This window comes from Caulobacter sp. FV2ps19 (assembly GCF_058681035.1).
The window spans coordinates 508,906-565,321 of record NZ_CM178729.1; the positions used below are offsets into that span (position 1 = coordinate 508,906).

Here is a 56,416-nt window from a genome sequence, read left to right on the forward strand (position 1 = left end):
GCGCCGGCATGGGCACCGCCACCGTCATCGAACGCGTCTAGGAGCGGCGGACCCGAGCTATGACCGCGCCGGTCGACGATCAACTGATGGCTTATCCACCGTACGAAACGCCGTTCCTCCAGACTTGGAACGGCGTTTTCGAGGCGGTGTTCGTAGCCTTTCACCCGTTCGCGCGGGTGAAGGGGCGCGACCCGTTCGTGGAAGGTCGGACGGTTGTTCCGAAGACCGGTGAGCCCTTGAGGTCTGCCCCCATGGGTGGCGCTGTGGGTGAGGTCGTGCGCGAGATCGAAGCAGACGCGACGCTGCTCTATGCAGGCTCGGCCCTGACTCCCGAGGAGGTAGGCGACTCCGCCAACCTCGAAATCCTGACCTGGGCCAAGATCGCTGAGCAAGCTCGCTTGCAAGGCGGTCCTGCACAGCTGAACCACGCCCTACTCAGCCTGATCGGTGCCCTGAAGCATCCAGACACAGCGGCTCGGGACACGCTGGTGGCGCTGGCCAGACGTGAAGGCCTGTTCCTGCCGTCCGAAGGCGCGATGCAGCCCCTGCTCCTGCCGGCTCTTCGCCGCTGGTTCGAGGGACTGGGTCACGCCGAGGTCGTCGTCCAGCCTGAGTTCGACGACGGACGCATCGTCCCAGTCGAAAAGCTGGAGGAATGGGCTGATCGGGTGTCGCTCTACGACCCCGGCAAGACCGTTCTGGTGGTCGTGGACTGGGACAGCTTCTTCACTCTGGTCGCCGGCCCGCGCCGGGCGCTTGAGGATTGGGTTCGAGCCGAAAATCTAGACGGCTTCTTCGCCGACAAAACAACCGGCCATGACTGGTGGAATCCCCCCATCGCGGCCTCACAAAACATACGGAGCTAACCACCATGGAAAACTTCAAGATCGAGGTCGATTCCGACGGCGTGGCCCTGGTCACCTTCGACGTGCCCGGCCGGACGATGAACACCCTGACCGCTTCGGTGATCAAGGAAATCGGCGAGGTCGTCGAACGCATCAAGACCGACGCGGCCATCAAGGGGGCGGTCATCACCTCGGGCAAGACCACCGGCTTCTGCGCCGGCGCCGACCTGGGTGAACTGGGCGGCAGCGGCGGTATCGGCGGCGGCGCGGGCGGCGAAGAGGGCCTGAAGGCCGCCTTCGAAGCCGGCTTCGCGCTCAACAAGGCGTTCCGCGCCCTGGAAACCTGCGGCAAGCCGGTGGCCGCGGCCATCAATGGCCTGGCCATGGGCGGCGGGCTGGAAATCACCCTGGCCTGCCACTATCGCGTCGTGGCCGACAATCCCAAGATCCAGCTGGCCCTGCCGGAAGCCAAGGTCGGCCTGCTGCCGGGCGCCGGCGGCACCCAGCGTCTGCCGCGCCTGATCGGCGTGATGGCCGCTGCGCCCTACCTGCTGGAAGGCAAGTCGATGAAGCCGGCCGAGGCCCTGGCCCTGAAGGTCGTGCACGAAGTCGTGCCCGCCGATCAGGTGGTCGAGGCCGCCAAGACCTGGGTCAAGACCAAGGGCGATCCGGTCGCGCCGTGGGACAAGAAGGACTTCAAGCTGCCCGGCGGCGGTCCCTACAGCCCCAGCGGCAGCCAGGTGTTCGTGATGGGCAACGCCATGCTGCGCAAGCAGACCTATGGCAACTATCCGGCCCAGCTGAACATCATGAAGGCGGTCTATGAAGGCACGCAGGTGCCCTTCGACGCCGCCCTGCGGATCGAGACCCGCTACTTCCTCAAGACCATGATGACGCCCCAGGCCAAGGGCATGATCCGCACCCTGTTCCTCAGCCTGCAAGAGCTGGGCAAGGGTTCGGGCCGTCCCGCCGGCGTGCCGCACTATGACGTCAAGAAGGTCGCCGTTCTGGGCGCCGGCATGATGGGCGCGGGCATCGCCTATGTCCAAGCCATGGCCGGCATCGAAAGCGTGCTGATCGACCAGACGCAAGAAGCCGCCGACAAGGGCAAGGCCTATGCCGAAGGCCTGGTCAAGAAGGCCGTCTCGCGCGGCAAGATGACCCAGGAAAAGGGCGACAAGATCCTGGCCCTGATCACCCCCACGACCGATTACGCCCTGGTCAAGGGTTCGGACCTGGTGGTGGAAGCGGTGTTCGAAAACCGCGAGGTCAAGGCCGAGGTCACCAAGAAGGCCGAAGCCCAGCTGGCTGACACCGCCATCTTCGGCTCCAATACCTCGACCCTGCCGATCACCGGCCTGTCCAAGGCCTCGGTGCGTCCGGCCTCGTTCATCGGCATCCACTTCTTCTCGCCGGTCGACAAGATGGGTCTGGTCGAGATCATCATGGGCGAGCAGACCAGCCAGGAAGCCCTGGCCAAGTCGATCGACTACGTCCTGAAGATCAAGAAGACCCCGATCGTCGTCAACGACTCCAGAGGCTTCTACACCTCGCGCTGCTTTGGCACCTTCGTGCAGGAAGGCCTGGAGATGATGGCCGAGGGCATCGCCCCCGCCATCATCGACAATGTCGGCCGCGCCACCGGCATGCCGCGTGGTCCGCTGGAAATGAACGACGACGTCGCCCTGGACCTCTCCTACAAGATCGGCGAGCAGACCAAGAAGGACCTCGGCGACAAGTACGAAGAGCGCCCCTTCGCCCCCGTCCTGGAAAAGATGGTGGTCGAGCTGGGTCGCCTGGGCCGCAAGAACGGCAAGGGCTTCTATGACTATCCCGAGGGGGGTCAGAAGAAGATCTGGCCGGGCCTGGCCGACCTGATGCCCGTCACCACCAAGGACGCTGATGCGGCCCTGATCGAGGAGATCCGCACGCGGCTGCTCTATCGCCAGGCCGTGGAAGCCGCCCGCTGCTTCGAGGAAGGCGTCATCGTCGATCCGCGCGAAGCCGATGTCGGCGCGATCCTGGGCTGGGGTTTCGCGCCCTGGACCGGCGGTCCGATCAGCCTGATCGACGGTATTGGCCTCAAGGCCTTCGTCGAGACCTGCGACGCCCTGGCCCAGAAGTTTGGTACGCGGTTCACGCCGCCCAAGCTGCTGCGCGAGATGGCCGCCAACGGCGAGACCTTCTACAGCCGCTTCGGCGTCAAGACCAAGGCCGCCGCCTGAACCCGGTCGCCTGCTGAAGACAAGGAGGGCCCGGCGGCGACGCCGGGCCCTTTTCACGTCCGGCCCTTATTTCCGGACGGTGACGATCGGGCCATGGTTCAGCCGCACGGCGTCCTTATCTGAGAGCCTCGATAGACGGGTGCGAGATACAAGACGGATGCAGGCGACTCTCGCCCCGATGACTGGCGGCCCAGCGCCCCGGCCCAAACCCAAAGGCGCAGGTCCCTGGATTCTTCTCGTCTCGGTTCTGGCCCACGGCCTGGTGCTGGGCGCCCTGGTGTCCGGCGTCCACGTCATGCCGCCGCTGGTCGAGCCGCCGGCCCTCAGCGTCGAACTGTTCACGCCTGAACGCCCGCGCGAGACGGTGGCGAAGCCCGCCAAGGCCCGCCCCGCCGACGCCCCGCCGGTCATGACCCGGACGGACAGGTCGCCCGCCCCCGTGGCCCCGCCGCCGGCGCCGGCCATCGCCACGCGCCCCGCCGCCCCGACCGCCGCCCCGACGGGCGCCGTCGCCCCGCCCGGCTTCAAGGCGCGCGAGCTGACCGGCGGCGGCGACGGCCTGCGCCAGGCGGCGCGCGACGGCATCGGCTGCCGCAACGCCGACGAGCTGGCCCTGACCAAGGCCCAACGCGCGGCCTGCGACGAAAAACTGGGGGAAAAGAACAAGAACCGCCCGGCGATGTATGCGGTGATCGACCCCGACAAGAAGGCCGCCTTCGACGGCGACTGCAAGAAGGACGATGACTGGTGCCTCTACCGCACCGGCAAGGGCCCCTATCCGGGCATCTTCGCCCTGGGCAAGAAGAAGAAGATCAAGGGCTGGGACGACTGACCGCCTAAAGGAAAAAGGGCCCCGCCTCGCGGCGGGACCCCTCTTCATCCAGGTCTGGAGTGTCGAGCTTACCAGCGCTTGCTGACACCCAGCATCACGCGGCGCTCAGCCTGCAGGCCGCTGACGCCCTTGGATTGCGACTGGCGGTCGTGGAGCAGGTTCTGACCGTTCAGCGACACGTCCACGCCTTCGCTCACCGTGTAGGCGACGCGGCCGCCGACCGTGGTGTAGCCCTTGACCGGCTCCAGCAGATTGCCGTTGTAGGACGAGAACTTGCTCACCATGTGGGCATAGCCGTCCACCGACCACTTGTCGTTCGCCCAGCCCGCCGCGAGGTTGCTGCGGTACTTGGGCGAGGTCGCCTCGAAGTTCACCTTGCGCAGGATGATCGACGAGACCGTGGTGAAGGGCTTGTCGCTGACGTCGGTGTAGGTGGTGTCGGCGTTCCAGTGGAAGCCGCCGTCAAGCTTGCCGGAGGCGGCCAGTTCAACGCCGTTCATCTTGGAGTCGGAGACGTTCTTGTAGGTCGCCGTCATCCAGGTGGACGAGGTCGCCGCGAAATCGACGGCGCTGGTCGAGAACTGACCTTTGACGCTCTCGGTCTTCTGCGTGAACACCTTGATGCTGGCGCGCGCCTTGAGGGCGGGCAGTTCCTGGCTGTAGCCCAGCTGGTAGTTCGTCACGATGGCCGGTTCCAGCGCCGGGTTGCCGGTGATCAGGAAGCCGGTCGGGGCCGCCGTCGCCGGCGGGATCAGCAGGCCGCCCAGTTCCAGCAAGGTCGGGGCCTGAACGCCGCGAGCGTAGGTCGCGCGCAGTGAACCATTGTCCGAGACCTTGTAGACCGCGCCCAGATTGATGCTGGGCTCGGTGATGTCACGGTTCCAGAGGCCATTGTCATGTTGCGGCGCGCCAACCGGGAACGGGCCCGTGCGCTTCAGGCTCAACTTGTCGACGCGGGCGGCGGCGGTCAGCGCCAGCTTGGGGCTGACAACCCAGTTCCACATCGCCGACGGGGCCAGGACCGTATAGCTGACCTTGGCGCCGGCATAGGAGGCCGTGTCCAGCTGGTTGTCGCGATACTCGACACCCAGGCGGATGGTGTGGGCGGCGCCGATCTTGAACAGGTCTTCCAGGCTGTAGACGGTGATGTTGTTCAGGTAGCGGCGGCCGGGCGTCAGGGCGTCCAGATCGTTGCGATAGGCCTGGGCCTGCACAAGACCGTACTTGGTGTCGGCGTTCAGCGTGGCCTTCAGCGAGTCGGTTTTGACCCGGTGCGCGGCGTAGGCGAAGGTCGAGATGACCTGGGTCGACGCGCCGTTCGACATCGAGCCTTCGACCCGCAGGGTCGTCTTGTCGTTCAGTTGGGCCACAGCGTCGATATTGGCGCGCGCCGTCGACGGGTTATGGATTTGCGAGCCCAGAACGCGGCCCGTGCCGCTGGTGGTGTTCTTCCACTCGTTCTCGTGATCGAAGCCGCCCGAGATCCGGAACGACAGGCGCTCGCCCAGGCGAACGGTCTTCACGACCGAGACGCTGGTGCTCTCACCCGTGCCGGCCCGCAGTTCGATGACATTGGTGTTATCGAACTTGGGATTGAAGGTGATGATGTTGACGACGCCGGAGACGGCGTTGAAGCCGAAAATGGCGCTGTTGGGACCGCGCACGACTTCGATCTGGCGGATTTCGCTCAGCTCGATCGGCAACGAGGCCCAGTCGGTATAGCCGAAGTGGTCCAGATAGACCTGGCGGCCGTTGATCAGCACCAGCAGGCGCGGCGAGCGGGCCTGGTTGTAGCCGCGGATACCGACGTCGGACTGGCCGGCGGCGAAGGCCAGCACGTCAACGCCGGCCACGCGGCTGAGGATCGTCGGCAGGTCGCCGGCGCCCGAGCGCTTGATGTCGCTGGCGCTGATGATGGTCATGTCGACCGGCGCTTCGGTGGCGCGCTGGGGCGACCCGGTGGCGCTGGTGGTGACGGGCTCGTTGAACAGCTGCTCCATCGCGCCATAGTCGATGGACTGGGCGGAAGCCGTGGTGGCCGAAGCCATGAGGAAGAGGCCGACCGAAGCGCCGGCGAAAAGAGTCGTTTTCATGATTGTGTCTCTTAAATTCGCTGGGGTCAGACTTCGCGGATCATCATGCGGAAGGCGGCCTTGAAGACCGCGCCGACCGCGGCGGCAGCCGAACGGTTGACCACGATCTCCACCTTGGGATCGGCCGACACGCTCATCACGCAGGCGCCGCTGGTGACACAGGACATGTCCGAGCCGATGGTGATGATCTTCTTGGCTTTGGCGGCGGCCCCGACCGGGCCGGCGTTGACGCCCGTCGTGATGTAGAGGGCGGCGACGCCCGCTGCGGCGCCGGCGTCATCGGCTTCCACCGGCTTGCCGACCAGGGTCAGGGCGCCGGCGCTGAGGCCCGCGCCGATAGCGGCCATGACGGCGTTCTTCTCGGCCACCGAAGCGGGCTTGGACGGATCGAACACCACGCCCAGCGTGGCCTTTCCGGTGGGCCCGTTTTCCAGGAAGGTGAGGGCGCGACCGGCGACCTGCAGGTCCTTGGCGGCGTCGGCGTGAGCGCTGAGCGGCGCGGCGAAGAGCGCCAGGGCGCAGAGCGCCATGGCGCCAGATTGGGTCTTTTTCGACATGCTGTTTATCCCCGGCCCGGAGACTTTCCCGGACTTTCTGAGCGCGAAAAGGCCTCACGACCGTAAACAGAATGTAACCAGCGTTCACCGTACGCTTTTAATTCACCCTATATTCCGCCAACTTTACATGTATTCAGATCAAAATTTGAGATTAGATTGATGTCAATTTGTCGCAATACATCCAAACTATACAATTTATTACTTTGGATTGACGAGCAATTTAGCGACCACTACATTCATAGAGACGATTTAATATTGTAAATATGCACCTTTCAAATTGTGTTGGAAAATTGTCCTATAGCTTGAGCTTGGCCGAACGGGACCTAACCTCGTCGCTATAGTTGGAACTGGTCATTTTGCCGCAGCGCCCGACACCGGCCCCAAAACGAGCCCATTTTGGGGTTTGGGGGAGCCTTGTCGCTCGGCGTGGAGCGCGCGCGATCAGGGCGGCGCGGCTGAACCCGTCACCTCCGTCCCGCCCAAGGCGAAATGCGCACATGGCCTCACGGGAGATCCCGTGAGGCCATGGCTGTCAGTTCGGCATGGATTGAGGGTAAGGGCCGCAGCCGCTCACCGGTCGGCGATCGCGCGCCTAAAAGAAGCGTTCGCCCAGACGGATCGTATCGCCCGGAGCCACCGTCACCGATGGGCTGAGCTCGACCTTGGTCTCTTCGGTCTCGCCGACATGCTTGACGAAGACGTTCTTCTTGTCGGCCCGATAGGTGAAGCCGCCGGCCGTGGCCACCGCGTTGAGAACCGTCAGGCCCGACGTATAGGGATAGGTGCCCGGCTTGGTCACTTCGCCCAGGATATAGAAGGGGCGGAACGTCAGCACCTCGGCGCTCACGCGCGGCTCCTTCAGATAGCCGTCGCTCAGGGCGTGCTGCACGGCTTCCTGGAACTGGCGGACGCTGAGCCCCGCAGCCTTGACCTCGCCGATCAGCGGCAAGGACACCAGGCCTGTGCCCGTGACGAAGAACTCGCCCGAGAGGGTCGGCTCGCCGTAGACCGTGACGCGAACCTTGTCGCTGGAGCCCAGAAGATAGTCGTCAGACTGGGCGGGCGCCGAAGGCGGCTGCTGGGCGTGCGCCGGCTTTGTGCTCAGGGCCCCAAAGACAAGCACGCTCGCCAACAGGACCATGAGCCAATTTAGGTGTCGTCTCACGATAGTCATCGGATTGGAGTCTCTGAATAAGCGCGTCCCTGTTTGTGTGTCATGACACGCCCGCAGAGCAGCGACAAGAAGGCGGGCTACTGTCGACGAGACTTTCCGGCCTGAAGAATGATGGGTGGCCCATCGATCAGACGCACAGCGGTGAGAACGCCCGTCGCATAGGCCCCTGTGTCAATATTAATGCGGTCTGGGCCAATAAATGGTTGCTCTTCTGGCGTATGGCCGTGAACGACCACGCAGGGCAGACGATGGGGCTGTGACAGAAAGTCACCGCGAATCCACATCAGGTCTTCCGGCGTCTGCAGATCCAGCGGAACGCCCGGCCGCACGCCGGCGTGGACGAAGAAATAGTCGCCATAGGTCGCCGACAACTCCAGAGCCTGCAGGAACGCCACATGTCGGGCCGGCGTCTGGCGCTGAAAGCTGGCCTGAATGTCGCGCCAGGCGTCCGCGTCCACCCGCCCGATCGGTCGGTCGACCCCATAGGACGCCAGGGTCTCTCCGCCGCCAAACTCCACCCAGGCGGCGCCGGCCTCCGGGTTCTCGAGAAAGGACAGCATGGTCTGCTCGTGATTGCCCATCAGGGCGCGAACCTCGAAGGCGGCGTGCTGGCTGGCGGCGTCAATCAGGCTGATCAAGCGATCCACGACGCCACGCGAGGCCGGACCCCGGTCGATATAGTCGCCGACAAACACCAGAACCGGCCGGTCGGGGCGATTCAGACCGGCGAAATCCTTGGCGATCACCTCAAGCAGGTTATCCAGAAGATCGAGGTGGCCATGAATGTCACCAATCCCATAGACCACGCGCCCCCCTGTCGAGGCGGCGATCGCCGCCTTGGCCTTGGGACGAAAAAAATTGAACCGCATCACCTGTCCACTCGAGCGTTTCCGGTCGCCCGCCTGTCGAAGGCTGTCAGTTTGCCTCACGCAAGAACGCCCATCAACCGTTTGCCAGAAACCTTACCATTCAATACACCATGCTGAAATACACAATGTTTACTACAATAATTCGCTCTGAATTATCCTTAATTACTTAGTTACCACATGTATTCGTATTCAAAATACCAAGTGTTTTCATTCGATAATTAGAGCTTAATTGCATTCTGGCGTCGTCATTAAGGGCGATGTCAAGATGAATATCCGCAAAGAACTCGCGATTTGCGCCAGCGTCATGGCTGTACTTGCTATGACTAGTGCTGCCCGGGCTGAAGGCCGCGCCTTCCTGCCGCGCGGCGAAACCGTGGCGGCGCCGTCCGGCTTCATCGACCTGTGTCAGCGGGACGAGACCAGCTGCGGCGCGCCCGTCGCCCAGGTCGCCCCGACATCGACCCTGGCCCTGACGACGCTCAGCACCTCTTCGCTGGGTCGGTCCTGGTCGCTGGCCCTGGCGGCGGCGACGAAAGCCCCGGCCGTTGAGCAAGACAGCGCCGCGACGCTGGGCCTGGCCGTCGTCGAGACGGTCAAGGCCTACCGCCCGCAGGCGGTTGAGGACTTCGTGCCCGCCGGCGTCGCGCGTCCCGCGACCAAGGCTCCCGTGATGGTCGCCGCCGCCTCCGCGTCGCAGGCGCCCCTGCTGGACAAGAGCCAGCTGAAGCTGGTCACCGCCGTGAACCTCGCGGTGAACCGCGACGTTCGCAAGTCCAGCGATTTCGACCTCTATGGCCTGAACGAGTTCTGGTCGCTGCCGCGTGTGATCGACGGCAAGATGTATGGCGACTGCGAGGACTACGCCCTCGAAAAGCGCCGCCGCCTGATCGAGGCCGGCGTGGCCGCCGAGGCCCTGTCGATGGCCGTGGTCGTCACCCGGCGCGGCGAGAGCCACGCGGTCCTGGTCGTGGCCTTCGAGTCCGGCGACATGGTGCTGGATAATCTGACGCCGTGGCCGACCCCGTGGGCGGCGCTCAACTACACCTGGGTGCAACGGCAGGTGGCCGGCTCCTCGACCTGGATGACGGTCGGCTGAAGGTCCGATCCGGATCCGCCCGCGCCGAGCCCGGGGCCGGCGGATCCGGCAAGGCGGACGCCGAACAAACGAAAGGCCCCGGAGGGATCTCCGGGGCCTTTCGTTTGTTCGAAAAGAGTGTGCGGCGGTTAGAGAACCAGACGCACCGCTTCGATTGCAACGTACCAGAGGCCACCCGAGACAATCGCGGCCGACAACAGGCCCAGCGCACGAGACATTCGCCGCGCGCCCGGTCGGGACATCGTCATCGGGGTCATGGTCGTTGAGAGATCGGCGGGGATCATCGACATGGTGTGCTCCTGTGCCTTGCAGCCTAGGGCGTGGGCGCTAAATTCCCGCTAACGAACAGCGTTTATGCAGCGCTAACCTCATCTATGATTAATGAGTGGTTTAGAAGTGACGACGACGCCCGCCTGCGATAGATAGTTCGGTATTGGCCTCGGCGGCTTTGCCAAGGCATATTCCGTGCGGGGTTCATGTGATGAGCGGGAGCTTGAACACGGAAGTTCTAGATCAAGATCCGGCGACATTTTTGCCGCGAGTGGCGATAGATCCGATGAAGCGTCTCTGTGACGTTCTTATGTCGGCTATATTGATCGCCTTCTTCGCGCCCGTTCTGCTGCTCGCAGCCTTGTTGATCCGTCTGGAATCGCGGGGCCCGGCTTTATTTCGCCAAACGCGGGGTGGTCTCAACGGCCGCACCTTCACCATCTACAAGCTGCGCTCGATGCGTTGCGAGGAGAACGGCGACGCCGTCGTCCAGGCCAGGCGCGACGATGATCGCGTCACCCGGATCGGCAAGCTGATCCGGGCGACCAGCATCGATGAGCTGCCGCAACTGCTCAACGTCCTGAAGGGCGACATGTCACTGGTCGGGCCGCGTCCGCACGCCCAGGCGCATGACGCCTATTACGGCGCGCTGATCCCGACCTACAAGATGCGCTTCCAGGCGCGACCGGGCCTCACCGGCCTGGCTCAGATCAAGGGTTTCCGCGGCGCGACCAGCGATGTGGACGACATGGCCAACCGCGTGAGGGCCGATATCGACTATATCGACACCTGGACGCTGTGGTCCGACCTGCGCATCATGCTGATGACCGTGCCGCATCTGCTGCTGGCTGAAAACGCCTATTAAGGCATCGTGCGGAAAAGTGGGCGCCGGTTTTCCGCGAAAACGATGCCAAAACAAAAATCTGGCGCAACGTCGGCGAGCCGACCGGATCGTCGGCGCCTTTCCCCATCGCGCTGCAATGCTCCCGGCGTCCGCCGCTCCAAGGGCGTGCGCCATAGACGTTTGGCGCCGGGCGCGCCACGCCCTGAGGTCGGCGAGGAAGAACCTCTGCGCGCCGACGGTCAGGACGCCGGCGGCGGCGCCGTCCTGAGGACCGCGATCTGCAGGGCCATGCCCACCCGTCCGGCCGGATTGCGCACCGCATTGGCCATGGCGATGAAGGTCCGCGGCGAGCGGCGACGACGCCACTCCGTCCCCAACTGGTAGATGGCGCTTTCACGCGCCGACTGACTGATCTGGTCCCAGTGATCATAGGCGAACAGGGTCCGCCCCCTGAAGAGGCTGGTCTGCAACGGCGCGACGGAGAAGGAATGCTCCAGCGCCAGGTTGGAGGCCTCTTGCCGTCCCAGCGCCGCCTCCACGGCCGCCCGGCGCAGCCAGGCCGCCCCGGACCCGGGTCTCATCGTGACTTCGCGGGCGCTCAGACGATCCAGACGGTCCAGTTCGGCCGCGTCGGGCTGCGTCTTGCCAAGGCCGGCTTCTATGCGGCGCGCCAGGGCCTCGGCGGGCGCTGTAGGCCAGTCGGTGAGATCGCCCCCCACGCGCGACGCCAGCAGCGGCGCGGCCATCAACAGAGACGCCACAACGACGGCGGCGCCGGCTGATCCCGCCGCCCAGGACAGGCGAGGGTCGGCCTGCCGCGGCGCGCTTCCGACCGTCATCGATCCGACCACGCCGAGGATCAGCGCCGCCAGGGCCTGGATCGCCGGGGCCTGTAGCGCGAAGTCGGTCATGCCGTGCAGCAGGAAGACAATGGCGGCGCAGACCGTGGCCCGCGCCCAGGTGGCGACCGCGCCTTCGCGCAGACCGCCGCGCAGGATGGGCCAGATCAGGACCGCGAACAGCAGCGCCATGAGCACGGCGCCGATCACCCCGCCCTCCTCCAGCCACTGAAGATAGAGATTATGCACCGCCCGGATGTCGTAGAGGACCCGAAGATTGTCCTGGGTGGCGACCAGTTGATTGACCGTCGGAAACGATCCCAGGCCGAAGCCGAACCAGGGCGAGGTCTGAAAGGCTTCCCAGTGCGGCGCGAAGATCGCCGTCCGCACGGAAAGGTCCTGGTCGGTATTGTTGAGCCGCTCAGCGACGAGCTCGGTGCTCCTCAGGCTCAGGCCCCCGACGGCGAGGACCATCGCCATCGCGCCAAGACCCGCGACGACCCGCAGGCGTTGACGCTGGGCGATCGCCTCCCAGACCAGCATCAGGCCCAGAGCGACCAGGGTGGAGGCGAGCCCGGCGCGGGAAGCCGTCAGCAACAGGGTCGTCGCCAGCACCCCGGCCAGGGCCATAAGACCTACGGCCTCAGGGTCACCCCGCCTGAGCATGGTCAGCCCGCGCTGGCGTCGCACCCGATTGATCAGGGCGGCCACGGTCAGAAGCAGGCCGCCGCCGAACACCGTGGCGGCGCTGTTGGGGCTGAGCAGGGTGGCGACCAGCCGCGACGTGCGGCGCAGGCCCACATGGTCCAGAAAGGCCAGGGCGGCATAGACGCCGATCGCCAGAACCGCGGCGCGCAGGAACCAGCGCCCCCGCGCCTCGGACGCCCCGATCACCCGCGCGGCGGCGAAAAGGCAGGCCAGACCCAGCAATTGCGCCACATTCAGCAGGAGCGACGATCGGTCGACCGTCAGCGCGCCCAGGGGGCCGGGCACATAGCTCCACACCGGGTGGGCCCCGCCCGGTCCCCAGGGGCCTAGCGGCCAGAGCACGGCGAGCAGAAGCAACAGGAAGAGGCCGGCCTGCACGGTCACGCCGCGCAGCCGCGCCAGATCCCGACGAGCCCAGCGGCAGGTCGCCAGCAGACCCACCAGAAAGGCGGCGTAGATGCCGCTAAACAGACAGGCGGTGGAGATCTCGCTGGCGCCGAAGGCGATCACCGCCATGAACACCAGGGCCAGAAGAACGCCCATGGCGACCCGCTCGGAGGTCAACAACCGCCGAGCGGCGCCGCGACTGGGCCGCGCGGACGACGCGGCCTTGGGCCGCGCCGGCCGGGCGTCAGTCGGCATAGTACTTGCGATAGCTCTTGTAATAGTAGTTGGCGTCGCCGTAGCCGTAACGCGTCTGCGCCTTCATATCGACCTGGGTCAGGGCCAGGCCGGCGACGAACACGCCGCGGCCTTGCAACAGGTTGATGGCGGCCGTGATCGCCTTGACCGGCGTCTTCTTCCAGCGGGCCAGCATCACAACCGCGTCGGCGTGGGGCGCCAGGATGCGGGTGTCGGCGATGGCCAGCAGCGGCGCGGTGTCCAGCAGCACCACGTCGAAACGTTCGCGCAGTTCGGCCAGAAGTTTGAGCATGGCCGGCGAGCCCAGAACGTCGCGCGGCGTATAGGCCGACTTGGTCAGGGCCAGGACCTTGGCGCCGCTCGGATCGTTGATCAGCGCCTCGTCCAGGGTGCAGACCCCGTTGAGCACTTCCAGAAGACCCTTGGTGGGAACCTCGGGCAGGAACCGGTTGATGGCGCTCTGGCGCAGGTCGCAGTCGACGATGATGACATTGGAGCCGGAGGTCGCCAGGGTGCGCGCCAGACTGAAGGTGGTGGTGGTCTTGCCTTCGCCCGGCAGGGACGAGGTGACCGCGATCACCTTCACCGCTTCGCCGACCTTGGAATAGAGGATCGCGGCCCGCAGCTTGCGGAAGCTTTCCGCGAAGGTCGAAAGCGGCTTGGCCAGCAGATAGTCCGGCGGGCTCATGCCACGAGCCTGCTTGGCGTCCTCGATCGCCGAGCTGAGCAGCGGGATCGAGCCCAGATAGGGCAGGCCGATCCGGCGCTCGACCTCATCCTCGGTGAAGATGCCGGCCATCAGGATCTCGGCCAGCACCACCGACGCCGCCCCGGCGCCCAGGGCGAGAACCAGACCCAGGGCCAGGTTCAGAGAAGGCTTGGGATAGCTGGGTGAGGTCGGGATCTTGGCGCGTGACACGACGCGAGCGTCGGCCTGCTCAATGCCCTGGCTGCTGGAGGTTTGCTTGAAGCGGGCCAGCAGCGATTCATACAGGGTGCGGACCGACTCGGCCTTGCGTTCCAGTTCGCCCAGTCGAATGCTGGCGCGGTTGTTGCCCGCCAGGGCGCCCTTGGACGCCGAGACGCTGCCGGCCATCGAGCCGGTGCGCTGACGCGCCACCTGGGACTGGGCTTCCAGGTTGGAAATGATCCGGCGAATTTCGGCCTGGATCTGGCCGTCGACATCGGCCAGCTCGCGCTTGGCCTTCAGCAGGTCCGGGTGGCGATCGCCATAGCGACCGCTCATGTCGGCGACCTTGGCGCTCTGCTCGGCGCGTTGCTTGCGCAGTTGCTGCACGACCGGAGAATTCAGCGATTCGCCGACGTCTTCCCCGGTGCTGCCGCGCGCCAGCTGACTACGAGCGATATTGAGGCGGGCGTCCGCCTCGGCCTGTTGCGCCCGAGCGCTGGCCAGTTGTTGGTTCAGGCCCGAAATTTCCTGCTCGGTCAGGGTCGCGCCCTCGGCGCTCATCAGATTGTTGGCGATCTTGTACTGCTGCACGTCGGCCTCGGCCGTCTGCAGTTGGTCGCGCAGTTCAGACACCCGGGTGTTGAGCCACTCATTGGCCTTGGCCGTGGCGTCGAACTTGGCCTCAAGCTGTTCGGTCAGATAGAGATCCGCGAAGGCATTGGCGATCTTCGCCGCCGCCTGCGGATCGGTATGGGTATATTCGATGGCGATCAGATAGGTCAGGCCGGAACGGCGCACCTTCAAACCACCAAGAAGGTTGTCGACCACCTTCTCGCTCTGGCGCTGGGCTTCAACCGATCCGACCGCCGCGACCGGCGCGACGACCTTCTTGAGCCCGGGAATCCATGAGCCGACGCCCTTGGCGCCTTCAACATAGGGATTGAAATAGGGGTCCTGGTCCAGCTTCAGCTGCTTGACGACCCGGGCGGCCAGGGACCGCGACTTCAGGACCTCGACCTCGGTGTCGACCACCGAGGAATCGGCCGGAAGACCCGACAGCACCGCGCTCATGTCGGCGACCTGTTCCTTGCGGACATCCAGCATGACCTGGGCGGACGCCGTGTAACGCGGGGTTTCCTGCAGCGTATAGAGCAGGACCGCCACGAACACCGCCAGGGCCACCGCCGCGAACAGCCGAAGCCGTCGACGGAAGGTGGCGATGACGAGGTTCAGATCAAAGGACATCGCTCCGGCGCTAGGCGCCGGAGCGTGTTGGGTCTCATAGGAAGAGCCGTCCATGGGTACTCTCGATGGGGGCCCGAACCGGACCTAGAGCGTCATCTCTACACTCAGAGGAGTGACTTAGAACTGAACAGCGACCGAAGCCGAGAGCTTATTGTCGGTGAACGAAGCGCCCTTGGCGACGCCCGACGACTTCTGCTTCAGATAGGCGTAGCCGACGGTCAGGCCGACATTGCGGTTCAGCAGATAGGTGCCCGAGGCGTTGAAGCCCGTCCGCTTGTCGTCGCGATCGACGAGTTCGTAGTTGTCCTTGCCGTAGCTGGCCTTGGCCGAGAGCAGGACATTGCGCATCAACTCGTGATCAATGCCGACCGAGGCGTTGTTCGAGATGAAGCCTTGCGACCCCGTCGCCACCGATTCCTCAATGGAACGCGAGCCAGCAGCGTTCAGCGTCGTCAGCTCGGTCGGGAACCACTCGACCAGACCCTTGGCGGTGAAGCCATCGATCGAAGCGTAGTGATCGTAGGACTGCGACATGTAACCCGCTTCGACGCTACCGCGCACGACCTGGGACAGATCGAAGTCGGAGCCGACCGTCGCAGTATAGCCGTCCGAATCGCGAGCGCGAAGGGCGACGGTGTCGACGTCATAGGACTTCTTGTTGCCGACCAGCGACGCGAATACCGCAGTGTCGGGGCTGACAGCGTACTCGGCCTTGCCGCCATAATAGAACTCGTCGCGATCGCGGCTGTTCTGATTGAAGGCGCCGCCCTGATCGTCATAGTCGTACTTCTTGGCGTCCAACTTGCCGGTCAGGCGAAGGCGGTTGAATTCCTTCACGGCCGTGACGTTTTCCGACCAAAGATAGTATTCGACGGGCTTGGGCGTAGCGCCGGCGCTGGTGCCGGCGACGATCGAGGTCCGCGGCTCGGTCAGCTTCTGCCATTGGGCCGACGCCGAAACATAGGAGCCGCGCTCGACGTCCAGGCGACCATTGACGCCGAGGGTGTATTCCTCGGTGTTTTCGGTGTCGAAGTCCGAATAGCGGTTAACCGAGGCCGAGGCGAAGGCGCCCAGGGCGTTGCGCGACCAGTTGGAACGCGCCGCGACTTCCGGCTTCACGCGCCAGATGGTGTCGGACTGCTCGCCCGTAGCCACGGCGTAGATGTTGTCGTCGTTCACGACTTCAGCCGTAACCCGCGGATACAGGGTGAAGCCGCCGGCCTTGACGCCGAGGGCTTCATAGTCCGGACGCGGGCGCTGACGAACGCTGACATTCTTGTCGCGCTTGAAATTCGAACCGAGATCCTGAGCCACGCCGACGGCGGGAACAGTCGCGATAAGAACCGCCGCCACGGCGGCTGTCGTTAGAATTTTCATTGCTTTATCCCCACCTCAGGGCACCCACGGGCGTCCGTCAGACCAAACATCAACACAAACACAATGAGACGACGAAGGGCGGCCCGGCCGCCCCTCGTGCAAATCTTAGCCGCAGTATCCAGCGGTGACGCCCGCACACGGATCGAACGGCGCCGGAGCCGGGGCCGGGGCGCCGGCAGTGTCGCCGCCCGTGGCCGCCGAGGTCGCGCCTTGCAAGTTCACAAGAACGCTGACGCCGCCAGCGCCATCGGTCGAGGCGGTGGTGGTCACCGTCTGACCGGTTGCGGCCAGCTGCGTCTGAACGGCGGGGGAGGCGAGGACCGTGGCGGCCATCTGCGGAGCAACCACCGAGGCGACCTGAACGGCGACGCCGGCGCTGATCGTGCCCGAGGCGACAGCCTGGATCAGGGCGCTCGAAACCATTTCCGGCGACGCGCCGGTGGCCGACAGAGCGGCCGCGACGGCGTTCTGGATGGCGGTGAGCTTGGCCTGAGCCGACAGCCTGGCGAAGCCCGGCTTTGCAGCTTCGGCGCGCGCAGCGGCGGAGATGGTGGATTGCAGCGAGGCCGCAGTGGCGGCAGGCGGCGTTTGAGCCCAGGCCGAAACCGCGCCCATCGGGCCGGCGACGATAGCCAAGCCCATAACGACGGCGCTCATATGACGCATTGACATGGCGACCTTCCAAAAAGAATTAATATTTGGAAACTCTATAACGCATCTGCGAACAACGCTCCAGCATCATTTTGCAAGCCTAGAGCGAGACATCTCAAGAACTCGAGTTTCACACGACATACGCTGATTTTTCGAGCGAAATCCGTAACTTTGGACCAGCTTTGCGGCGCCGGACCGGACCATCGAGACCGAAAACGCCCGGAAATGCGGTCAGGCCTGCGTTACTATTCGCGCATAGGGCGAGAATTAACCACGCTACGAATATTATTCAAAACTCTCGCGGCATAAATGCCACAGACCTACAGCCTTTAAGCCTACCAGGGCGGTCACGAGCCCCGACGCCTCAGGCGCCGAAGCGTGCGAAAAAGCGGCCGCTCAAGGCTTGGCCAGATGAGCAAGAAAACAAAGCCCGCGATAACGAGTCCAGCCAACAGCACAACTCAAACCCCTTTTGCGCACTAGCTAACATCGGTGTGTGACAATTAACCGTGATTGCAAAGCGCGCTGTGCGGGATCGAAAAATTCTGTCGGGAACGCCTATCGTTCGCGCATGCGAAACGGAAAACCGGCGCGCATTGGCCAATTCATGGCCAAGACGCCCATCGCGTCTTCAAGACTTGGGAATGGTGCCGCTTAGGTGACTCGAACACCTGACCCCATCATTACGAATGATGTGCTCTACCAGCTGAGCTAAAGCGGCCCACGTCGTCAGGGCGGGGCCCCGACGCGAAGAGGCGCCTATTTAGCGGCGCGAGGGCCGCTTGCCAAGCGCCTACGTGAGCCCGTGTTTCGGCGCGGCGCAGGCCCCTCGCCGGGAGGCTCGGAAACCGCCGGCGCATCAGGCACTCCGGGATCGTCCGGGATGGGCATCAGGGGGCCGCCGACCTCGGCCGCGCGCACAAACGGGGTTGATTCCGCATAGGCCGACGGCAGTTCGGGCAAATCGCTCATGGTCCGTTCACGGCGTTCATGACGCGGATGAATCAAGTCCCCTGTCTCGGCGAAACTGGCCGCGAGACGGGCCCAATCCTCGCGCCCATAGGCGAAAGCCCGCCCTTCGGGGTCGAGGTCGGACCAGTCCGGCTCCTGGGGCGCCGCCGCGCCGCGGGCAATCCAGGCCCGCGCCTCGTCGGCCTGGCCATTGGCGAAGGCCACCCGCGCCATCAGGCCGGCGAAGCGGGCCGTCGGCGCTTCCTCATCAAGCAGACGCGCTGCGGCGCGGGCGGCGACAGGGTCGCCGCCGATCAGACCGCTCTCGACACGGAGGATACGGCTTTCGCGGGCGTCCGGATTCATCGCCGCCAGGCCGGCCAGCCGCGCGGCCCGGACCTTGGGCGTCTCATTGGTCTTCAGGTCGCGATAGGCCAGCCACAGAGCCGGGTGCGGCGCGCTCTTCCAGGCCGCCTCGATCAGATGCCCGGCCTTGGCGACCTTGCCCTCAGCGGCCAGCAGGCGCGCGGCCATCACCACGCCGGGCGCAAAGTCCGGCTTCAGCTTGGCGGCCTGGGTGGCGAAGTCGAGCGCCTGGGCGCGCCGGCGGGCGTCGTCCGAGCCCTCCAGACCGGCCGCCGAAGCCGCGAGCAGGGCGGCCCGGGCGCGCTCGGCCACCAGCGGCGGCACGATCTTGCGGTCCAGAGCGCTCTGGGCCAGATCGAGGGCGGACGCCCAGTCCCCCGCCTCCAGCCGCGACTCGAGCAGGGCGCGCCAGGCCCAGCGCGCGGTGCGCGCCAGGCCAAAGGCCGTCTCGGCGTGACGGACGGCCGAGGCCTTGTCCCCCTCGGCCAGCGCGGTCTGCATCAGGCCGCGAAGCCCGGCCAGACGCATCTCGGGAAAGCCCAGCATGGCGGTGTAGGCGGCCTTGGCGGCGACGTGATCGCCGGCCGTCTCGGCGGCCTGGGCGGCCAGGACCCGAACCAGGGCCGGCGTGTCCTCGGCCAGGTCGGACGCCTTCTGGGCAAGCCTGCGCGCTTCGGACCCGTCGCCCGCCGCGACCGCCAGAAAGCCGCGCGACAGAGCCTCGACGCCCTGCTGACGCCTGCTTTCCGCCCGCGCGCGGGCCGCACGACGCGGCGCCTCGATCACCCAGATCAGGCCGCGCCAAAACAGGGTGGCCAGAAGAGCCGAAAACAGCGTCAGCAGGGCCGCTGCGGCGGCGGTCATCTCGACCCGCCACCCCATCCAGTCCAGGTGGGCGCGGCCCGGTTCGCCCATCAGCGCCAGGGTGGCGACCGCAACGGCCGCGACCAGAAAGACAATGAAGGCCGCGCGGATCATGGCGCAGCCCGGGAGACCTGGGCCAGATCGGCCAGGGCGTCGGCGCGAATGGCCGCCACATGCCGATCGACCTCCACCCGCCGCTCGGCCGAGGCCAGCCAGGCCGCCAGAACGACCCGGGCCGGATCCGGCAGGGTGTCCAGCGCCCGGATGGCGCCCTCGATGTCGCCTTCATTCAGCAGGCCTTGCGCCCGCGCGAGCTTGGCGTCCGGGGTCGTGCCCCGGGTCAGGCTGACCTGGCGGATCGAGACGATGCTGGACAGGGCGTAGCGGATGCGCGCCAGCAGATCGGCGTCCTCGCCAGGATTACGGGCCGCCGTGGCGGCGCGGCCGGCCAGGATCTCGAAATCCGAGGCCAGACCGGCCCGGGTGGGCGCGCCGGCCTGGGCCAGACGGGTCAGGGCCCGAAGGTCCGACGAATTGGGGAGCACCCGCTCCAGACTGGCCAGCTCTTCATCAAATGGCCCGGAGGTCTGGGCGGCCTCTGCGAGAGACGCCGCGGCGAGGGCGGCGGCGGCGGCGTCCAGAACGCCCCTCTGCCCCGATTCCAGCGCGGCAAGCCGGGCTTCCAGATTGGCGATCTCGATCGGAGACTGGGTCGCGGCCGGTAACGGTGCGGTCTCGACGGAAAGCGGCGAGCCAACGGGCAGGCGGGCCGAAGGCGGCGTCGCGCTGGCGGCGGCCTGGATCTCAGCCGAGCCTTCGCTGGGGGTCGAGAACCAACGCGCGCTGAAATGAACGGCCAGGCCGCCCAGAACCACACACAGAAGGCAGAGCGCCGCGACCGCCCACAAACCCGCGCCCAGGCCGGGTCGGCGGCGGGCATAGAGCGCCGGATCACTGGGCGCGACGATTTCAGCGGGATCAGGCGTGGCGTTCATGCGTCCATTCGTGCCTCACGCCGCACGCCTGCGCAATGTTCCGCTATCGTGCAAGGAGATCAAGCAGGGCAGATTCGCGGGGTCGCGGCGCAAAGGTCACAGAACCCAGCAGCCCCGCCCGGTGGGCCGCAGCCAGCGGCTCGGCCACTGCGGGTGACAGGCACAGGGCCCGCAGCCCCGGCGCCGGCGCTGTCGACAAAAGCTCGGCCAAGGCGCGCGCCGCGCGCGGCGAATGCAGCAGCACGGCCTCAAGACTCGCCCCCTGCGCCAGGGTCTCGGCCGACGGCGCGCGGTCGACGGCGGCGTAGACCGCCAGGGCCCGGGCCGAGGTCCCGGTCCCGGCCAGCAGGGCCGGGAGATCCGCAGCGGGTTGATCGGCGCCGGGGCACAGCACCAGGCTAGGGCGGATCGAAGCGATCAATGCGGCCAGAGCCTCGACATCGCCGTCGGCGCTGACGGGGTCGACAAACCCGGCCGCCATCGCCGCGCGTGCCGTCGTGTCTCCCACGGCGAACACCGGCAGGTCGCGGGCCTGGGTCAGCCGCGCGAAGGCGTTGACGCCATTGGCGCTGGTGAAGGCCAGGGCCGCGACGCCCGTCAGATCGATCGTCGGCTCCAGCGTGCGGATCTCGAGCAGCGGATCAATCAGAGCCTTAAAGCCTCGCGCCTCGAGACGGCGCGCCGTGGCCTCGGCGCCGGGCCGGGCCCGGGTGATCCAGACCGTGCCACCCGCCGCGGCCATCGCCTAGTGCGACAGGATCAGGGCGTCGCCGCCCTCGGCCCGCACCGCCTCGCCCAGCGACAGACCGAGCGTACGCGCGGCCGTGATGTCGTCACGCCCGTCCAGCGTCACCTCGCCCTGACGCCGGAAGCGCTTCACGCCATCCGGCGTCAGGGCCTCGACGATCAGCGACAGGCGGGCGCCGTCGAGAATGGCATAGGCCCCGACCGCCGTACGGCACGAGCCCTCCAGCGCGAAGAGCGCGCCCCGCTCGGCGGCGACGGCGATGGTGGTCGGCTGGCAGCGCACGGCCTCTAGCCATGGCGCATGGACGTCTTCCAGGCGGGTCTCGATGACCAGCGCGCCCTGGCCCGGGGCCGGCGGGGCCGCGATCGGGTCCAGCCAGCTTTTGGGCAGATCGCCCAGGCCGAGACGGTTGAGCCCGGACTGGGCCAGCAGGATGGCGTCGGCCTCGCCGCGCTCCAGCTTGTCCAGACGGGTGCCGACATTGCCGCGGATCATGACGACGTCGAGATCGGGCCGAACGTGCAGGGCCTGGGCCTGCCGGCGCAGGGACGCCGTGCCCAGCCGCGCGCCTTGCGGCAGGTCTTCCAGACGGTCGCAGATATGGCTGATAAAGGCGTCGCGCGGATCTTCGCGCTCGGGGGTCGCGGCCAGGATCAGGCCGGGCGGCAGTTCAGCGGGCATGTCTTTCAGGGAATGGACGGCGCAGTCGATGCGGCCATCCAGCAGGGCTTCCTCGATCTCCTTGGTGAACAGCCCCTTGCCGCCGATCTCCATCAGGCGGCGATCCTGGATGCGGTCGCCGCTGGTGACGATCGGGATCAACTGCGCGAAGGAGTCGATCTCCTCCTGCGAGGCGCCCTCCGGCGCGCCCAGGGCGGCGGCGATCCGCGCCTGCATGAGACCCGATTGCGCCAGGGACAGCTTGGAGCCACGGGCGCCGATGCGGATGGGAGGTTGCCGGGACACGGTCGGAACGTTACCTGCGAGGACAAGATTGAAGCCATCGCTGCTACAGGAGCGGCGGGAACCCCGCAACCCAATGCCAGACCTTACGCGCTCCGGCGCCACGCCCCTCGGCCTGACCCTCCTTGGCCTGGAGACCAGCTGCGATGAGACCGCGGCCTCGGTCGTCCGCCGCGCGGCGGACGGGACGGTCAGCGTGCTGTCCTCGATCGTCGGCACCCAGTTCGAGCAGCATGCGCCCTTCGGCGGGGTCGTGCCCGAGATCGCGGCCCGCGCCCATGTCGAGGCCATCGACGCCATCGCCGCCGAGGCCATGCGGGCGGCCGGGATCGGCTTTGACCAGATCGACGGCGTCGCCGCCACCGCCGGGCCGGGCCTGGTGGGCGGGGTGATGGTGGGCCTGGCGTTCGGCAAGGCCGTGGCCCTGGCCCGCGACGTGCCGCTGGTGGCGGTCAACCATCTGGAAGGCCACGCCGTCTCGGCCCGCCTGGGCGCCGACATTCCCTATCCCTTCCTGCTGCTGCTGGTCTCCGGCGGCCATTGCCAGCTGCTGGAGGTCGCCGGGGTCGGGGCCTGCACCCGCCTGGGCACCACCATCGATGACGCGGCGGGCGAGGCTTTCGACAAGATCGCCAAGTCGTTGGGCCTGCCCTATCCGGGCGGTCCGGCCCTGGAAAAGCTGGCGGCGAGCGGAGATCCCTCCAAGTTCGAGCTGCCGCGCGCCCTGCTGGGCCGCAAGGACTGCGACTTCTCGTTCTCGGGCCTGAAGACCGCCGCCGCCCGGCAGGCGGAAAAGATCACCGACGAACAGTCGCGCGCCGATCTGGCCGCCGCCGTCCAGGCCGCCATCGCCCGTCAGCTGTCGGAACGCACCGACCGGGCGATGAAGCTGTATAAAGACAGCCATCCCGACCAGCCGCTGCGCTTCGTCGTGGCCGGCGGCGTGGCGGCCAATGGCGCGGTCAAGACGGCCTTGCGCAAGAACTGCGACGATAACGGCTTCAGCTTCGACGCTCCGCCCCTGGCCTATTGCACCGACAATGCGGCGATGATCGCCCTGGCCGGGGCCGAACGGCTGGCCCTGGGGATCTTCGACGACCAGGACGCCGTGGCCCGTCCGCGTTGGCCGCTGGACGAGGCGGCGGCCCTGTCCCATCCAAGCAACCATTTCGGCCGCAAGGGAGCCAAGGCATGACCTTCAAACATGTGGGCGTCATCGGCGCCGGCGCCTGGGGCACGGCCCTGGCCCAGGTCTGCGCCCGGGCCGGGCTGAGCGTCACCCTGCAGGCCCGCGAGACCGAGGTGGTCGAGAGCATCGCGGCCAAACGCGAGAACGCCCTGTTCCTGCCCGGCGTCACCCTTGAGCCCGAGATCACCGCCGTCGCTGACATGGCGGCGCTGGCCTCCTGCGACCTGATCCTGGCCGTCGCGCCCGCCCAGCACCTGCGGTCGGCCCTCAAGGCCCTGGCGCCGCATCTGCGCGCCGGCGCGCCCGTGGTGCTGTGCGCCAAGGGCGTCGAGCAGGGCACGCTGAAACTGATGACCCAGGTCGCCGCCGAGACCTTGCCCGGCGCGCCCCTGGCGGTGTTGTCAGGCCCCAGCTTCGCCGGCGAGGTGGCCCGCAACCTGCCCACCGCCGTGACCCTGGCCTGCGAGGACGAGGCCCTGGGCCGCGCCATCGCCGAGGCCATCGCCACCCCGACCTTCCGCCCCTATATCGCCGCCGACATGATCGGGGCCGAGGCCGGCGGGGCGGTCAAGAACGTCCTGGCCATCGCCTGCGGCATTGTCGAGGGCAAGGGCCTGGGCCGCAGCGCCCACGCCGCCCTGATCACCCGGGGCTTCGCCGAGCTGACCCGACTGGCCCTGGCCCTGGGCGCCAAGGCCGAGACCGTCGCCGGCCTGTGCGGCCTGGGCGACCTGGTGCTCACCTGTTCCAGCCCGCAGTCGCGCAACATGAGCGTCGGCCTGGCCCTGGGCGGCGGTATGACCTTGGCGGAAGCCCTGGCCGGCAAGCTGTCGGTGGCCGAAGGCGTCGCCTCGGCCCCCGCCGTCCGCGACCTGGCCGCGCGCCTGGGCGTCGAGATGCCGATCTGCCAGGCCGTCGCCGCCATCCTGGCGGGCGAGGCGCAGGTCGACGCCGCCATCGCCGGCCTGCTGTCGCGGCCGCTAAAATCCGAAGCCTAGACACCGTGCGTCCTTCGAGGCTCGGCTACGCCTCGCACCTCGGGATGAGGCGCGTTTTCTGAGGTCCTCATCCTGAGGCGCCCGCCCGCGGGCCTCGAAGGACGCAAGGCCTGACCGACAAACACCAGAACCAAGGACCCAAACCCGATGCCCCTCTTCGCCATCACCTGCAAGGACAAGCCCGGCGCCCTCGAGACGCGCCTAGCCACCCGCCCGGTCCACCTGGACTATCTGAAAAGCTCGACCGGCCTGAAGCTGGCCGGCGCCCTGCTGGGCGAGGACGGCAATCCGGTCGGCTCGCTGCTGATCGTCGAGGCCGAGGATCTGGCCGCCGCCCAGGCCCAGGCCGACAACGACCCGTTCACCGCCGCCGGCGTATTCGAGAGCGTCGAGGTTCGCGCCTGGCGCGTGGCGATCGGCGAACTCTAGGCCTTCCGTGCGGGACCAGCCCGACAACCCCGCCCGCCCCGCCGCCGGGACGCGCCTTTGCGGGCTGGACGAGGTCGCCTCGCCCGGCGCCAAGGGCTTTCGCTTCCGCGAGGACGAGGCCCTGTTCGCGGGCTTCATTGTTCGCCAGGGCGAGGCGGTGTTTGGCTATGTCGACAGCTGTCCGCACGCCGGCTGGCCCCTGGCGGGCTTTGCCGGGCGGTTCCTGACCCGCGATGACGACCTGATCCTGTGCGGCGGCCATGCGGCCCTGTTCCGGATCGAGGACGGCGTCTGCGTGGCCGGCCCCTGCCCCGGCCAGAGCCTGACGCCCTGGCCGGTCAAGGTTCAGGACGGCGACGTGGTCGCGGCCTGACGGCTCAGTCCGGAACCGTCTCCGCCGAGAAGGCCGCCAGATCCTCGATCAGGGCCTTGGAGGCCATGGCCACCAGCTCACCGCCCTTTTCCGGGCTCGCCTGGGCGGGATCGGAGCCCATGCGGCCGTCGGCGTAGCGGGCCCGGAAATCCAGAGCCTCGCGGATCGGTCCGGTCGGGGCGATCTTGGGCTCATAGGCCGTGGTCTTGATGGTCTCGGGATAGGCCCACTGGGTGACGGCGATCTCGGACGGCGTCGCGTGACTGCCGTGCCCGGTGGGGAACTGGCGATTGGCCAGGCTGAGCACCCCGGCCAGATCCCACCAGTTCTTCAGTTTCAGCGCGAACGGCGCCCGCTGGCCGCGGAAGCTGTAGTCGGCATAGATCTCGGAGAACGCCGCCTCGATCGAGGCGACATTGCCGCCGTGGCCGTTGAGGAAATAGATCCGCTCAAAGCCATGCGCACCCAAGGATCGCACCCAGTCGCCGATCGCCGCGATGAAGGTCGAGGGCCGCAGAAAGATGGTGCCCGGAAAGGCCAGGTGGTGCTGAGCCATGCCGATATTGAAGGTCGGGGCCACCAGCACGCTGTCCGATTGTGTCTGGGCCTCGTGGGCGATGATCTCCGGACACAGCCAGTCAGTGCCCAGCAGCCCTGTGGGGCCATGCTGCTCGTTGGAGCCGATCGGCACGACCACGGTCTTGGACGTCTTCAGGAAGGTCTCGATCTCGGACCAGGTTGAAAGCGCGAGCAGCATCGGACACTCCTTGAAACAACACCTCTCCGGCATAGCGCGACCGGATCGGGCAAGAAACCGCAATGGTCTCCTTGCGCCCTGCATCGCCCTGAGCATACTCCCGCCCAACAAGATCCAGGGAGTAAACGGCGTGAGCGACGGACAGGTTTTCCCGGTGCCAGAGACCCTGGCGGCCAAGGCCCATATCAACGCCGCCGCCTATGAGGCCGCGCTGGCCCGCGTCGAGACCGATCCCGACGGCTATTGGCGCGACATCGCCGCCCGGCTGGACTGGATCAAGGCTCCGACCCAGATCAAGGACGTCTCGTTCAACAAGGACGACTTCCGTATCCACTGGTACGCCGACGGGGTGCTGAACGTCAGCGCCAACTGCATCGACCGCCACCTGCCGCACAAGAAGAACGAGGTCGCCCTGATCTTCGAGGGCGACGAGCCGGGAACCTCCGACACCCTGACCTATGGCCAGCTGCACGAGGAGGTTTGCCGCATGGCCAACGTCCTCAAGGTGCAGGGCGTCCAGAAGGGCGACCGGGTGACCATCTATCTGCCGATGATCCCGATCGCGGCGGTGGCCATGCTGGCCTGCGCCCGGATCGGCGCCGTGCATTCGGTGGTGTTCGGCGGCTTCTCGCCCGACAGCATCGCCGGCCGCATCCAGGACTGCGCCTCGCACTTCGTGATCACCGCCGACGAGGGCAAGCGCGGCGGCAAGCGCATTCCGCTGAAGGCCAATATCGACGAGGCCCTGAAAAGCTGTCCGTGGGTGGGCAAGGTGCTGATGGTGCGCTGGACCGGCGCCGACGTGCCGCTGGTCAAGAACCGCGACATCGTCTGGCAGGATGTGCGCGAGGCGGTCTCGGCCGAGTGCGCGCCCGAGCCGATGAACGCCGAGGACCCGCTGTTCATCCTCTATACCTCCGGCTCGACCGGCAAGCCCAAGGGCGTGCTGCACACCACCGGCGGCTATCTGGCCTGGGCGTCGTGGACCTTCTGGGCGGTGTTCGACTACAAACCCGGTGACGTGTTCTGGTGCACCGCCGATGTGGGCTGGGTCACCGGCCACAGCTATGTGGTCTATGGCCCCCTGGCCAATGGCGGAACCAGCCTGATCTTCGAGGGCGTGCCCAACTATCCCACCCCCAGCCGGTTCTGGGAGGTGGTCGACAAGCACAAGGTCGAGATCTTCTACACCGCCCCCACCGCCCTGCGGGCCCTGATGCGCGAGGGCGACGAGCACGTCACCCGGAACGACCTGTCATCCCTGCGCCTGCTGGGCAGCGTCGGCGAGCCGATCAATCCCGAGGCCTGGCTGTGGTACCACCGCGTGGTCGGCAAGGAGCGCCTGCCGATCGTCGACACCTGGTGGCAGACCGAGACCGGCGGCATGCTGATCACCCCCCTGCCCGGCGCGACGGACCTCAAGCCCGGCTCGGCTTCCAAGCCCCTGCCGGGCGTCAAGCCGCAGCTGGTCGACGCCGAGGGCCAGGTGCTGGACGGCGCCACCGAGGGCAACCTCGTGATCACCGACAGCTGGCCGGGCCAGATGCGCACGGTCTATGGCGACCATACGCGCTTCTTCGAGACCTATTTCAGCACCTATCCCGGCAAGTACTTCACCGGCGACGGATGCCGCCGCGACGCCGACGGCTATTACTGGATCACCGGCCGGGTCGATGACGTGATGAACATCTCGGGCCACCGCCTGGGCACCGCCGAGGTCGAGAGCGCGCTGGTCGCCCACGAGAGCGTCGCCGAGGCCGCCGTCGTCGGCTATCCGCACGACATCAAGGGCCAGGGCGTCTATGCCTATGTCACGCTCAATGCGGGGGTCGAGCCCACCGAAGATCTGCGCAAGGCTCTGGTCTTGTGGGTGCGCCACGAGATCGGGCCGTTCGCCGCGCCCGACATCATCCAGTGGGCCCCGGGCCTGCCCAAGACCCGCTCGGGCAAGATCATGCGGCGCATCCTGCGCAAGATCGCCGAGAACGAACTGGGCAGTCTGGGCGACACCTCGACCCTGGCCGACCCGTCGGTGGTCGATGATCTGGTAAAAAATCGCGCGGGCGCGTGACGCCGCAGCGGCTGGCGCGTTAGCCTCAGGGTAATGCGCCGGCTCGTCCCCCTTTTCGCGTGGCTCGCCCTGGCCGGTCCAGCCTGGCCCGCGTCCGACTGGAGCGACAGCCTGCGGGCCGGCGACATCCCGATCGAGGCCCACGCCGACGCCCAGGGCCGTCGCGGCATGGTCAAGGCCGCCATCGACATCTCCGCCCCGCCGGCGGTGGTCTGGCGCATGATCCTCGACTGCGAGCGCGCGGGCCGGATGACCCCGGGTGTGAAGTCCTGCCGGGTGATCTCCCGCGCCCCGGACGGCCGCTCCGAACTGCGCGAGCATCTTGTCAAATGGGGCTTCTTCCTGCCGACCCTGCATTCGACCTCGCGGGTCGATCTCGACCCGGACAGGACGATCCGCTTCACCTGCGTGGGCGGCGATATCCGCGCCTGCCAGGGAACCTGGACGCTACAGCCGCTGAACGGCGGGACGGCCACCCGGGTGACCTATGAACTTTGGGCCAGCGCGCCCTTCGCCCTGCCCCTTCCCATCCTCAGCAGCCTGATGCGCCGCGATGTGCCCGACGCCTTGCGGGCCCTGCGCCGCGAGTGCGAGACGGCCCCATGACGAACGACGCGCCCGATGGCCTGTGGCTGTTCGACGGGGTCTGCAATCTCTGTTCTGGATCGGTCGCCGTGGTGTTGAAGCTGGATCGCCGGGGCGTCATCCGCTTCACGCCGATCCAGTCGCCCTATGGCCGACAGCTGGCCGTGGCGCACGGCATCGATCCGGACAACCCTGCCAGCTTCCTGTTTCTCGACCACGGCCGCGCGCTGGAGAAGACCGCCGCCATCGGCGCCCTGCTGCGGCGACTGAAGGCGCCCTGGCGCTGGCTGGCCTTCGTTGATCAACTGCCCCGAGGGCCGGCGGACGCCGTCTATGATTGGATCGCCGCCAACCGCTACCGGCTGATGGGCAAGAGGGCCGTCTGCAGGGTTCCGACCCCGGCCCAGCGCGCGCGCTTTATCCTGGAACCCCCACTGCCCTAGCGAACCCTATCATGACAGGACGGTAAGGTTTCGGATTTCCAGCGCAATGATAGGGTCCGGCCAACCTGTTCGCTGGAGCTCGCCGAATGATCCGTCCCGCCGCCAAGGCCGCCCTCGTGGCGCTGGCCCTGTCCACCACCGCCCTCTCGCCCCTGGCCGTCGCTGCGCCCCAGGGCCAGGCCAAGGCGGCCGCGTCGATCAGCGTGCCGCCGATCGTTTACAAAGAGCGCGTGCTGGCCAATGGCCTGAAGGTGTTCACCGCCCGTGACACCACCACGCCGAACGTTTCGGTGCAGGTCTGGTACGGCGTCGGCTCCAAGGACGACCCCAACGGCCGCTCGGGCTTTGCGCACCTGTTCGAACACATGATGTTCAAGGCCACGCGCAACATGCCCAACGAGACCCTCGATCGCCTGACCGAAGACGTGGGCGGCTTCAACAACGCCTCCACCTGGGACGACTTCACCAACTATTACGAGGTCATCCCCGCCAACCACCTGGAACGCCTGATCTGGGCCGAGGCCGACCGCATGGGCTCGTTGGTCATTGACGAGGCCGCCTTCAACTCCGAACGCGACGTGGTCAAGGAAGAGCTGCGCCAGCGGGTGCTGGCCGACCCCTATGGCCGCTTCTTCGCCCTCGACATCCCGCAGCAGTCGTTCACCACCCACCCCTACAAGCGCCCGGGCATCGGCTCGATCGAGGAACTGGACGCCGCCACCGTCGATGACGTGCGCGCCTTCCACGCCACCTATTATCGCCCCGACAACGCCGCCCTGATCGTGGCCGGCAATTTCGACGAGGCCCAGCTTGCGGCCCTGGTCGACAAGTATTTCGCGCCCTTGAAGGCCCCGGCCGCGCCCCTGCCCAAGGTCACCGTGGTCGAGCCGCCGCGCACCGGCCCCAAGACCATCAACACCTACGGCCCCAACGTGCCCCTGCCGGCCCTGGCGATCACCTGGCTGGCCCCCGCCTCGGCCGACAAGGACGCCCCCGCCCTGGCGGTGCTGGACGCCATCCTGTCGGCCGGCAAGTCGTCGCGGCTGTATGACACCCTGGTCTATGACCAGAAGATCGCCCAGACGGTGTTCTCGTCGGGCCCCACCAACGCCCAGCCCGGCCTGTTCTATGTCGGCGCCATCATGGCGGGCGGCAGGACGGTGGATCAGGGCGAGGCCGCCCTGCGGGCCCAGGTCGCTCGCCTGCGCGACGCCCCGCCCAGCGCCGCTGAACTGGCCGAGGCCAAGACCGGCCTGCTGGCCGACGCCGTACGCGGACGCGAGGAGATCGACGGGCGCGCCTTCGCCCTGGGCTACGCCCTGCTGACCGACGGCGACGCCGCCCGCGCCAACACCAACCTGGCCGATCTGCAGGCGGTGACCGCCGCCGACGTTCAACGCGTGGCCAGGACCTGGCTGGCCGACAACCGCCGCACCGTGATCCGCTACCTGCCGGAGTCGGACAGGCCGGCCGGCGAGGCGGATGCGACGCCGACGCCGCCCAAGGTCGCCTCCGTGAAGTTCGACGGGATCGTCACCACCCTGGCGCCCGAGGCCGAGCGGGAAGCCATTCCCGCTGTCGCCGCGCCAATCGCCGCCGTCCTGCCGTCGCCGGTGGAAAAGACCCTGGCCAACGGCCTGCGGGTCATTGTCGCCAAGTCCAGCGACCTGCCGCTGATCACCGCCGACCTGACCGTGCGCGGCGGGGCCAGCGCCGATCCGACCGGTCTGGCGGGCGCCTCGAGCCTGACCTCCGAACTGCTTACCGAGGGAACCAAGACCCGCGGCGCCGTCGAGATCGCGCGTGAAACCGAGGCCCTGGGCGCAAAACTCGAAGCCGGCTCGGGCTGGGAAGCCGCGTCGCTGACGCTCAGCATCATCGCCGACAAGGCGGCCGCCGGCCTGACGATCATGGCCGATGTCGCCCAGAACCCGGTGTTCAAGGCCGAAGAGCTGGACCGGGTGCGCACCGAGACCCTGGATGGCCTGTCGGTGGCCTATCAACGGCCCGGCAGCCTGGCGGCCTACGCCACCGCCCCGATCCTCTATGCGGGCTCGGCCTATGGCCATGTGGCCGGCGGCACGCCCGGCTCCCTGCCCAAGATCAAGCGCGAGGACCTGGTCAAGATGCACACCGCCGCCTGGCGGCCGGACAACGCCGTCCTGGTGCTGACCGGCAACCTGACGCCCGAGGCCGGCTTCGCCCTGGCCCAGACCGCGTTCGGCGGCTGGAAGACGCCGGCTACCCCGACCCCCGCTGTCCCGGCCGTGCCCACGGGCTACACGCCGCGCAATGTCATCATCGACCTGCCGGGCGCCGGTCAGGCGGCCGTGACCCTGGCCCAGCCGGCGATCACCCGCGCCGATCCGCGCTACTATTCGGGACTGGTGACCAATGCGGTGCTGGGCGTGGGCTATTCCTCGCGCCTCAACCAGGAGATCCGCATCAAGCGCGGCCTGTCCTATGGCGCGGGCTCCAGCCTCAACCCTCAGGGCCGGTTCGGCAGCTTCTCGGCCCGGGTGCAGACCAAGAACCCGTCGGCGGCCGAGGTGGTGACCCTGGTGCGCGGCGAACTGACCCGTCTGGCGGCTGAACCGGCCACCGACGCCGAGCTGACCGCCCGCAAGTCGGTGCTGGTCGGCGGCTTTGGCCGTGACCTTGGCACCTCCGAAGGCCTGGCCAATATCCTGGGCAATCTGGCGATCTACGGCGTGCCGCTCAACGAGATCCAGAGCTATGCCGACAAGGTCGAGGCCGTCAGCGCCACCGACGTCCAGGCCTTCGCCAAGGCCGTGCTGGATCCCAGCCAGTCCAGCGTCATCGTCGCCGGTGACGTCAAGGCCATGGGCGACAGCCTCGCGGCGGCTGTGCCCAACGCCACGGTCATCCCGGCCGCCGAGCTGGATCTGGACAGCCCCAGCCTGACCGGCGTGAAGTAGAAAGACGCGAACTGGCCCACGCCGATCCCGGCGCGGGCCAGTTCGTCCTGTTCAGGCGGCTCGGCGCGGGCGAAATAGCCTGCTCCCAAGTCCCGGACCCGCCATGACAGAACCTGCTTCCGCCCAACTCGCCTCGCCGTCCTACCGGCTGGCCGCGCTCGACCAGGACTTTTTGCTGAGCGATTCAATGCGCGGCGTCAGGTTCATGCTGGAATATGCCAAGGCCGAAGAGGCCCTGCGCAATTGGGGGGTGCGATCAACGATCGTGGTGTTCGGCAGCGCCCGGACCCGCGAGGACGGACCGGGTCGCCAGGCCCTGTGGTACGCCCAAGCGCGTGCGTTTGGACGACTGGCCTCCGAACGCGGCGGCGCTCTGAAAGCGGACGGCCCTCGCGATAATGTCATCGCCACCGGCGGCGGTCCGGGCGCCATGGAGGCCGCCAACCGCGGAGCGCTCGACGCCGGGGCGCCGTCGGTGGGGTTCAACATCACCCTGCCGCGCGAACAGGCTCCCAATCCCTACGCCACGCCGGCCCTGTCATTCCGGTTTCACTATTTCGCCATGCGCAAGATGCACCTGGCGATGCGGGCCAACGCCCTGGTGGTGTTTCCCGGCGGGTTTGGCACCTTCGATGAACTGTTCGAACTCCTGACCCTGCGCCAGACCCACAAGGCGCCCTCCATCCCGATCGTCCTGTTCGATGAGGCCTATTGGCGAGAAGTGATCAAGTTCGACGCCCTGGTCACGCATGGGATGATAGATCCCGAAGATCTCAAGATCTTCCAGTTCGCGAATGACGCCGAGGGCGTATGGGCCACCCTGCTCGCCGGCGGCCTGCGGCCCGGCGAGCGTATCGAGCCTGGGGCCTGATCAGGACTTCGGCTTGGCCTTGGCGGCAGGCTTAGCGGCGGGGGTCTTGGCCGGAGCCTTCGCAGCCGCCTGAGGCGCGACCACAGCGGCCTTGGCGACCGGGGCGGGCGCCTTGGACAGCAGGTCGCGGATCTCCATCAGGAGCGCTTCCTGGGCCGTCGGCGCGGCCGGGGCTTCCGGGGCGGGCTCCGCCGCGTCGGCGCGGCGGATGCTGTTGACCACCTTGACCAGCAGGAACACCACCACGGCCACGATCAGGAACTGGATCAGGGTGTTGATGAAGGCCCCATATTGAATGGAGACCTTTTCGATTGTCGTGGTGGCGGCGTCTTCGGGCTTGAGCACCCATTCCAGCTTGGAAAAGTCCAGGCCGCCGGTCAGCAGGCCGATCGGCGGCATGATCACCTGATCGACCAGGCTTTTGACGATGCCGTTGAAAGATGCGCCGATAATGACGCCAACCGCCAGATCGATGACGTTGCCGCGCGAGATGAACTCGCGAAATTCCTTGATGACGCTCATGGTCCGGGTTTCACCGATCAGCCTTGCAGGGGACGCAAGCCTGACAGGGTTCGTCCCGCGGGGTCAAGCTTGGGCCGGCTGACTTGGGCCGGCTGACTTGGGTTCGCCTACTCGTCGGCGTTGAGGCGGGCCCGCAGTTCCTTGCCGCTCTTGAAAAACGGCACATGCTTGGCCCGGACATCGACTGTCTCGCCAGTGCGCGGATTGCGGCCGGACCGGGCCGGACGCGAACGCACCGACAAGGCGCCAAAGCCCCGAAGCTCGACGCGACCGCCACCTTCCAGGGCGCCGATCATGCGCTCAAGGATCACTCCAACGACGCGCTCGACGTCTTTCTGCGTCAGGTGCGGATTTTCATTCGCGAGCCTGGCGATGAGTTCAGACTTGATCATCGATATCCCCGGCGCCGTAGGGAGGACTGGCGCGACCGGACCTTTGCCCAAGGGTGGTTGAGTCTTCAAGAGGGGGATTGCAATTCCACGGCGCGTGGTGCGTCGAGACAACGGCGGGCGCGGGCACAAAACACCGATAGAGAAGCGATACAGAGCCGGCGCAACCACCTTATCGGCGATATGAACGATTCTGAGTTCAAAACCGCGTCGCGGCCGGCATTTTATTTCGATCACCTTGAGGTCGCTGAATACGCCGCTTTTTTCCGGCTCAGCGACAGCTCTTGGTGACCGGACTCTTTACCAAACCCTTCACCATCCAAAGGCTTAGCAGGACGACACGCAAAGAAAAACGGCGGCCGGATCGCTCCGGCCGCCGCTGACTTCAGTCTCTGGTGAGAGCGAAGACTATTCCTTCGGGGTGGCCCGCTCGCGCAGGGCGGCGCCCAGGATGTCACCCAGCGAGGCGCCCGAGTCCGAAGACCCGAATTGCTCGATGGCTTCCTTCTCTTCGGCCATTTCCAGCGACTTGATCGACATCGAAACGCGGCGAGCCGCCTTGTCGATGTTGGTGATCTGAGCGTCGATACGATCGCCGACGGCGAAGCGTTCCGGACGTTGCTCCTGACGATCGCGCGACAGGTCCGACTTGCGGATGAACGCGGTCATCATCGCATCGTCTTCACCGAAGCGCACTTCGATGCCGCCGGTGGTCACTTCGGTCACGGTGACGGTCACGGTCTGGCTCTTGCGATAGGTGTCGCCCGACATCGGATCGCCGCCCAGCTGCTTGATGCCCAGCGAGATGCGTTCCTTCTCGACGTCGACGTCGAGAACCTTCGCCTTGACCATGTCGCCCTTCTTGTAGCGGGCCATGGCTTCTTCGCCCGACGCGCTCCAGTCGATGTCCGACAGGTGCACCATGCCGTCGATGTCGTTGTCGAGGCCGATGAACAGACCAAACTCGGTCGCGTTCTTGACTTCGCCTTCGACGGTCGAGCCGACCGGGTGGGTTTCGAGGAACGAATCCCACGGGTTGGCCAGAGCCTGCTTCAGACCCAGCGACACGCGACGCTTGGACGGATCGACGTCCAGCACGACCACGTCGACTTCTTGCGAGGTCGAGACGATCTTGCCGGGGTGGACGTTCTTCTTGGTCCAGGACATTTCCGAGACGTGGACCAGGCCTTCAACGCCAGCTTCCAGCTCAACAAACGCGCCGTAGTCGGTGATGTTGGTGATGCGGCCCGTGAACTTGGCGCCGACCGGGTACTTCGCTTCCACGCCGTCCCACGGATCGGACTGCAGCTGCTTCATGCCGAGGCTGATGCGCTGGGTGTCCGGGTTGATCTTGACGATCTGCACCTTGACGGTGTCGCCAACGGCCAGAACTTGCGACGGGTGGTTGACGCGCTTCCAGCTCATGTCGGTGACGTGCAGCAGGCCGTCGATGCCGCCCAGGTCAACGAACGCACCGTAGTCGGTGATGTTCTTGACGACGCCTTCGCGGATTTCACCCTCTTGCAGCTGCGACACCAGTTCGGTGCGCTGCTCGGCGCGGGCTTCTTCCAGGATGGCGCGACGCGAGACGACGATATTGCCGCGCGGACGGTCCATCTTGAGGATGGCGAAGGGCTGTTCCTTGCCCATGAGCGGGCCGACGTCGCGCACCGGGCGGATGTCGACTTGCGAACCGGGCAGGAACGCCGAGGCGCCGCCCAGATCGACGGTGAAGCCGCCCTTGACGCGACCGACGATGGCGCCGAGCACGGGGACGTTCTGGGCGTAAACGCCTTCCAGACGGGTCCAGGCTTCTTCGCGCTTGGCCTTTTCGCGGCTGATGACCGCTTCGCCCAGGGCGTTTTCGAGGCGTTCCAGGAACACTTCGACGTGGTCGCCGACCTTGATGGTGGGCTTGCCGGCGTCATCGACGCCAAATTCCTTCTGGGGAACGCGACCTTCGGTCTTCAGACCGACGTCGATGATCGCGAAGTCCTTTTCGATACCGACAACGATACCCTTGACGACGGTGCCTTCCGCGAAGTCGCGGCCGCCCATGGAATCGTTCAGCAGCGCTTCGAAATCGTCGCGCGTCGGGTTGAAGCTCATATCGTCAGCCATGCTGATGTTTAGTCTCGTGTTGAGGGACGCCCCATTGTTGAAGGCCGTCGAATGACGGTTCTGGGGATTCCGGGTGATAAGGATTGGTGCGGACCCGCGGCTTCCTAAGCGGCGGCGAGGCGGGCGTTGGATTAGCCCGGGAGGTTTCCCGACCGGGCGCGCGCCGTCTCGACAATGCGGCGGGCCGCATCGAAGGCCTGCTCTATAGTCATTTCTGACGTATCGAGCAAGACGGCGTCGGCGGCCCGGGTCATGGGCGCGCTTTCGCGACCGCCGTCGCGGGCGTCGCGCTTGTGGATGTCGGCCAGGACGTCCTCGAAGCTTACCTGTTCGCCCTGGCCGCTCAGCTGTTTCCAGCGTCGCTCGGCGCGGACCTCGGAGCGGGCGGTCACATACAGCTTGGCTGGCGCCTCGGGGGCGATGACGGTACCGATGTCGCGGCCGTCGATCACGCTGCCCGGCTGGCGGGTGGTGAACTGGCGTTGCAGATCAAACAGCGCCGCGCGGACGCCGGGATGCACCGCGACCCGGCTGGCGGCCTCGCCGGCCGCCCGCGTGCGGACGTCGGCGCTTTCCAGTTCGACTAGGTCCAGCCCCTTGGCGGCGGCCTCGGCGAGGATCGGATCATCGAGATCCCCGCTCGCCTTGAGCAGGCGAACCCCGACCGCCCGATAGAGCAGACCGGTGTCCAGCATCGGATAGCCGTAGAGCGCCGCCAGCCGGCTGGCGACCGTGCCCTTGCCGGACGCGGCGGGACCGTCGACGGCGATCACGAACCCCATGGCTCAGATCTCCGACAGGTCGCCGCCCAGGCCGCGCATCATCTGCGCGAAGCCGGGGAAGCTGGTGGCGATCATGCCGGGCTCGTCGACGGCCACGCCCTGCCGGGCCGCCAGGCCCAGGACGAGGTGGCTCATGGCGATGCGGTGATCGCCGTGCGTGGTGACGGTCGCCCCGCCCTTTGGCGGCTGGCCGGTTCCGGTGACGATGAAGCCTTCCGGCTCCTCGACCACCTGCACGCCGCAGGCCGTCAGGCCATTGGCGGTCAGGCTGATGCGATCGCTTTCCTTGACGCGCATCTCGCCGACGCCGCGCATCACCGTCTCGCCTTCAGCATAGGCGGCGGCCACGGCCAGGATGGGATATTCGTCGATCATCGCCGGCGCCCGTTCGGGCGGCACGACCACGCCCCTCAGCTGCGAATGGCGGGCGGTGATGTCGCCAACCTCCTCGCCGCTGGACATCCGGATGTTCGAGATCACCAGATCCGCGCCCATTTCCTGCAGGGTCGTGAACAGGCCGGTGCGCAGGACATTGAGCATCACCCCTTCCACGGTCACTTCCGAGCCGGGGACGATCAGACCGGCCACCAGCGGGAATGCGGCCGAAGACGGATCGCCCGGCACCGAGACGTGGGTCCCGGTCAGGGTCTGTCCCTCGGGCAGGCGGATATGGCGAACGCCGTCGCGGTCCTCGACCAGCACCTCGGCCCCGAAGGCGCGCAGCATGCGTTCGGTGTGGTCGCGGGTGGCTTCAGGCTCGATCACCTCGACGCCGCCCTCGGCGTGCAGGCCGGCCAGCAGCACGGCCGACTTCACCTGGGCCGAGGCCATCGGCAGGCGATAGGACAGACCACGCAGATTGCCGCCCTTCAGGGTCAGGGGCAGACGGCCCTTGTCGCGGCCCAGCCAGATGGCGCCCATGCGCGCCAGGGGATCCAGCACCCGACCCATCGGCCGGCCGCGCAGCGATTGGTCGCCCGTGAAGGTGGAGCAGATCGGAAATCCCGCCGCGGCGCCCATGATCAGCCGAACGCCGGTGCCGGCATTGCCGCAATCGACGACATCCGCCGGCTCGGAAAAGCCGCCCTGACCCTCGATCCGCCAGCGCCCGACGCCCTCCTGCTCAACGCGCGCGCCGAACGCCCGCATGGCCCTCGCCGTGGCCAGGATGTCGTCGCCCTCCAGCAAACCGTCCACCGTCGTGGTGCCGTTGGCGAGCGCGCCAAGGATCATTGAACGGTGCGAAATCGACTTGTCGCCGGGAGCGCGAACGGTCCCTTTTAGGGCTCCGCCGGGCCCGCTTTTCAGTCCAGCCGCCGTCATGCCGTAACCGGCTCCCTGATCATGGTGGTTTTCACGAGGGGATTGCTTTTGACAGCGGCCCTTGGTCATGGCAAGTGACCGGCCGCTTTTCCCATCTGGATCAAAGGGTCGCCTGCCTTGGCCAATCCCGAATTGGGCGCAAAACAAATTTGCCCCAGCTGCCAATCGAAATTCTACGATCTGGGCCGCCGCCCGGCCGTTTGTCCAAAGTGCGGCGAGTCCTTCGACCCTGAAGAGGCGCTGAAATCACGCCGGGTTCGCGCCCGCGCCGTGACGCCGGACTATGACGCCGACGACGAAAAACCGGTGGTCGCTCCGAAGGAGGAACCGGACGGCTTCGAGGACGAGGTCGATGAGACCCCGGAAATCGACAAGGTCGAGCCGGAAGTCATTGAATCCGATGACGACGACGCTGATCCGGCCGCGACTCCCGCTTCGGGCGCTGACGAGCTGGGCGTCGATTTCGCCGAGGACGAGGATCTCGCCGAGGACGAAAATGACGACGTGCCCTTCCTCGAAGACGAGGATGAAGACGCGCTTGAGGACGAAATCGAAGGTCTTCCCAACGCGGACGACGACGATCGCTAGGGCCTGAAAACCCCGTCGAAAAAATCTTCAAAAAAACTTCGCTGGGAGGGTTGATCCAAAAATCCTCCCGGCATAGGTTCCCCGCCTCTTCGGAGACCGGCCCCGCCGGACCTTCAGAGAGACACCAGGGTTCTCTTGGGAAACCAAGGACCTCGGGGCTTTAGCTCAGCTGGTAGAGCGCTTGCATGGCATGCAAGAGGTCAGCGGTTCGACTCCGCTAAGCTCCACCAAAACGGCCGCTTCCCTAAAGGGAGCGGCCGTTTCCATGTCTGCCCCCCCCCCCGGCGACAGATGGCCGCATCGGCCCAGCGGTTGGATCGTCAGCCCCGCGCCAAACTTCCGCCCTCAGCCCATCCGATGCTTCTCGAGGTCGCCCCGCGCGAACCCTCGAGACGGAGATCTTTCATGCGGCCCTGGCTAGCGCTTTCCTGTCTGGCGGCCCTGCCGCTTTTGGCCCTGGCGCCAGGCGTCGGCGGCGACGCGGACACGAGCCTGTCGATCCCCATAGCCTGCGAGATCGGCGTCAGTTGTCAGGTGCAGAATCTGGTCGATCGCGACCCCGGCCCCGGCGCGAAGGATTTCCGCTGCGGGTCGCTGACCTATGAGGGCCACAATGGCGTTGATTTCCGGCTTCGTGACCTGACGGCGCAACGGGCGGGCGTCGCGGTGCTGGCGGCGGCCGACGGAACGGTCGCCCGCGTGCGTGACGGCGTGGCCGACATCTCGGTGAAGGTCGGCGGACTACAGGCGGTGAAGGGTCAGGAGTGCGGCAACGGCCTGGTGATCGACCATGGCGGCGGCCTGTCCACCCAGTACTGCCATATGCGTCAGGGCTCGCTGGTGGTGAAGGCCGGCCAGGCGGTCAAGCGCGGCCAACCCCTCGGCCAGGTGGGGCTGTCGGGGCAGACGGAGTATCCCCACCTCCATTTCACGGTCCGGCGGGACAATCAGGTGCTGGATCCCTTCGCGCCCGGCCGGGCCGCCGCGGGAGCCTGCGGCTCCGGCGCGGGACTGTGGACCGCCGACGCGGCGCGCCGGCTCGCTTACAAGCCTCAGGCCGTCCTCAATACGGGTTTTACGACCGGGGGGCTGACCATGGATCAGGTCGAGGCCGGAGCCCTGGCCCGCGCAACCCCCACAACGCCTCTGGTGGCCTATGTGCGGGCGATTGGCCTCAAGGTTGGGAACTCGGCTCAGTTGACCCTTCAAGGGCCTGACGGAGCCCTTCTGGGGGACAACAAGCTCCCCGCCCTCGCAACCGCCAAGGCGCAAAGCCTGCTGTTCGCCGGCAAGAAGCCGCCGCCGGGCGGTTGGCCCAAGGGCCGCTATGAAGGTCGCTACAGGGTCACCAGCGGCGGGGTGGTGGTGATCGATACTCGTTGGTCGATCACGATCTAACGATCTTGTGTTGACGACCCGACCTAGAACGGCGTTTCCCCTTTCAGGTGAACCGTTTCTATGGCATATTCGGGTCTCAGCCTTGTTCTCCAGCGCGGCTGTGTCACTCCGGCCGGGTTGCGAAACTTTATGGTTTTGCGACTCGGCCGTTCGAGTTTTGGGCGCCTCGTCTGCGCTGCGCGTCACAATCTCATGGAATCAATAATAAATTCCTTTTGACGGCGTCGTTCGAGGCGATAAGCGGCGTAAACGGTCGCGCGCCTCCGCGAAGGAAAAGGCGAGATGCTGCCGCCTGACAAAGGCGTCGAACGCGCTCGAGGCCTGCTGAGTCCGCGCGTGCGTCACGGGGAAACGCACGGTTTCACCGCCAAACCCGGGCGCTTCGACGCTAAGGTCGAAACCCGATCAAACACTTGAATGATATATTCTTGTTGTGATTCAATCTCCGAAACGGAGGTTGAATCATGGCTGGAGAGTTCTGGTTGTCGGATCGGCAGTGGGCGGTGATCGATCCGTTGCTGCCGAAAAACCAGTCGGGCGCGCATCGGGTCGATGACCGGCGCGTCATCAGCGGTATCATCCATGTGCTGAAGGTGGGTTGCCGGTGGCAAGACTGTCCCGCAGTCTATGGCCCGCCAACGACCATCTACAACCGGTTCCGGCGCTGGACGATCAAGGGTGTCTGGCGGCGGCTGTTCGCGGCCCTGGTCGCGTTCAGCCCCGACGACGTGCACATGATCGACTCCACCAGCGCCAAGGCCCACCGCTCGGCGGGTGGCGGAAAAGGGGGGCCGAAATCCAGGCGATCGGCCGTTCGCGCGGCGGCCGCACGACCAAGATCCACGCCGTCGTCGACGGCAAAGGCCGCCTCATCGCCTTTGAAATAGCCGCCGGGCAGCGCGGCGACGCCCCCTTCGCCCGGTCATTGCTTGAGCCGCTTCCCAGTGCGCGCCTCTGCCTGGCCGACACCGCCTATGACGCCGACAAGTTGCGCAATTTCCTGATCGAACGGGGAACTACCCCGGTCATCCCCAACAACCCGACCCGAAAACGCATGCAGCCCTTCGATCCGGAGGCCTACAAGCAGCGCAATCTGGTCGAGCGGATGTTCTGCAGGCTCAAGGACTGGCGGCGTGTCGCCACCCGATACGACAAGCTCGCCGCCATCTTTGCCAGCGCCGTCTTCATCGCCGCCATCATCATATGGTGGGCCCAATGAGTCTGGAGCCTAGAGCAAGGCGCGTCAAATCGGACTCACACGCCTTGCTCTAGGCTTTTGTTTTCGCATCGTTTTTGCGGAAAGCCGGCGTCCACTTTTCCGCACGATGCTCTAGATTCAAACGGGCCAACAACCCAACGCGGCCAGAGGTCAGCGCGCCTCAGGGTGTTCGTCGGCGACCTTGTCCGAGCGACCGATGATGTTCACTAGGCCATACTTGGCCAGCCAGAGGAGTCCGCGCTCCATCTTGACGCGCTTGCTCTCCTCAAATCGCGCGGTCAGGTCCCCTACGCTGCACTGGCGCATGTCGGCGAGCGCCGTATGCAGCGCCCTCAGCATCTGCGGCCCTGGCAGGGCGAAGGCCCCGCCGGTCGCCATGGGGTGGTCGATCAGCGCCTGAATGTCTTCCCAGTCGACAGCGGCCTTGAGGCTGATCCGGCTGGTGGCTGAGATGTATTCGGTCGGATAGCTGGCGAAGAGCTTGTAGGGATCCATTCTCCAGGGATTATTGACCACAGTTCGCGGCGGGGAGACGATGGGTTTGGCCGCCAGGCGGATGCGGTTCATGTCACCCCAGAGGGCCTGATAGGTCTTGATGACCGTCGCCCAGTCAAACAGCGCGACAGCGCGTTCACGGGCCGCAGCGCCCATTCTGACGCGGAGGTCCAGATCGTCGGCCAGTCTGGCGATCGCGGCGGCCGCCTCGTCGATATCGACCACGGTCGCCTGGCCCGCGCCGGCCACATAGGCGTCGTAGGACGCCCAGTTATTGGCATAATGGTAAGCTAGATCCTTACCCGTGCCGGGCCGCGGCGCATAGGTCGACACGCGAAAGCCGTCGACGCCGTGGCGCACGGTGTCGCGATAGCCATTCCAGTCCGAGACCACATTGGGCATGCCGGCGGCCATGGCTTCAACCGGGGTCAGGCCGAAGGTTTCCTGGACGTTGTCGGAGAGCGACAGGAAGAGGTCGCCGACGGCCCAGATCGAGAAGCGCACATCAGCCAGCCGTCCGTCCAGAGGGATATACTGGACGCTGGGGCAGCGGTCGCGCGCGGCCTGGTGATAGCGCTCGGTAAAGTCATCCGAGCCGCTCCAGCCCGCGACGACCCAGGCCAGTTTCCGGCCTGACAGGGCGGCGGCGCGCTCCAAGGCGGTCGCCATGGGCAGGTGGTTCCTTTTAGAGGTCGGGTTGAAGCGCCCGACATAGAGGGCGACGACCGTATCGTCATCAATGCCCAGCTTTTCCCGCCATTCCCGCTTCTGGGCCGGCGTGGTGACGAAGTCGTCGGTGTTGATCCCCAGCGGTATGGTCTCAATCCGGGGCTTGAGCAGCTTCGAGGCGCCCAGGACTTAGCCGAGATAGTCCGCCGTGGCTTCCAGCTGGACCTCAACCGCGTCGCGAACCGCGCGCGACGTGCAGATCACGGCGTCCCAGGGCTGCACCGGCGCGATCAGCAGGTTGCCGATGGAGTCCATGACCAGGTGTTCGGCTGTGGTGTGGGTAAAGCGGCAGATGCCGTAGGCGCGATCGCCGAACGGACGCCGAGCCCACGCCTCATGAGCGATGCTGGGGCTGGGCAGGTTCATCACGCCGACTTTGGGAATTTCGCCCCGCGCGCCTCTGCCATACCAGGCACTCCCCTTGCGAAGGGGTTCGACCGCGTTGACGAGAGCCTTCACAGCCTCAATGGGCCGGTCGGCGACGTTCCAGAAATGATAGTCCTCGACCTCGGCGTGGCGAAAATAGCCCCGCAAGAAGCTCTCTCCCGCCGCGTGGCGGCCCATCAGGGCCTTGGTCGAGGTGTCGAACGCTTCGGGGTTCAGATAGAGGACGGCGTTTGACATGTCTTCCGGTCCGAACCGCGCCGCCTATTGAGTAAAGGGCAAAAAAAGGGGGCCACCCCGAAGGATGGCCCCACAATCTTTAGTGCAGATTTTTAGATATTAAGCGACGAACGAGGTGTAGTCGACTGCGGCGAGCGTCGTGCCAGCCAGGACGATCACGTTGTCGGTCGTCGTACCGGCAGCGCCGCTATCCACGAAGAGATAGACGTCGGAGCCGACCTGGAAGGCCGCATACTGCACCGAAGCGCTGTCGTTGAACTTGACGTTGGCAGCAGCCAGAGCTTCGGCATAGGTGGTCACTTCCGAACCACTGTACTCGTAGTAGTTGGTCGACGAACCAGCCAGGCCGATGCTGATCTTGTCGCCGGCCGAGAAGTCGGTGATCACGTCAGCGATCGAGGCGTTGGCGTTGGCGATGGTCGAGTCCGTAACCGCGAACACGAACAGGTCGTTGCCAGCGCCGCCGGTCATGAAGTCCTGACCCAAGCCGCCCGTGATGGTGTCAGCGCCGTCGCCGCCAACGATGGAGTCGTTGCCTGCAGCGCCGCTCAGCGAGTCGTCGCCAGCGCCACCGAGGATGGTGTCGTTCGCGCCGCCGCCGGTGATGGTGTCGGCACCGTCGCCGCCATCGATCGAGTTGCTGCCGCCGGTGTCGGTGACAGTGTCATTGCCCGCGCCACCGAGGATGGTGTCGTTGCCCGTGCCGCCGGTGATGGTGTCGTCGCCATCGCCACCGTCCAGCAGGTTCTTACCGCTGACGGATTCGATGGAGTCGCCGCCAGCGCCACCGTAGACGGTGTCATTGCCAGCGCCGCCGACGAGCGAGTCAGCGCCCAGATCGCCGAAGATCAGGTCGTTGTCAGCGCCGCCGTCGATGGTGTCATCGTCTTGACCGCCACGAATGGTGTCATTACCGGCCTGGCCGAAGAGCTCGTCGGCGCCGATGTTGCCCTGGACGAAGTCATTGCCGCCGCCTGCGGTGATCGAGTCAGCGCCTTGGCCGCCATAGATGGTGTCGTCGCCATTGCCGCCAGCGATGCTGTCGTCGCCCTTGTTGCCTTGGGCCCAGCCGGCATCGGTGGCGTCGAAGGTGATGGTGTCGTCGCCGTCGCCGCCGAAGGCGGAGTCGGTGCCGGTGCCCAGCAGGATCATGTCGTCGCCAGCGCCAGCCACGATGTAGTCGTCGCCGCTACCGGCCGTGATCGAGTCGGCGCCGGCGCCGCCGGTGATGGTGTCGTCGCCGGAGCCGCCGATCAGGGTGTTGGCCACGGTGGCGCCGACGATGACGTCATCGCCAACGCCGCCGTCGATCGTACCCGCCGCGAGACCGCTGCCGAACAGCGCATCGCCGAAGCCCGTACCCAAGTAGTTACCCGTCGTCACGGCATACTTCGAGCCATCGTTGAACGTGATGGTCGTGAGGGCCGATTGCGTGAAGGTCAGCGACTTGCCGGCGAAGGTCACGGTGACCGTGGCAGGCGTCGTTGCCGTGGCGGCGCCAACGGTATAGGTGCCCGACGAAGCCTTGGTCGTCGTGGTGCTGAACACCAGGGCGTCAGAGCCCGTAAAGGCCGCGGCCTGGGCTGCGGTCATCGTTTCAAAAACGTAAGTGGTCATTCTTGTTCTCCAAAATCGTGTCAACGGGCCGCAAGACCGCCTGCGCCCCCACCACGGAGGTGGAGAACCTGCGTTCCTTAGCCGTACCTAATCGTTTCCCCCGAGGGTGACGACCAAGGTCAAACAAGCCCGCGCTATAGTTATCCAATCGGCGGAATTTGCGCAACAGCCGAAACACGCAGGGGCGGCGTGTTTTCACGTCGGCCGCGTCGGTGATAAATTTGCAACAAAATCAAGCGACTGGCAGCGCTTCGCCGGCGTTTCGGGGCGATATCCGGCCAAGTACGGACGAATCGTCCAGGTTGATCTGATTTAACCGAAGTCGGCCAGATCACGAAAAAGAGCCTGATCGGAGGCATATATGCCGCGCAACAGAGCAACGTCCTCGGCCGTCGGATGATCGGAAGAGCTCATTTCGCGCCCCACATGCGATCTTCGCGCCTCAATTTTTCCTGAAAAGGCCGCGACTCCCAGAAAATCGGTCACGCGCCCCAGGGCTCGGGTCGGATCGCGGTCGAGGTCTTCCGACGCCAGAACGAGAATCTGTGGTCGCGGGAAATGCTCCAGCGCCCGCTCAAGCTGCGCCCCGTAGAACCCGCGCTCGACGTAACTATATTCCCGATGATAGCCCGGCGCACTGGAATCGCCTGCAACCCGGGCGCGACCTTCACGGATGCACCAAGCGAAGGAACGGGTTTCCACGCCACGCCCATATTCCATCCGCCAGTGCGACCACGCCCGCTCCACCGGGTCGCGGGCCAGCAGAATCAGCTTCATCGCCGGGTTATAGGCGGCGATGCGCTCCAGACATCGGGGCCAGTAGATATAGATCGGCGTCGCCTCCCCCCACAGGATGGGATCGGGACGCGAGAACAGCGCGTGATAGGGTGCGTAGTCTGGCGCCGCCCAGTCCACGCCCGTCTCGTCATCAAAGAAGTGCGCCTCCTTGATCGCCGGCAGCTCCAGCGCCGGATGCTCGACCAGATAGTCGAACAGGGCCGTCGTGCCGCCCTTCTGGACGCCGGCGATCAGAAAAGCGACGCGGGGATCGCTCACGACGGGTTCAGGACTCCCGCATCGCGTGATTGACGATGTCGCCGATCGGACCCAGCAGATAGGACATGACCGTCCGTTTTCCGGTCACGATCATCACATTCGCGGGCATGCCTGGCGAGAGGCGCACCCCCTTGGGCAGGCGCTTGAACTCCGTGGGGTCAATCTTCAGCTCAGCGAGATAGAAGCTCTCGCCTTTGTCCGTCGTCAGAACATCGGCCGAGATATTCATAACGGAGCCCTCCACCTTGGGCACCTTCAGCGAACTGAAGGCGGCCAGATCGATCTGGGCCTTCATGCCGGCATGGACCTCATCCACGTCCCGGGGCTGGATATGGGCCAGGATCACCAGGGGTGCGTCGAGGGGCACGATATCCACCAGTGGTTCGCCACTGCCCGCCACCCCGCCAATCGTGTGCTGGGTCAGATTGAGCACATAGCCGGCGACCGGCGTGCGAACTTCGGTCGCAGCCAGGGACTCGCGGGCGGCGCCGAGCCGCGGCCCGATCTCCGCAAGCGAGGCGTCGGCCTTGCGCTTGTTTTCCCCGGCTTCGCTGGCACGCGCCTGATAGAGCCCGCTCAGTTGCAGCCGCGTCTCCCCGATCGCTTCCTGCGTCCGGGTCTTGTCCGAAACCAGGGAGCCTCTCTGGCCATCAGCTTGAGCGATCGCACGCTGGAGACGAAGCAGGACGGTCTTGGGCGCATAGCCCTTTTCATAGAGCGTCTGATAGCCTTGGAGCTCCTCGCGGCTGAGTCGCGCCTGCTCGTCGATCGAGTCGATCTGGACCTGGATGCCGCTCTGCCGTTCCCGCAACTGCACGATGCGTTGCTGGAGGATATCGATCTGGCCCTGCAGCGCCGCAAAGCGCGAGGTGAAGAGAAATTGCTCGTTGCGGATCAGCATGGCCACCGAGGGGTCGGTCGCGGCGCGCTGCGTCAACTCGGCCGGGAACGCCACCGACTTGCGGTTCAGGGCTTCGGCCTCGCTGCGCACCTGCAGAGACAGCATGGCGAAGTACTGATTCTCGAGAATCGCCACCTGGGCTTTAGGAACCACGTCATCAAATTTGATCAGCACCTGGCCAGCGGCAACCTTGTCACCGTCCCGGACATAGATGCCGCGAACAACACCGGCCTCGCGGTTCTTCAGCGACTTGCGGTTGCTTTCGACACGAACCTGACCTGGAGCCACAACACCGCCCGAGATCGACGACACGGACGCCCAGAAAATCAGGCCGAAAACGAAAACGCCAATAACCACGCTTCCGCCGATGATCGGCGCGCGAATCCGGCGCCTATCGACATCTGAAAGCGGGGCCTCGGCCCCGCCGACCTGGCTCGCCGACGTTTCGGTCGGCGCTGCGGGCTGCTGCAGGAGCTTGAGAAAACGCTTCACGACTTGGCCTCGATCGCCTTGACGGAGGGCGCCGGCTTGGCATTGGCGGCCAACTTGGCCATCACGGCTTCACGCGGGCCATACATCTCGATCATCCCGTCCTGCATCACCAACATCTTGTCCGCGGTCTTGAAGACCGTCGGCTTGTGCGACACCAGCACCACTGTCGCGCCGCGAGCCTTCAAAGTTTCCAGCGCTGACATCAGCGCCGCCTCGCCGACGGCGTCCAGATTTGCGTTGGGTTCATCCAACACCACCAGTCGGGGGTCGCGCAGCAGGGCGCGGGCCAGTCCAACCCGCTGCCGCTGACCGACCGAGAGCACGACGCCATCTTGACCCAGATCGGTCTCATAGCCCTTGGGAAGCCGCAAAATCAGATCATGCACCGCCGCCATCTTGGCCGCCGCGACGACCTCTTCGTCGGTCACGGTCGATGAGAACCGGGCGATATTGTTGCGCACAGTGCCGCCAAACAACTCGGTGTCCTGGGGCAGGTAGCCCACATGCTCACCAAAGTCACCGCGCTCCCAGGCGAACACGTCCGCCCCGTCAAGCCGCACAGTACCCGCGCTCGGCTTCCAGATCCCGACCAGGAGACGCGCCAGGGTTGACTTACCGGCGCCGGACGGGCCGATCACGCCGACGGTCTCGCCGGGGTTGATCGAGAACGCCAGGCCCCGCAGCAAAAGGCGCGAGCCGTCGGGCGTCGCGAAATTCACGCCTTCGACCGTCACGCGCCCCTGTGGCCTTGGCAAGGCCGTCGCGGCTGCGGGCGGCTGATATCTGCTGAGCAGTTCGGCTAGGCGACCGTAGGCCTGACCCGCCGCAACCAAGCCAGACCACGCGCCGACGGCCCGGTCGATCGGCGCCAGGGCGCGGGACGACAGGATCATGTTGGCGAAAAGCAGGCCCGGGCCGATCTTGTGCTCGAGGATCAGCAACGCCCCCAGGGCGATGATCAACACCTGGATCGCCATCCGCACAAACTTGATGGCGTTAGACCAGATCGCCGCATGGTCGCTGGCCAACACGCTCTGGCTCATGGAGTCGCGGCGGAAGCGGAGCCATAATGAACCGATGCTTGGCAACATGCCCATGGCGCGGACAACCTCGCTGTTGCGGAGGCCCGCATCGGTGAAGCCGTAGCTCTTCAGGGCCGCGTCATTGGCTTCCTTCATCGGAACACGGGTCGTCTGATCCTGAATGATCACCAGGACAAGCAGGACCACGCCGCCGATCAGGGTGAGCGCACCCACCCAGGGATCGATCATAAACAGAACGACCATGAACAGGGGCACGGTTGGCAGGTCAAAAAGAGCCAGCATCGGCCCGCCGGTCAGGGCCTGACGGAACGTATCCAGATCTCGCAGCGCCTGGGAGGAACTGGCGCGCTCTCGCCGACTGATGCCATCAAACAGCGCCGAGAATACCTGCCCCGAAACCCTTTGGTCGAACGCGGAGCCAAAATTGATCAGCACCCGGGCGCGGAAAACGTCGATCGCAGACGAAATTGCGAACACGAACAGCACGCCGACGCTGAGCACGACCAGGGTCGGCACGCTCTGACTGATGAGAACGCGTTGGTAAACCTGATTGGTGAAAAGCGGCAGCGCCATGTACAGCATGCTGGAGACCAGAGTGAACCCCGCCGCGGCCATCAGCGGGCCACGGCCCTCGCGCAGGGCACGGACAAGCAGATCATTGGTGCCGGTGGTCTGTTTTGGTCGTTTCATGGCGGCCGTGAAATCATCCTCGCCGTAACCCCGAGCACCTCAAACAAGCATCCAGACGGATACAAGCCAAAGATAGCAGCTACCCGCTGGACGGCGGCCCGGGCGAGCGGCCGACAAATGATCCGCACGCCCGATCCTGTCAACGGTTTTCGTATCATATTTGATGATGTATACGTCGCATATGGTTGCAACGCGCACAGTCACGTCGACAGATCAGGTCAAGGGCTTACTCAAGGCCGAGCTGAAGCGGCGGGGGCTAACCTATGCCGATCTGGCGCGCCTGCTGGCGGATCGGGGCGTAACGGAAAGTGAAGCCAATCTCCGCAACAAGATCAGCCGAGGCTCCTTTACGGCCGCATTCCTGCTCGAATGCCTGATAGCGATGGGCTGCGAACACATCATGATCCGCGGGCCAAGAACGCCCGCCCCGCCTAGCGGGCCCGAACAATCATGAAGAAGCCCAGCAGCATGACCGCAAATCCCAGGGCGGCCTGAACCGTCACCTGTTCGCGGAACAACACCCAGGCCAGCAGCGGCACCAGCGCCGATCCCAGAATCGAGAAGGGATAGGCCGCGCTGAGCGGAATGCGGATGAGAATGTAGAACCAGAACAGCGCGGTCAGGCCGTACCAGGCAAAGGCGCCGATCAGCGGCGGATTAAGCAGGGCTTTGGCGATCAGGCCGCCGGGGATCGACTGGCTGTAGTTGGCGGCGACCTTGAACAGGATCTGGCCGATCGGCAGGGTCACGGCGAAGATCAAGCACAGCAGAATGTCTTTCAGCGGCATCGTACGGCCTTATGTCGTGCGACGCTTGGGACGCAGCAGGGGCCAGACCGCGGTGCGAGGCTCGTTTTCAACGTCATAGGCGATGAAGTTGAGCACCATCTGGACGCCGATGAAGATCGGCAGGGCGGCGATCATTACCTGGCCCGAGGTCGCAGGATGCCCGTCAGACACAGCATCCATCCATCGCTCAACGCCCCAGCCGACGCCAAAAAGGGTCAGCGGCACACCGATCAGGAAGTAGAGCGAGGCCACCGAAAAATTGCGCAGCACATAAGTATAGAAGAGTCGCTTGGCGAAATTGGCGACGTTGTAGCCGAAGAAGGGCAGCACGATCCGGCCGACATCCATCTGGCTGACCTCGTCGCCATAGATCGCCGTCATCGGCACGTCGGCCACCCGGGCTCTCAGGGTGCCCAGCCGGAACAGCAGATCGGATTCGAAGAAATAGCGCTTGTCGATCTTGTCGAGCGGCACCCGTTCGATCATCCGGGCGTGCACGGCGGTATAGCCATTGGTCGGATCGAACACGCTCCAATAGCCGGACGACAGCTTGGTCAGGAACGACAGGCCGGCATTGCCGAACAGCCGCAGGAACGGCATGCCCTGCAGATCCTCGATATTGAAAAACCGGTTGCCCTTGGCGTAGTCGGCGTCGCCCCGCACGATCGGGTCGACCAGGACGGAGATCTCCGCAGGATCCATCTGGCCGTCGCTGTCGATCTTCACCAGCACATCGACGTCAAGCTCCAGGGCGTGACGATAGCCGGTGCAGACCGCGCCCCCGACCCCCTGATTGACGGCATGACGCAGCACGATGACCCGTGGATCGTTCGCATGGGCTTCGATGTGGTCGCCGACGTGATCCGGACAGGCGTCATCCACGCAGATGATGACGTCGACCTCGGGTCCGATGGCGGCGATCACCTCCAGCACATGGGCGTTCGAGCGATAGCACGGCAGGATCGCCGCCACACGGGCCGCGGTCCGCTCCAGGGGCTTGAGATGGTTGACCAGGGGCCTGACCGTCATCAGGACAGCGGTCGAAGCGTCGCCGGCGGCGGCAGGGCGACAACGGCGATCTGGTGGATCACAAAATGGCCGCCGGGTTGGTTGTCCAGATCCAGGCGCAAACCCAGGATGGTCGAATTGGCCCAGTCCTCGCCGCCCTTCCGCAGATTGGCCATGTCATAGACCATGATCGTCGTCTCGCCGGCGACAGGATCCGCGCCGCGTAGCGGCTTGCCGAAAAACGCCGCGGTCTCGCCATGGGCGGCGGTGGAATAGAACAGCGAGCCGTCCCACTTGCCCGCCTCCTTCTCGCGGGTCACGCGAACCAGAACCCCGTTGAAGCGTGCGCCGTCGATCTCAAGATTCTGAGGCGAGCGCAGGATCGGATCGATGTCCTGCTCGACCACACGAAGTCCGCCGCCACGGGCCGGATCGATCTCGGCCGCGACTGACGAAAAACCTTCCCGGGACCCGTCAAACCGCCAGAGCTGAGCCGTCTTCAGGACAACCCCGTTCAGGGTGAAGCGGCCGCCGGCCTCGTCCCACTTCACGAGCTCCGGCGGACGCACGGGCGCCGGCCGGGCCGGTTCGGCCGCAGGCTCGGGCGGCGGCGCCTCGCGCGGCGCGCCCTTGGGTCTGTCACAGGCCGCCAGGAGCAGGCAGGCCAGGGTCGTCAGAAGCAGAGACGAACGAAGGGTCACGCGGGTTCACTCCGGGACTCGGCCGCGGGGCTGGCGCGGCGGAACGAGGGATCGAGAACCACATAGAAAAGGCCGGTCATGGCCGCCAGGTCCAAGAAATAAAGATAGCGATAGTCGCAGGCGAGCGAGATCACGAAAAAGCTGGACGTGAAGGCCAGGGCGCTCAGCATCAGGCCCGCTATGGCCAGATCGGAACCCTCGCGCCGCCAGGCCAGAAAGCCGAAGACCGCCAGCGCCACAAAAATATAGGCCAGGTGCGAGAAGACCGGCGTGCCGTAGAAATAGGTGGCGTAGTTGTGCAGCGCAGTGTCCGCGGGGTCGATCGCGTTGGTCAGATTAAGATCCGCGACTAGTTTTTCGGGCCCGCTGACCCCCAGGAAGTCCGGTAGGCACGCCTCGATCCTAGGCGTCATTACCAGCCAGCGGAACACGCCCCCCCGCTCCGCGATGTAGAGGCCGGTATGCTTGGTGATCAGTTCACGCCATTCGGCGCGAATGGCGGCCTTGGGCGTTTGCCAGAGCGCCTTGCCCATTTCCGGGTCACGATCGAGGAAGTCGACCCGCTCGGGCGAATAGATGGCGGCGCCGCGGCGAATGGCGGCGGCGGCGGCGGGGCTGGCCGCCTCGATATGGACGAGCGGATATTTCGGGTCGCGCGCCACGGCGCCGATGATGTCGTAGTGCTGCAGGATGCGAAGGCCCACATCGCCGGACTTGCCGGGCCCGTCTCCCTTCGGCTGGGTGATCACACCCAGGACCTGCATCAGGACAATCGTGGCGATCAGGCCGCCAAAGCCCCAGATCAGGGCCTGACGCCAGCCGTCGCGAAATCGAAGGGCGCCCAGGGTGATCGCCGCCAACAGCACCACGACCAGGCCGTTCTGGCGAACCATGGCCGCCAGGGCCAGGGCCAGCATGGCGCCGGCCAGGGCCAGCCAGCGCGGACCAGGGCGAGTCCAGAGGACCGGCAGCTGGGCCAAACAGACAAAGCCTGCAATGGCGAGGTTCGCGAACAGGACGTCCTTCCAGACAATCGCCTGATAGATCAGCACGATGGGCGAAAGGACAAAGAGCGCCGTCAGCCCCGCCGCCCACCACGTCACGCGCGACCGCAAGGCCAGCAGCGAGGACAGGCTGATGAACAGCACAAGGGCGCTTGCAGCGACATACAGCCCCGTTCCGGGGACAATTTCGTCGAAGACGCCTAGTAACCAGGCATACATCGGCGGGCCCCAGGTCGCCCGCACGCCCGAGCGACCTTCAGCCAGTTGCGCCAGGGAATCGTAGGACAGGTGCCCCGGCAGGTTTGCGCCCAGCATGAACAGCAGACCGGCGATCAGGACGCCACGCACCACCTGCGATGGGCTCAGGCTGAAACCAAATCTCGTCATTGCGTGTGTCCGCCCCCCTGTAGCCCTCGGCTTTTAAGGTGCGTCCGCGAGCCTGCAAAGCGCGAAAAGCCCTCAGCTTGGCAGACCTGAGGTTTCATGGTCAGTACGCGCGATGACGATCGACGGCGTTGAGATAAAGCCCTCCGGGACAACCCCGGCGCAACTTGCCGCCTACAGTGCGTTGCTGAGGCGCGTGTTTGGGCCGGCGCCCAAATTTACCGGCGAAGCCCTGGCCTGGCTCTACAGGGACAATCCCGACGGCGAAGTGGTTGGGGCCGACGCCTGGTCAGGCGATACGCTGGCCGCCCACTACGTCACCGTGCCGACCCGCGCCCGAATTCAAGGCCGTTCGGTGCGGGGCCTGCTGTCCCTGAACACCGCCACCGCGCCCGAATTCCAGGGCAAGGGACTGTTCACGGCTCTGGCCGAAGCGACCTATGCCGCCGCTCGAGACCAGGGTTTTCAGTTCGTCGTCGGCTTCGCCAACGCCAACAGTACGCCAGGCTTCCTGCGCAAGCTGGCCTTCCAGAAGGTGCGCAGCCTGGAGGCTGGTGTGATGCTCCGACCGCCCAGACGCCTGGACTCAACCCCGGTCGACTTCGAGATTGAGCGAACTTCGGCGAACCTCGCCTGGCGACTGGCCAATCCCGGGGCGAAATACCGCGTGGCGCGGCAAGGCGAGCTGCTGGGCGTTTGGGCGGATACCCCCGTGCCAATGTTGCGATGCGCCGCGTTCCTGGGCGGCCATGAAGACACACAGACGACGGACGCCCCGCCCTGGATTCCGCCTCTGTTCATCGGCCTGGAGCCTCGTCTTTCATTGGCGGCCCATGGTTTTGCGCCAATCCCCACCCGCTTGCGGCCCTCGCCCCTGAACATGATCTGGCGACGCCTGGACGAGTCGCTTCCGCAAGCGCTCGACCCCGCCACCGTGGCCGTTAGCTTCCTCGATTTCGATCCCTACTGACCATGAACAGCGTCTACGTCCTGGCTCATTTCGACGACGAATACGCCGCCCTGCCCCTGCTGCTTCGGGATCGCCGGGACGGGGCGCAGCCCTGGCTGCTCTATGTGGCAGACTATGCCTCACCCGAACTCGCCGCCCGCAGACTCGCCGAGACCCGAAGCCTGCTGTCCAGCCTTGGCCTGCCGCCCGACCGCGCGGTGCATGTCGGCGCGGGAACGGGCGTGATGGACGGGGCGGTGTTCGAAGCGCTGCCTGCGGCCCACGCCGCGACAGCCTCCGCCTTGGCGACGATCGGCAGCGTGGGCCGCTTCGTGGTCGCAGCCTGGGAGGGCGGCCATGCCGACCATGACGCCTGCGCCTTCCTGACCGTCGGCCTTCGCGACGCCCTGGACCCCGCGATTCCAATCGATCAGTTCGGGCTCTACAATAGCCGCCGCCTGCCGGGCGGCCTCTTCCGCGCCTGCGCGCCGATCCCCGAAAATGGCCTGGTCCAGCACGTGAGCCTCAGCCCGCGCGAGTGGGTCGCCTATGCTGCGGCGGTGCGGTTCTTCCCCTCGCAGGCCAAGAGCTGGCTGGGCCTGTGGCCGTTGATGTTCCTAACCTTCCTGCTACGGGGCGGCTTCGGCTATCAGACCCTGACATCCGACCGCGTCAAAGCACGGCCGCATGCCGGGCCCCTGCTGTACGAGCGGATGTTCAAGACGCCCTATGACAGCGTGCGCAAGCAACTGAACGCCTTCGCGGCGGTCCCAGATGATCCGACGATCAGCGACGCCGGATCGTCAGGATCGCCCGGCGCAGCGGCGCAGTGATCCGCCAGCTGGTGCTGGCCTGCAGCGTGGCGATCGCCTGGTGCAGCTCGACGATCTGAGCCGATTGGGCGGCGGCGAAGGCCTGATGGGCGTTGGCCGCCTGCGCCCACTGATGGCGCTCACTCTCCAGCCCATCGCGACTGCGCTGGAAGATCGCCGCCTTGGCCTGCTCGGATTCGGCGCGCTGTCGCCAGAAGGCGGAGTCCTCGCGCCAGGCGGTGACCTCGCGCTCGGCCTGGCCCCGCACAGCCTCAACCTCCTGGCGCGCCGCGTCAGCTTGGGCGTGCAGCGCCGCCAGGTGAGCGCCTGCGGCGTCAAGCTCCGTCCTCAGGTCGCCGGCCGCCTGAGCGGCGGCGCGAAGGTCGGCCGTCTCTCGCCGCATGTCGGCGCAGACCTCCCCCATGACGGCATTCAGGGCGAGGATCTCCGCCGTCACCCCCTCAAGCAGACTTGCCTTGGGCGCGGCGCCGCTGGCCGCCGCCTCGAACCAGTCAAAAACGGCGCGGGCGGACGGCCAGACCTCGACGCCCGCCGAAAGGTCCTTGGCGGTGGCTTCGTGATGGCGCAGGGATCGGTTGAGGAAGCCCTGGATATCGGCCGCCGCGTCGTCCGGCGATCGCGGCAGGGCCCGGCCCAGTCCGGCTTCCACCTTGGCCAAGGCCCCGCGCCAGTCATCGAGCATCAGGTCATAGTCGATGAACACCCGATCGCAGCCCCGCGTATCGCGTTCGACCGCCAGCATATAACTGGCCCAGAGCAGCAGCGACTTCTGGGTCGAGAAGCCGTTGCGCTTGTTCAGAGAGCGCGAGACCGCCAGCGGATTGCGGACCATGATGACATAGAAAGGGTCGACGCCGCCCGAAGCCAGGGCTTCGCGCCAGAAGGGCGCCAGCACCGACACGCGCGGATCCTTCATCACCATCAAGTCGGCGTCGCCGAAATTGGCGGCTACGAAGGCCTTGGCGTCACTCAGAAAGGTCGGCGTCAAGCTTTCGGCCTTGTCGGCCACGGCCAGGGCGAAGACATCATCCCAACTGGACCCCAGGCTGGTCAGGATCTGGTCGTTCAGGGCGACCATCTCCCAGGGTTCCCAAAAGCCGGCGGGGTTGTCGGCGGCCGGGGCCATGATGCGCTCGGGCAAGGTCGCGCCGCTCAGCGAAAGCAGGCGGGCCATGGCCGACGTGCCGCTGCGGTGCATACCCGCCACAACCAGGGCCCGCCGGGCCGCCGTCTTCGCTGTCTTGGCCGATCTCGCCATACTATTCTCAACCTCGGGTGTCGTTACGTCGCCAATCGCCTATAAGCGGTCAGGACGCAAGTTCAGGTGTTTCTGCGGGCGCGAACAGGCCCTCGCTCTCCAGCCAGGCCTGGTAACTGCCGGGACCAGTGGCCAGCGGCTCGGCAAAGGCGGCGCGCAGGTCACCCCGCGCCCGGTAGAGCTCGCGATGCGCCTTGGCGACCTCGCGGCCGTCATCATAGCGACCATAGGCCCAGTAACCGGCCGGCACCCGCGGATCGGTGGCGTCCGCGATCAGGCGCTTGTACCAGTTCCAGATCTCATAGACCTGATAGTTGTCCTGGGCGTAGCGACGGGTCATCAGGTCGCCGACCGGGCCCAGCTTGGTGAAGTGCCAGAAGCGGATCGGCGAACCATTGACCGTGATCCTGCCGTCGCGGCCGATGGCCACCCGGCGATGGGCGATATTCCAGCTGGCGATGTTGTAGCCGGGGTCGCGGAGGATCTTCACGTTCTCGAAAAAGGACGGCACGTGATCGCACCAGCGCTGGTCGACGAACAGGCCGTTGGGAATATCGTCATAGCAGAAGTTCAGCAGACGATCGTTCCACCACTGGGCGAAGCGCAGGCCTTCGCCGCGCGCGCGCACAGCCACAAAGCCGAGATTGTAGATCCCGGTCTTCAGGGCCGAGACCTCGTTGTCGAGGATCGCGCCCGGCGTCGCCTCCGGCTGCAGCAGGTGCGGCGTCAGAATGATGTCGCTGGTTTCCAGCATCTCGATCAGCGGATCCAGCCGGTCCAGCA

50 protein-coding genes, 2 tRNA genes and 2 pseudogenes (2 of these 54 running past the window's edge) are annotated in these 56,416 nt (G+C 66.0%); 22 read left to right on the forward strand and 32 right to left on the reverse strand.

Going from position 1 to position 56,416, the window contains the following annotated elements; genetic code table 11:
* The 4 genes from ACW18B_RS02380 to ACW18B_RS02395 form a co-directional block, all read left to right on the forward strand.
* Positions 1-41 carry the end of an acetyl-CoA C-acetyltransferase gene (locus tag ACW18B_RS02380; RefSeq protein WP_492049247.1) on the forward strand. Its footprint begins 1,165 nt before the window's first position, so the window shows 41 of its 1,206 coding nt (coding positions 1,166-1,206); the start codon falls outside the window, past its left edge; it ends in the stop codon at positions 39-41.
* Between the two features lie 18 nt (positions 42-59).
* Positions 60-866, forward strand: a complete 807-nt coding sequence (locus tag ACW18B_RS02385; RefSeq protein WP_492049248.1) for a DUF2711 family protein — start codon at positions 60-62, stop codon at positions 864-866.
* Between the two features lie 5 nt (positions 867-871).
* Positions 872-3,070 (forward strand): 3-hydroxyacyl-CoA dehydrogenase NAD-binding domain-containing protein, encoded by a 2,199-nt coding sequence (locus ACW18B_RS02390; RefSeq protein WP_492049249.1) that lies wholly within the window; start codon positions 872-874, stop codon positions 3,068-3,070.
* Positions 3,071-3,227: 157 nt separating this feature from the next.
* The gene (locus ACW18B_RS02395; RefSeq protein WP_492049250.1) at positions 3,228-3,902 is read left to right on the forward strand and encodes a hypothetical protein; all 675 of its coding nucleotides are present in this window, start codon (positions 3,228-3,230) and stop codon (positions 3,900-3,902) included.
* 68 nt (positions 3,903-3,970) lie between these two features.
* Here the strand turns inward: ACW18B_RS02395 and ACW18B_RS02400 are convergent, their stop codons facing one another.
* From ACW18B_RS02400 to ACW18B_RS02415, 4 genes are all read right to left on the reverse strand, one after another.
* Positions 3,971-5,995 carry a TonB-dependent receptor plug domain-containing protein gene (locus ACW18B_RS02400; protein ID WP_492049251.1) on the reverse strand — a complete coding sequence of 675 codons (2,025 nt, stop codon included), beginning with the start codon at positions 5,993-5,995 and terminating at the stop codon, positions 3,971-3,973.
* Between the two features lie 26 nt (positions 5,996-6,021).
* Complete coding sequence (locus ACW18B_RS02405) at positions 6,022-6,552, reverse strand: hypothetical protein (RefSeq protein WP_492049252.1); 531 nt, start codon at positions 6,550-6,552, stop codon at positions 6,022-6,024.
* Positions 6,553-7,144: 592 nt separating this feature from the next.
* A complete protein-coding gene (locus ACW18B_RS02410; RefSeq protein ID WP_492049253.1) occupies positions 7,145-7,693 on the reverse strand; it encodes a polysaccharide biosynthesis/export family protein in 549 nt (182 codons plus the stop codon).
* 110 nt (positions 7,694-7,803) lie between these two features.
* Positions 7,804-8,595, reverse strand: a complete 792-nt coding sequence (locus tag ACW18B_RS02415) for a metallophosphoesterase family protein (protein WP_492049254.1) — start codon at positions 8,593-8,595, stop codon at positions 7,804-7,806.
* Positions 8,596-8,914: 319 nt separating this feature from the next.
* Here ACW18B_RS02415 and ACW18B_RS02420 point away from each other — a divergent pair, with 319 nt between their 5' ends.
* Positions 8,915-9,691: a transglutaminase-like cysteine peptidase gene (locus ACW18B_RS02420; protein WP_492049255.1), complete on the forward strand. Its 777-nt coding sequence runs from the start codon at positions 8,915-8,917 to the stop codon at positions 9,689-9,691.
* Between the two features lie 128 nt (positions 9,692-9,819).
* On the opposite strand, the gene ACW18B_RS02425 is transcribed toward ACW18B_RS02420, so the two are convergent.
* Positions 9,820-9,981: a hypothetical protein gene (locus tag ACW18B_RS02425; protein ID WP_492049256.1), complete on the reverse strand. Its 162-nt coding sequence runs from the start codon at positions 9,979-9,981 to the stop codon at positions 9,820-9,822.
* A 266-nt stretch (positions 9,982-10,247) separates the two neighbouring features.
* Here ACW18B_RS02425 and ACW18B_RS02430 point away from each other — a divergent pair, with 266 nt between their 5' ends.
* Positions 10,248-10,826 (forward strand): sugar transferase, encoded by a 579-nt coding sequence (locus ACW18B_RS02430; protein WP_492049257.1) that lies wholly within the window; start codon positions 10,248-10,250, stop codon positions 10,824-10,826.
* A 218-nt stretch (positions 10,827-11,044) separates the two neighbouring features.
* Here the strand turns inward: ACW18B_RS02430 and ACW18B_RS02435 are convergent, their stop codons facing one another.
* The 9 genes from ACW18B_RS02435 to hemC form a co-directional block, all read right to left on the reverse strand.
* Positions 11,045-12,994, reverse strand: coding sequence for an O-antigen ligase family protein (locus tag ACW18B_RS02435; protein WP_492049258.1), 1,950 nt, complete (start codon positions 12,992-12,994; stop codon positions 11,045-11,047).
* Entirely contained in the window at positions 12,984-15,203 is a 2,220-nt protein-coding gene (locus ACW18B_RS02440; RefSeq protein ID WP_492049259.1) for a GumC family protein, read from the reverse strand. Before ACW18B_RS02440 ends, ACW18B_RS02435 begins: the two co-directional genes overlap by 11 nt.
* A gap of 63 nt (positions 15,204-15,266) precedes the next feature.
* Positions 15,267-16,526 (reverse strand): outer membrane beta-barrel protein, encoded by a 1,260-nt coding sequence (locus ACW18B_RS02445; protein WP_492049260.1) that lies wholly within the window; start codon positions 16,524-16,526, stop codon positions 15,267-15,269.
* A gap of 105 nt (positions 16,527-16,631) precedes the next feature.
* Positions 16,632-17,198 carry a hypothetical protein gene (locus tag ACW18B_RS02450; RefSeq protein ID WP_492049261.1) on the reverse strand — a complete coding sequence of 189 codons (567 nt, stop codon included), beginning with the start codon at positions 17,196-17,198 and terminating at the stop codon, positions 16,632-16,634.
* Between the two features lie 624 nt (positions 17,199-17,822).
* A tRNA-Thr gene (locus tag ACW18B_RS02455) sits at positions 17,823-17,898 on the reverse strand.
* Between the two features lie 38 nt (positions 17,899-17,936).
* Positions 17,937-19,472, reverse strand: a complete 1,536-nt coding sequence (locus tag ACW18B_RS02460) for a heme biosynthesis protein HemY (RefSeq protein ID WP_492049262.1) — start codon at positions 19,470-19,472, stop codon at positions 17,937-17,939.
* Complete coding sequence (locus tag ACW18B_RS02465) at positions 19,469-20,353, reverse strand: COG4223 family protein (protein WP_492049263.1); 885 nt, start codon at positions 20,351-20,353, stop codon at positions 19,469-19,471. Before ACW18B_RS02465 ends, ACW18B_RS02460 begins: the two co-directional genes overlap by 4 nt.
* 43 nt (positions 20,354-20,396) lie before the next feature.
* Positions 20,397-21,095: a uroporphyrinogen-III synthase gene (locus tag ACW18B_RS02470; protein ID WP_492049264.1), complete on the reverse strand. Its 699-nt coding sequence runs from the start codon at positions 21,093-21,095 to the stop codon at positions 20,397-20,399.
* Between the two features lie 3 nt (positions 21,096-21,098).
* Positions 21,099-22,067, reverse strand: a complete 969-nt coding sequence (gene hemC, locus ACW18B_RS02475) for a hydroxymethylbilane synthase (RefSeq protein WP_492049265.1) — start codon at positions 22,065-22,067, stop codon at positions 21,099-21,101.
* A gap of 73 nt (positions 22,068-22,140) precedes the next feature.
* On the opposite strand from hemC, the gene tsaD reads away from it, so the two are divergent.
* From tsaD to ACW18B_RS02495, 4 genes are all read left to right on the forward strand, one after another.
* Positions 22,141-23,259: a tRNA (adenosine(37)-N6)-threonylcarbamoyltransferase complex transferase subunit TsaD gene (gene tsaD, locus ACW18B_RS02480; RefSeq protein ID WP_492049266.1), complete on the forward strand. Its 1,119-nt coding sequence runs from the start codon at positions 22,141-22,143 to the stop codon at positions 23,257-23,259.
* Positions 23,256-24,251 (forward strand): NAD(P)H-dependent glycerol-3-phosphate dehydrogenase, encoded by a 996-nt coding sequence (locus tag ACW18B_RS02485; RefSeq protein WP_492049267.1) that lies wholly within the window; start codon positions 23,256-23,258, stop codon positions 24,249-24,251. The genes tsaD and ACW18B_RS02485 overlap by 4 nt, the downstream gene beginning before the upstream one ends.
* Before the next feature lie 147 nt (positions 24,252-24,398).
* The gene (locus ACW18B_RS02490; protein WP_492049268.1) at positions 24,399-24,680 is read left to right on the forward strand and encodes a YciI family protein; all 282 of its coding nucleotides are present in this window, start codon (positions 24,399-24,401) and stop codon (positions 24,678-24,680) included.
* A 7-nt stretch (positions 24,681-24,687) separates the two neighbouring features.
* The gene (locus tag ACW18B_RS02495; RefSeq protein WP_492049269.1) at positions 24,688-25,053 is read left to right on the forward strand and encodes a Rieske (2Fe-2S) protein; all 366 of its coding nucleotides are present in this window, start codon (positions 24,688-24,690) and stop codon (positions 25,051-25,053) included.
* A gap of 4 nt (positions 25,054-25,057) precedes the next feature.
* On the opposite strand, the gene ACW18B_RS02500 is transcribed toward ACW18B_RS02495, so the two are convergent.
* Complete coding sequence (locus tag ACW18B_RS02500) at positions 25,058-25,810, reverse strand: creatininase family protein (RefSeq protein WP_492049270.1); 753 nt, start codon at positions 25,808-25,810, stop codon at positions 25,058-25,060.
* A gap of 130 nt (positions 25,811-25,940) precedes the next feature.
* Here ACW18B_RS02500 and acs point away from each other — a divergent pair, with 130 nt between their 5' ends.
* The 5 genes from acs (at position 25,941) to ACW18B_RS02525 (ending at position 32,719) form a co-directional block, all read left to right on the forward strand.
* Positions 25,941-27,881 (forward strand): acetate--CoA ligase, encoded by a 1,941-nt coding sequence (acs, locus tag ACW18B_RS02505; protein WP_492049271.1) that lies wholly within the window; start codon positions 25,941-25,943, stop codon positions 27,879-27,881.
* Positions 27,882-27,914: 33 nt separating this feature from the next.
* Complete coding sequence (locus ACW18B_RS02510) at positions 27,915-28,487, forward strand: SRPBCC family protein (RefSeq protein ID WP_492049272.1); 573 nt, start codon at positions 27,915-27,917, stop codon at positions 28,485-28,487.
* Positions 28,484-28,909 carry a thiol-disulfide oxidoreductase DCC family protein gene (locus ACW18B_RS02515; protein ID WP_492049273.1) on the forward strand — a complete coding sequence of 142 codons (426 nt, stop codon included), beginning with the start codon at positions 28,484-28,486 and terminating at the stop codon, positions 28,907-28,909. Before ACW18B_RS02510 ends, ACW18B_RS02515 begins: the two co-directional genes overlap by 4 nt.
* 86 nt (positions 28,910-28,995) lie before the next feature.
* On the forward strand, positions 28,996-31,848 hold the full coding sequence (locus tag ACW18B_RS02520) for a M16 family metallopeptidase (protein ID WP_492049274.1): 2,853 nt from the start codon (positions 28,996-28,998) through the stop codon (positions 31,846-31,848).
* Between the two features lie 103 nt (positions 31,849-31,951).
* Positions 31,952-32,719 carry an LOG family protein gene (locus tag ACW18B_RS02525; protein ID WP_492049275.1) on the forward strand — a complete coding sequence of 256 codons (768 nt, stop codon included), beginning with the start codon at positions 31,952-31,954 and terminating at the stop codon, positions 32,717-32,719.
* 111 nt (positions 32,720-32,830) lie between these two features.
* Here ACW18B_RS02525 and mscL read toward each other — a convergent pair.
* From mscL to aroA, 5 genes and pseudogenes are all read right to left on the reverse strand, one after another.
* Positions 32,831-33,241: pseudogene (mscL, locus tag ACW18B_RS02530) on the reverse strand (large-conductance mechanosensitive channel protein MscL); the annotation flags it as partial.
* 107 nt (positions 33,242-33,348) lie between these two features.
* A complete protein-coding gene (locus tag ACW18B_RS02535; RefSeq protein ID WP_035048510.1) occupies positions 33,349-33,633 on the reverse strand; it encodes an integration host factor subunit beta in 285 nt (94 codons plus the stop codon).
* Positions 33,634-34,038: 405 nt separating this feature from the next.
* The gene (rpsA, locus tag ACW18B_RS02540) at positions 34,039-35,751 is read right to left on the reverse strand and encodes a 30S ribosomal protein S1 (protein ID WP_492049276.1); all 1,713 of its coding nucleotides are present in this window, start codon (positions 35,749-35,751) and stop codon (positions 34,039-34,041) included.
* Positions 35,752-35,882: 131 nt separating this feature from the next.
* Positions 35,883-36,533 carry a (d)CMP kinase gene (gene cmk, locus ACW18B_RS02545; RefSeq protein ID WP_492049277.1) on the reverse strand — a complete coding sequence of 217 codons (651 nt, stop codon included), beginning with the start codon at positions 36,531-36,533 and terminating at the stop codon, positions 35,883-35,885.
* Between the two features lie 3 nt (positions 36,534-36,536).
* The gene (gene aroA, locus ACW18B_RS02550) at positions 36,537-37,856 is read right to left on the reverse strand and encodes a 3-phosphoshikimate 1-carboxyvinyltransferase (RefSeq protein WP_492049278.1); all 1,320 of its coding nucleotides are present in this window, start codon (positions 37,854-37,856) and stop codon (positions 36,537-36,539) included.
* Between the two features lie 117 nt (positions 37,857-37,973).
* Between aroA and ACW18B_RS02555 the strand changes: the two genes are divergently transcribed.
* The 4 genes and pseudogenes from ACW18B_RS02555 (at position 37,974) to ACW18B_RS02570 (ending at position 41,061) form a co-directional block, all read left to right on the forward strand.
* Positions 37,974-38,444, forward strand: a complete 471-nt coding sequence (locus ACW18B_RS02555) for a TIGR02300 family protein (RefSeq protein ID WP_492049279.1) — start codon at positions 37,974-37,976, stop codon at positions 38,442-38,444.
* Positions 38,445-38,598: 154 nt separating this feature from the next.
* A tRNA-Ala gene (locus ACW18B_RS02560) sits at positions 38,599-38,674 on the forward strand.
* Between the two features lie 175 nt (positions 38,675-38,849).
* Positions 38,850-39,842 carry a M23 family metallopeptidase gene (locus ACW18B_RS02565; protein ID WP_492049280.1) on the forward strand — a complete coding sequence of 331 codons (993 nt, stop codon included), beginning with the start codon at positions 38,850-38,852 and terminating at the stop codon, positions 39,840-39,842.
* Between the two features lie 464 nt (positions 39,843-40,306).
* Positions 40,307-41,061: pseudogene (locus ACW18B_RS02570) on the forward strand (IS5 family transposase).
* Between the two features lie 150 nt (positions 41,062-41,211).
* On the opposite strand, the gene ACW18B_RS02575 reads toward ACW18B_RS02570, so the two are convergent.
* The 6 genes from ACW18B_RS02575 to ACW18B_RS02600 all read right to left on the reverse strand — a co-directional run bounded on the left by ACW18B_RS02575 (position 41,212) and on the right by ACW18B_RS02600 (position 48,708).
* The gene (locus ACW18B_RS02575; protein WP_492051851.1) at positions 41,212-42,411 is read right to left on the reverse strand and encodes a glycosyltransferase family 4 protein; all 1,200 of its coding nucleotides are present in this window, start codon (positions 42,409-42,411) and stop codon (positions 41,212-41,214) included.
* 3 nt (positions 42,412-42,414) lie between these two features.
* The gene (locus tag ACW18B_RS02580; protein WP_492049281.1) at positions 42,415-42,909 is read right to left on the reverse strand and encodes a hypothetical protein; all 495 of its coding nucleotides are present in this window, start codon (positions 42,907-42,909) and stop codon (positions 42,415-42,417) included.
* 99 nt (positions 42,910-43,008) lie between these two features.
* The gene (locus ACW18B_RS02585; protein WP_492049282.1) at positions 43,009-44,526 is read right to left on the reverse strand and encodes a calcium-binding protein; all 1,518 of its coding nucleotides are present in this window, start codon (positions 44,524-44,526) and stop codon (positions 43,009-43,011) included.
* A 312-nt stretch (positions 44,527-44,838) separates the two neighbouring features.
* Positions 44,839-45,582: a sulfotransferase domain-containing protein gene (locus ACW18B_RS02590; RefSeq protein WP_492049284.1), complete on the reverse strand. Its 744-nt coding sequence runs from the start codon at positions 45,580-45,582 to the stop codon at positions 44,839-44,841.
* A gap of 7 nt (positions 45,583-45,589) precedes the next feature.
* Complete coding sequence (locus ACW18B_RS02595) at positions 45,590-46,975, reverse strand: HlyD family type I secretion periplasmic adaptor subunit (protein ID WP_492049286.1); 1,386 nt, start codon at positions 46,973-46,975, stop codon at positions 45,590-45,592.
* A complete protein-coding gene (locus ACW18B_RS02600) occupies positions 46,972-48,708 on the reverse strand; it encodes a type I secretion system permease/ATPase (protein ID WP_492049288.1) in 1,737 nt (578 codons plus the stop codon). The genes ACW18B_RS02595 and ACW18B_RS02600 overlap by 4 nt, the downstream gene beginning before the upstream one ends.
* Before the next feature lie 181 nt (positions 48,709-48,889).
* Between ACW18B_RS02600 and ACW18B_RS02605 the strand changes: the two genes are divergently transcribed.
* Positions 48,890-49,162 carry a DUF6471 domain-containing protein gene (locus tag ACW18B_RS02605; protein WP_492051853.1) on the forward strand — a complete coding sequence of 91 codons (273 nt, stop codon included), beginning with the start codon at positions 48,890-48,892 and terminating at the stop codon, positions 49,160-49,162.
* Here the strand turns inward: ACW18B_RS02605 and ACW18B_RS02610 are convergent.
* From ACW18B_RS02610 to ACW18B_RS02625, 4 genes are read right to left on the reverse strand one after another with little or no spacing between them, the layout of a single operon-like run.
* On the reverse strand, positions 49,140-49,496 hold the full coding sequence (locus ACW18B_RS02610) for a DMT family transporter (protein ID WP_492049290.1): 357 nt from the start codon (positions 49,494-49,496) through the stop codon (positions 49,140-49,142). The genes ACW18B_RS02605 and ACW18B_RS02610 overlap by 23 nt on opposite strands.
* 9 nt (positions 49,497-49,505) lie before the next feature.
* Complete coding sequence (locus tag ACW18B_RS02615; protein WP_492049292.1) at positions 49,506-50,525, reverse strand: glycosyltransferase family 2 protein; 1,020 nt, start codon at positions 50,523-50,525, stop codon at positions 49,506-49,508.
* A complete protein-coding gene (locus ACW18B_RS02620) occupies positions 50,525-51,205 on the reverse strand; it encodes a hypothetical protein (protein ID WP_492049294.1) in 681 nt (226 codons plus the stop codon). The genes ACW18B_RS02615 and ACW18B_RS02620 overlap by 1 nt, the downstream gene beginning before the upstream one ends.
* A complete protein-coding gene (locus ACW18B_RS02625; protein ID WP_492049296.1) occupies positions 51,202-52,596 on the reverse strand; it encodes a hypothetical protein in 1,395 nt (464 codons plus the stop codon). Before ACW18B_RS02625 ends, ACW18B_RS02620 begins: the two co-directional genes overlap by 4 nt.
* A 112-nt stretch (positions 52,597-52,708) precedes the next feature.
* Between ACW18B_RS02625 and ACW18B_RS02630 the strand changes: the two genes are divergently transcribed.
* On the forward strand, positions 52,709-53,563 hold the full coding sequence (locus ACW18B_RS02630) for a GNAT family N-acetyltransferase (protein ID WP_492049297.1): 855 nt from the start codon (positions 52,709-52,711) through the stop codon (positions 53,561-53,563).
* Between the two features lie 2 nt (positions 53,564-53,565).
* Positions 53,566-54,375: a hypothetical protein gene (locus ACW18B_RS02635; protein ID WP_492049299.1), complete on the forward strand. Its 810-nt coding sequence runs from the start codon at positions 53,566-53,568 to the stop codon at positions 54,373-54,375.
* On the opposite strand, the gene ACW18B_RS02640 is transcribed toward ACW18B_RS02635, so the two are convergent.
* Complete coding sequence (locus ACW18B_RS02640) at positions 54,329-55,633, reverse strand: sulfotransferase family protein (protein ID WP_492049301.1); 1,305 nt, start codon at positions 55,631-55,633, stop codon at positions 54,329-54,331. The genes ACW18B_RS02635 and ACW18B_RS02640 overlap by 47 nt on opposite strands.
* Positions 55,634-55,682: 49 nt before the next feature.
* Positions 55,683-56,416: the 3' portion of a hypothetical protein gene (locus ACW18B_RS02645; protein WP_492049303.1), read on the reverse strand. It continues 325 nt past the right edge of the window; 734 of the gene's 1,059 nt are visible here — the last part of the coding sequence; its start codon lies off the right edge, out of view — the gene reads right to left on this strand; the stop codon is at positions 55,683-55,685.

What these genes read in the sequence shown, in the direction of transcription:
- ACW18B_RS02465 (WP_492049263.1), bottom strand. Translation starts at nt 20,353, where the DNA reads ATGAACGCCACGCCTGATCCCGCTGAAATCGTCGCGCCCAGTGATCCG.
- ACW18B_RS02635 (WP_492049299.1), top strand. Translation starts at nt 53,566, where the DNA reads ATGAACAGCGTCTACGTCCTGGCTCATTTCGACGACGAATACGCCGCC.
- ACW18B_RS02630 (WP_492049297.1), top strand. Translation starts at nt 52,709, where the DNA reads ATGACGATCGACGGCGTTGAGATAAAGCCCTCCGGGACAACCCCGGCG.
- cmk (WP_492049277.1), bottom strand. Translation starts at nt 36,533, where the DNA reads ATGGGGTTCGTGATCGCCGTCGACGGTCCCGCCGCGTCCGGCAAGGGC.
- ACW18B_RS02605 (WP_492051853.1), top strand. Translation starts at nt 48,890, where the DNA reads ATGGTTGCAACGCGCACAGTCACGTCGACAGATCAGGTCAAGGGCTTA.
- ACW18B_RS02580 (WP_492049281.1), bottom strand. Translation starts at nt 42,909, where the DNA reads ATGTCAAACGCCGTCCTCTATCTGAACCCCGAAGCGTTCGACACCTCG.
- ACW18B_RS02390 (WP_492049249.1), top strand. Translation starts at nt 872, where the DNA reads ATGGAAAACTTCAAGATCGAGGTCGATTCCGACGGCGTGGCCCTGGTC.
- ACW18B_RS02485 (WP_492049267.1), top strand. Translation starts at nt 23,256, where the DNA reads ATGACCTTCAAACATGTGGGCGTCATCGGCGCCGGCGCCTGGGGCACG.
- ACW18B_RS02525 (WP_492049275.1), top strand. Translation starts at nt 31,952, where the DNA reads ATGACAGAACCTGCTTCCGCCCAACTCGCCTCGCCGTCCTACCGGCTG.
- ACW18B_RS02600 (WP_492049288.1), bottom strand. Translation starts at nt 48,708, where the DNA reads ATGAAACGACCAAAACAGACCACCGGCACCAATGATCTGCTTGTCCGT.
- ACW18B_RS02435 (WP_492049258.1), bottom strand. Translation starts at nt 12,994, where the DNA reads ATGCCGACTGACGCCCGGCCGGCGCGGCCCAAGGCCGCGTCGTCCGCG.
- ACW18B_RS02425 (WP_492049256.1), bottom strand. Translation starts at nt 9,981, where the DNA reads ATGTCGATGATCCCCGCCGATCTCTCAACGACCATGACCCCGATGACG.
- ACW18B_RS02450 (WP_492049261.1), bottom strand. Translation starts at nt 17,198, where the DNA reads ATGTCAATGCGTCATATGAGCGCCGTCGTTATGGGCTTGGCTATCGTC.
- ACW18B_RS02405 (WP_492049252.1), bottom strand. Translation starts at nt 6,552, where the DNA reads ATGTCGAAAAAGACCCAATCTGGCGCCATGGCGCTCTGCGCCCTGGCG.
- ACW18B_RS02385 (WP_492049248.1), top strand. Translation starts at nt 60, where the DNA reads ATGACCGCGCCGGTCGACGATCAACTGATGGCTTATCCACCGTACGAA.
- ACW18B_RS02515 (WP_492049273.1), top strand. Translation starts at nt 28,484, where the DNA reads ATGACGAACGACGCGCCCGATGGCCTGTGGCTGTTCGACGGGGTCTGC.
- ACW18B_RS02470 (WP_492049264.1), bottom strand. Translation starts at nt 21,095, where the DNA reads ATGGCCGCGGCGGGTGGCACGGTCTGGATCACCCGGGCCCGGCCCGGC.
- ACW18B_RS02420 (WP_492049255.1), top strand. Translation starts at nt 8,915, where the DNA reads ATGACTAGTGCTGCCCGGGCTGAAGGCCGCGCCTTCCTGCCGCGCGGC.
- ACW18B_RS02610 (WP_492049290.1), bottom strand. Translation starts at nt 49,496, where the DNA reads ATGCCGCTGAAAGACATTCTGCTGTGCTTGATCTTCGCCGTGACCCTG.
- ACW18B_RS02535 (WP_035048510.1), bottom strand. Translation starts at nt 33,633, where the DNA reads ATGATCAAGTCTGAACTCATCGCCAGGCTCGCGAATGAAAATCCGCAC.
- ACW18B_RS02615 (WP_492049292.1), bottom strand. Translation starts at nt 50,525, where the DNA reads ATGACGGTCAGGCCCCTGGTCAACCATCTCAAGCCCCTGGAGCGGACC.
- ACW18B_RS02430 (WP_492049257.1), top strand. Translation starts at nt 10,248, where the DNA reads ATGAAGCGTCTCTGTGACGTTCTTATGTCGGCTATATTGATCGCCTTC.
- ACW18B_RS02445 (WP_492049260.1), bottom strand. Translation starts at nt 16,526, where the DNA reads ATGAAAATTCTAACGACAGCCGCCGTGGCGGCGGTTCTTATCGCGACT.
- ACW18B_RS02565 (WP_492049280.1), top strand. Translation starts at nt 38,850, where the DNA reads ATGCGGCCCTGGCTAGCGCTTTCCTGTCTGGCGGCCCTGCCGCTTTTG.
- ACW18B_RS02510 (WP_492049272.1), top strand. Translation starts at nt 27,915, where the DNA reads ATGCGCCGGCTCGTCCCCCTTTTCGCGTGGCTCGCCCTGGCCGGTCCA.
- ACW18B_RS02585 (WP_492049282.1), bottom strand. Translation starts at nt 44,526, where the DNA reads ATGACCACTTACGTTTTTGAAACGATGACCGCAGCCCAGGCCGCGGCC.
- ACW18B_RS02460 (WP_492049262.1), bottom strand. Translation starts at nt 19,472, where the DNA reads ATGATCCGCGCGGCCTTCATTGTCTTTCTGGTCGCGGCCGTTGCGGTC.
- ACW18B_RS02440 (WP_492049259.1), bottom strand. Translation starts at nt 15,203, where the DNA reads ATGGACGGCTCTTCCTATGAGACCCAACACGCTCCGGCGCCTAGCGCC.
- ACW18B_RS02520 (WP_492049274.1), top strand. Translation starts at nt 28,996, where the DNA reads ATGATCCGTCCCGCCGCCAAGGCCGCCCTCGTGGCGCTGGCCCTGTCC.
- ACW18B_RS02395 (WP_492049250.1), top strand. Translation starts at nt 3,228, where the DNA reads ATGCAGGCGACTCTCGCCCCGATGACTGGCGGCCCAGCGCCCCGGCCC.
- ACW18B_RS02640 (WP_492049301.1), bottom strand. Translation starts at nt 55,633, where the DNA reads ATGGCGAGATCGGCCAAGACAGCGAAGACGGCGGCCCGGCGGGCCCTG.
- ACW18B_RS02400 (WP_492049251.1), bottom strand. Translation starts at nt 5,995, where the DNA reads ATGAAAACGACTCTTTTCGCCGGCGCTTCGGTCGGCCTCTTCCTCATG.
- ACW18B_RS02415 (WP_492049254.1), bottom strand. Translation starts at nt 8,595, where the DNA reads ATGCGGTTCAATTTTTTTCGTCCCAAGGCCAAGGCGGCGATCGCCGCC.
- aroA (WP_492049278.1), bottom strand. Translation starts at nt 37,856, where the DNA reads ATGACGGCGGCTGGACTGAAAAGCGGGCCCGGCGGAGCCCTAAAAGGG.
- ACW18B_RS02410 (WP_492049253.1), bottom strand. Translation starts at nt 7,693, where the DNA reads ATGGTCCTGTTGGCGAGCGTGCTTGTCTTTGGGGCCCTGAGCACAAAG.
- ACW18B_RS02490 (WP_492049268.1), top strand. Translation starts at nt 24,399, where the DNA reads ATGCCCCTCTTCGCCATCACCTGCAAGGACAAGCCCGGCGCCCTCGAG.
- tsaD (WP_492049266.1), top strand. Translation starts at nt 22,141, where the DNA reads ATGCCAGACCTTACGCGCTCCGGCGCCACGCCCCTCGGCCTGACCCTC.
- ACW18B_RS02625 (WP_492049296.1), bottom strand. Translation starts at nt 52,596, where the DNA reads ATGACGAGATTTGGTTTCAGCCTGAGCCCATCGCAGGTGGTGCGTGGC.
- ACW18B_RS02500 (WP_492049270.1), bottom strand. Translation starts at nt 25,810, where the DNA reads ATGCTGCTCGCGCTTTCAACCTGGTCCGAGATCGAGACCTTCCTGAAG.
- rpsA (WP_492049276.1), bottom strand. Translation starts at nt 35,751, where the DNA reads ATGGCTGACGATATGAGCTTCAACCCGACGCGCGACGATTTCGAAGCG.